Source organism: Pontibacter mangrovi (genome assembly GCF_006385705.1).
Classification (GTDB): domain Bacteria; phylum Bacteroidota; class Bacteroidia; order Cytophagales; family Hymenobacteraceae; genus Pontibacter; species Pontibacter mangrovi.
On record NZ_VFRQ01000014.1, the window covers coordinates 56,648 to 97,941 of the forward strand.

General features: G+C 52.5%; 22 protein-coding genes. 14 read left to right on the top strand and 8 right to left on the bottom strand.

Annotated elements, in window-relative coordinates:
- Positions 1 to 333: 333 nt before the first annotated feature.
- Positions 334 to 1,461, top strand: a complete 1,128-nt coding sequence (locus FJM65_RS21400) for a T9SS type A sorting domain-containing protein (protein ID WP_181163793.1) — start codon at positions 334 to 336, stop codon at positions 1,459 to 1,461.
- Positions 1,462 to 1,959: 498 nt separating this feature from the next.
- Here the strand turns inward: FJM65_RS21400 and FJM65_RS18875 are convergent, their stop codons facing one another.
- From FJM65_RS18875 to FJM65_RS18890, 4 genes are all read right to left on the bottom strand, one after another.
- Positions 1,960 to 2,361 carry a response regulator gene (locus FJM65_RS18875; RefSeq protein WP_239023026.1) on the bottom strand — a complete coding sequence of 134 codons (402 nt, stop codon included), beginning with the start codon at positions 2,359 to 2,361 and terminating at the stop codon, positions 1,960 to 1,962.
- Between the two features lie 16 nt (positions 2,362 to 2,377).
- Entirely contained in the window at positions 2,378 to 4,681 is a 2,304-nt protein-coding gene (locus tag FJM65_RS18880; protein ID WP_140623643.1) for a PAS domain-containing sensor histidine kinase, read from the bottom strand.
- A 494-nt stretch (positions 4,682 to 5,175) separates the two neighbouring features.
- Positions 5,176 to 11,022 (bottom strand): carboxypeptidase-like regulatory domain-containing protein, encoded by a 5,847-nt coding sequence (locus FJM65_RS18885; protein WP_140623645.1) that lies wholly within the window; start codon positions 11,020 to 11,022, stop codon positions 5,176 to 5,178.
- A 177-nt stretch (positions 11,023 to 11,199) separates the two neighbouring features.
- Positions 11,200 to 12,105, bottom strand: coding sequence for a LysR family transcriptional regulator (locus tag FJM65_RS18890; RefSeq protein WP_140623649.1), 906 nt, complete (start codon positions 12,103 to 12,105; stop codon positions 11,200 to 11,202).
- 99 nt (positions 12,106 to 12,204) lie between these two features.
- Here FJM65_RS18890 and FJM65_RS18895 point away from each other — a divergent pair, with 99 nt between their 5' ends.
- A complete protein-coding gene (locus FJM65_RS18895) occupies positions 12,205 to 12,834 on the top strand; it encodes an NAD(P)H-dependent oxidoreductase (RefSeq protein ID WP_140623651.1) in 630 nt (209 codons plus the stop codon).
- 120 nt (positions 12,835 to 12,954) lie between these two features.
- Here FJM65_RS18895 and katG read toward each other — a convergent pair whose 3' ends face one another.
- The gene (katG, locus tag FJM65_RS18900; protein WP_140623653.1) at positions 12,955 to 15,210 is read right to left on the bottom strand and encodes a catalase/peroxidase HPI; all 2,256 of its coding nucleotides are present in this window, start codon (positions 15,208 to 15,210) and stop codon (positions 12,955 to 12,957) included.
- Positions 15,211 to 15,531: 321 nt separating this feature from the next.
- Here katG and FJM65_RS18905 point away from each other — a divergent pair, with 321 nt between their 5' ends.
- The 3 genes from FJM65_RS18905 to FJM65_RS18915 all read left to right on the top strand — a co-directional run bounded on the left by FJM65_RS18905 (position 15,532) and on the right by FJM65_RS18915 (position 20,293).
- Positions 15,532 to 17,313: a M61 family metallopeptidase gene (locus FJM65_RS18905; protein ID WP_181163794.1), complete on the top strand. Its 1,782-nt coding sequence runs from the start codon at positions 15,532 to 15,534 to the stop codon at positions 17,311 to 17,313.
- A 172-nt stretch (positions 17,314 to 17,485) separates the two neighbouring features.
- Positions 17,486 to 18,469, top strand: coding sequence for an ABC transporter ATP-binding protein (locus FJM65_RS18910; RefSeq protein ID WP_140623657.1), 984 nt, complete (start codon positions 17,486 to 17,488; stop codon positions 18,467 to 18,469).
- Positions 18,470 to 18,481: 12 nt separating this feature from the next.
- On the top strand, positions 18,482 to 20,293 hold the full coding sequence (locus FJM65_RS18915) for an AMP-dependent synthetase/ligase (protein WP_140623660.1): 1,812 nt from the start codon (positions 18,482 to 18,484) through the stop codon (positions 20,291 to 20,293).
- A gap of 44 nt (positions 20,294 to 20,337) precedes the next feature.
- Here the strand turns inward: FJM65_RS18915 and FJM65_RS18920 are convergent, their stop codons facing one another.
- On the bottom strand, positions 20,338 to 21,213 hold the full coding sequence (locus tag FJM65_RS18920; protein WP_140623662.1) for an ROK family protein: 876 nt from the start codon (positions 21,211 to 21,213) through the stop codon (positions 20,338 to 20,340).
- Between the two features lie 481 nt (positions 21,214 to 21,694).
- On the opposite strand from FJM65_RS18920, the gene gltB reads away from it, so the two are divergent.
- Together gltB and FJM65_RS18930 are read left to right on the top strand one after the other, a co-directional pair.
- Positions 21,695 to 26,182, top strand: coding sequence for a glutamate synthase large subunit (gene gltB / locus FJM65_RS18925; RefSeq protein WP_140623693.1), 4,488 nt, complete (start codon positions 21,695 to 21,697; stop codon positions 26,180 to 26,182).
- The gene (locus tag FJM65_RS18930; protein ID WP_140623664.1) at positions 26,182 to 27,639 is read left to right on the top strand and encodes a glutamate synthase subunit beta; all 1,458 of its coding nucleotides are present in this window, start codon (positions 26,182 to 26,184) and stop codon (positions 27,637 to 27,639) included. The genes gltB and FJM65_RS18930 overlap by 1 nt, the downstream gene beginning before the upstream one ends.
- A gap of 110 nt (positions 27,640 to 27,749) precedes the next feature.
- On the opposite strand, the gene FJM65_RS18935 is transcribed toward FJM65_RS18930, so the two are convergent.
- Positions 27,750 to 28,055 carry a GIY-YIG nuclease family protein gene (locus tag FJM65_RS18935; protein WP_140623666.1) on the bottom strand — a complete coding sequence of 102 codons (306 nt, stop codon included), beginning with the start codon at positions 28,053 to 28,055 and terminating at the stop codon, positions 27,750 to 27,752.
- 230 nt (positions 28,056 to 28,285) lie between these two features.
- Here FJM65_RS18935 and hrpB (FJM65_RS18940) point away from each other — a divergent pair, with 230 nt between their 5' ends.
- From hrpB (FJM65_RS18940) to FJM65_RS18955, 4 genes are all read left to right on the top strand, one after another.
- Positions 28,286 to 30,811 carry an ATP-dependent helicase HrpB gene (hrpB, locus tag FJM65_RS18940; protein ID WP_140623668.1) on the top strand — a complete coding sequence of 842 codons (2,526 nt, stop codon included), beginning with the start codon at positions 28,286 to 28,288 and terminating at the stop codon, positions 30,809 to 30,811.
- Between the two features lie 184 nt (positions 30,812 to 30,995).
- A complete protein-coding gene (locus FJM65_RS18945; protein ID WP_140623670.1) occupies positions 30,996 to 31,724 on the top strand; it encodes a hypothetical protein in 729 nt (242 codons plus the stop codon).
- 231 nt (positions 31,725 to 31,955) lie between these two features.
- Positions 31,956 to 33,428, top strand: coding sequence for an alanine/glycine:cation symporter family protein (locus FJM65_RS18950; RefSeq protein ID WP_140623672.1), 1,473 nt, complete (start codon positions 31,956 to 31,958; stop codon positions 33,426 to 33,428).
- A 159-nt stretch (positions 33,429 to 33,587) separates the two neighbouring features.
- Entirely contained in the window at positions 33,588 to 34,067 is a 480-nt protein-coding gene (locus tag FJM65_RS18955; protein ID WP_140623674.1) for a DinB family protein, read from the top strand.
- A gap of 870 nt (positions 34,068 to 34,937) precedes the next feature.
- On the opposite strand, the gene hrpB (FJM65_RS18960) is transcribed toward FJM65_RS18955, so the two are convergent.
- Positions 34,938 to 37,385, bottom strand: coding sequence for an ATP-dependent helicase HrpB (hrpB, locus tag FJM65_RS18960; protein ID WP_140623676.1), 2,448 nt, complete (start codon positions 37,383 to 37,385; stop codon positions 34,938 to 34,940).
- A gap of 197 nt (positions 37,386 to 37,582) precedes the next feature.
- Here hrpB (FJM65_RS18960) and FJM65_RS18965 point away from each other — a divergent pair, with 197 nt between their 5' ends.
- Genes FJM65_RS18965 through FJM65_RS18975 form a run of 3 tightly spaced genes read left to right on the top strand, consistent with a single transcriptional unit; the run spans position 37,583 to position 41,194 of the window.
- Positions 37,583 to 38,758, top strand: a complete 1,176-nt coding sequence (locus FJM65_RS18965) for an ABC-three component system protein (RefSeq protein WP_140623678.1) — start codon at positions 37,583 to 37,585, stop codon at positions 38,756 to 38,758.
- The gene (locus tag FJM65_RS18970) at positions 38,752 to 39,255 is read left to right on the top strand and encodes a three component ABC system middle component (protein ID WP_140623680.1); all 504 of its coding nucleotides are present in this window, start codon (positions 38,752 to 38,754) and stop codon (positions 39,253 to 39,255) included. Before FJM65_RS18965 ends, FJM65_RS18970 begins: the two co-directional genes overlap by 7 nt.
- Position 39,256: 1 nt before the next feature.
- Positions 39,257 to 41,194, top strand: coding sequence for a DUF3732 domain-containing protein (locus FJM65_RS18975; RefSeq protein WP_140623682.1), 1,938 nt, complete (start codon positions 39,257 to 39,259; stop codon positions 41,192 to 41,194).
- Positions 41,195 to 41,294: the final 100 nt, after the last annotated feature.

Below are 41,294 nucleotides of genomic sequence, written 5' to 3' on the forward strand. Positions count from 1 at the left end.
AATGATTACACGTCGGATGCACCAAATGCTGAAGTTAATGAGCCGGGCATGTATACGCTTGAGGTTAAGCATAATGCTACAGGATTAACTTCATCCGCGACAAAAGGTGTAACGCAAATGCGCTTTCCGGAAGGTAGTGCAGGCCCCGATAAAACACTCACGTGCGCTAATCCTACCGTAACGCTGGAAGGATCCATCACAAATGATTTCGGCGAACCTATATGGCTTGCCAGTGATGGTGGCCATTTCGTTTCTGGTTATAGAACACTAAATCCGGTCGTTGACGCAACTGGCACTTATACTTTAAGGCTCCAGCACCCAAAAGGATGCCCAGTGGAATACACTGTAAAAGTAACCCGCGAGGAGGGGCCGTCTATTAGCGCTACCGGCGGCAAACTGGATTGCCTAAGCGGTTCCATACAGCTTACAGGCTCATCTGATACTGAAGGAGTAAGCTACTCCTGGACCGGTCCGGACGGCTATACATCCAGCGAGCAAAATCCTATAGTTAAGATGGCCGGCGATTATACGTTTACTGTGACAGACCCGCAGAGCGGCTGCAGCGCCTCCACCATGGTTGCCGTGACACCAGCCTCTTCGGAGCTTACAGCTAAAGAATACCTTATCGACTTCAACAGCGCGAAAAAAGGCCTGATCTCAAGTATAGAGACTGAGGCGGGCACGGTAAGTATAATGGGCAGAAAGCGCAACCCGGGGAGCACAGAGACCTTTGCGCCAGAGAACCACGCAGCCATATTCGACTCTCAGGCACCTACCGGAGATGACGCTGACCTCTACACAACGGACTGGGGCCAGGTGCTGATAATCAACACAAACCTATCCGATGTGCCGGACGATAACCAGTGGGGCGGAGAATTGATCCTGGATTTCTCAGCTATTGGCCCAGTAACCTTGGAATCTATAGGCGTGCTAGACATGGACCTTTACGAGGACATGTCGTGGGTATACTTGTATGACGAGGCAGGAAACGAGCTACATAAAGTACACCTGAAAACATTGGGTAACAATAGCAGGCAGACAGTTGACCTGGGCAATACAAGAGGCGTCACAAAAATGAAGGTGGTACTGGATGGCAGGGACGGCTCAGGCTACTTTGCCGGCTCCAGTGCAATAGATGACGTCAAGTTTAGGGTGGAGAAAGAGGTAGCCATCCCATGCCAAAATGCGCAGCAGCAAGAGGCGCTCCAGGCGCTAGCTTATCCTACTACCTTCAGCGACAAAGCAACAATTCAGTTCACGCTGCAGGACGCCGGAGAGTATACGGTCAATCTATATGATACCCAGGGCATCCTTGTAAAGCAGCTTAGCACAGGCACGGCTATGGCCAATGAGCAGGTGACCATTGAGGTTGCTGCAGGTAACATGAAGGAAGGTATGTACCTTGCCCGCATCGTTAGCCCTGCCGGCAGCAAAACCCTCAAACTGATACTAAAGCGTTAGCCAAAGCTACTGCCACGGGCGTTATTCACCGTGCGCGAACTGATTTATTCCAGTTTAATTTAAAAACCGAAAGCCTGCAAAGCGAACTTTTGCAGGCTTTCGGTTTTAATATTGGTTCGGTGCAGAGGTAGGTAATGCTCTGCTACAGATAAGGCGAAATAGTGAATAATACCATTATTAAATGAAGAGTGCGCACTGGTTTATTATTAAATTTACCTCTAGCCTAAACCCACCCCTACCCCCTCCAAGGAGGGGAATTTGCCTGCAGATTTAAAAATTTTAAAGCGCATGGATCAACTGATATTGGCATAAGTAACTACCTCACGAAGCTGCAGGACAATATCAAAAAAATTTACCCTACACTCTGTAGTTAATTCACCCAAAACAGCATACAGCATACGTTACGCGCAACAGATGGATGCCCGCTTGTTACACTGACAGTATGCAGTCATTCCTTCGTTTCATTCCTGCAGTGGTGAAAACGAGACGGCACCTACCTCACGACGGAAAGTGCTGCTCCAGCAGACTGGTTATTTTCTGCGTTGTCAGGGGTTTGTTTAGAAAGCCGGCAACTGGCAAGTCGGCAAAGCATTGGAGGTCGCGTGGATGGTTGGACGTTGTCAGGATAACGACCTTTATAGATTCCTTTTGCTCCAGCTCAAGTTCCTGAAAAGCTGTCATAAACTCCACCCCTCCCATTACCGGCATGTTGATGTCCAGCAGGATAAGATCTGGGATGGCGTCGGATTGGGATTGCTGCTCCAAAAGCTGAAGGGCGATTTTGCCGTTGTTGGCGATTTGCACTTTCTCAACGGCATCTATCTTCTCCAACAGCTTTCTGTTTACAAAGTTGGTAACCGCGTCGTCGTCTATCAACAGGATACTGGCGTTTTTTCTCAATGTAAGTGCTTTTAATTTACTCTGATGCTTTGTCGTTCTTTCTTATAAAGACCATGAATTCGCTCCCACGCCCCTCTTTACTAGACAAGGTGATGTAGCCTCCGGCCCCCTCCACTATTTTTTTCACCATGTACAGCCCGATACCTGTCCCCTCCACATGATCATGAAACCGCTTGAACATGGTGAACAACTGTTCCTGGTTTTTAGGAGACAACCCTAATCCATTGTCCTTAACAGTTAAAACGTGATAGTCTGGCTGCTCTTGGCAGCTAATACTGATAACCGGAGCCCGTTCCTCGGAAGCATACTTCAGCGCATTAGAGACAAGGTTCAGCACCACACTCCGCAGGTTTTTCTCTGAAAAATAAATTGATGTACAATCGTCAACCTCTATCTCAATCCTGGCGGCCGATGCTTTCAGGTGAGGCTCCAGGTCTAACAGGATCTCGCCGATCAGCTCGCGCAGGTTCACTCGGTTAGCCGGGCCGGCATTTTCCTGCTGCAGCTTCACCAGATCAGTAAGGCTAGTGATGGTGCGCTTGAATCGCTCCACGGAGCGCTCCATCATACCGATAATATGCCTGACGTCAGCTTCCTGAAACTCCCCTTCCGCTAGTTCCTCAGACAAAAGCCCGATAAGTCCTTCAATATTGGAGATGGGTGCTTTTAAATCATGTGATGCTGTGTAGATAAAGTTATCCAGGTCATTGTTGATTCGAACCAGTTCCGTGTTCTTGGCCTCCAGGGAAGCCTCTGCCTTCTTCTGGTTATCAATATTGGTATTGGTTCCGACCCAGCGACGGACGTTGCCCTTTTCGTCCTTTACCGCGTAAGCCCGGGTCAGAAACCATCGGTATTCCCCGTCTGCCCCTCTTAGCGGGAAAGTCAGCTCCCAGGTCTCCCCTGCCTGCCAGGCGCGCTGCACAAAGGCCACCACACGCTCCACGTGATCCGGATGATGCACTTTCTCCCAGCCCCACCCAAGCATCTCATCCTCCGTGGCACCGGTATACTTAAACCAGCGCTCGTTGTACCAGTAAATATTACCCTCAGGATTAGCCATCCAGGCTAGGTTTTCTATGTTATTGGCAAAGATCCGAAACTGCTCCTCGCTTTCCCGAAGGGCGGCCTCGGATTCTTTGCGCCTGGTAATGTCGCGTGTAACGGCCAGGTGCGATCCGCCGCCTTGCCCTGGAAGCGGTACAGCGTGGGTTTCCATCCTGCGGCGCGTGCCTTTTAGCCCGATGATATCAAACTCCCAGCTCAGGCTGTTTCCTGCGCAGACGGAAAGGTGATGCTTTTTCCAGGCTGTGCGGTACTCCGGGGCTATCACGTCTAACACGCTAGCTTTACCAAGCAACTCTTCATCGCCCTCTATCATAGTTAGGCCGCACGGGTTCATGTACTCCAGCCTGCCACCCGGCGACACGATTTTGATGCACTCCGGTGTCGCCTCGATAATGGCCTGCAGCCGGGCCTCGCTCTCCTCCACACGCTTTTTCGCCAGAACCTGTGCGGTTACGTCTTGGGCGATGCTGAACACCCCGCACGGCTCACTGTCATCAGTTTCCTTGTAGTAGGGCTGGCAAACAATGTTATAGTAGTAAACCGACTCATTCCCTTCAACCGTCAGCTTCGTGGGATGCTCCAACACGGAAAGAGTCTGACCGGTTTTGCGTACCTGGTCCAGCATATCGGCGAACCCCTGGTCCTTGGCCTCCGGTATCGCCTCAAAAAGAGGCTGCCCGATAATGTCCTTTGACTTACTGTAGAACCGGAGCATGTCATCGTTAATCAGCTCGATAAGATTCTCGGGGCCGGTCATGATGCACACTGCCAAAGGGGCCTGCAAAAAAAGGCTGTATTTCTCCTCTATCGCCCTAAGATCGGTCTCCCTTTTATCTGCCAAGATTTTCTCGGTGATATCGTCCGTGGTGTGCAGAATGTAGTGCAACTCGCCGCGACCGTCTGCCACAGGCCTGCTATTTGCAGACCAGTAGCGCACCTCAAACCCTCCGGCTGGTGTCGGCACGTCGTAACGCACCGTGGGCATCTGGTCCGGCACCTTGTTCTCCACAACGTTCTGCAGGGATGTTCTTAGGCTGGCGGGGCCGGTGGCCGTGATGGCCTTTGGGTTCTCAGGATACACCTCAAACACGCCTCTGCCCATCACATCCGCTCTTTGCTTTCCGGTACTCTGCAGGAGTTCGTCACTGATGGCTAGAATCGTGTACAGGGGTGGATTCGGCTTTAAAACTAGAAAACTCCCCGGTATGGTATTAAAAAGCAGTTCAAAGTTCAATGGTAGTTCCTCGTTCATGGTGTAAGGCCTTAGGGGTAACCAGAGGTAACGGACTTCTCTGGTTGGGTAAATATACAATTGAACTTCGATTAAGTTTTACCATCCTGGAAATAGGCGGATATCTTAACCTATAATACTTAAAAACCGGGCAAATCATATGCTGTTGCCTTTCGCACTGGAGGCACAACCCATTAGCTACCTATACAGGTTGTGTTATGCAGCCATACATGAAACAGAATTTTCCGCATCTGCCTAATAAAGACTATAGCCTCAAGAGCATGTTCAATTTTATTTTTCTGTGCCGAGCTAATATGGGTTAGTACTACCTGCCGGCTCTGGCGAAAGCCCCAGCTTAAGTCAGTATCAGGTGTTTTCTCATGGCCTTTGTCGAGTTCTCTAAAGAAGTTGAACATACTCTCAGACGATAGAACGGACCAGCTTAATTCAAAGCGGTTGGTTTCAGTCTTTGTTATACTTTATACTTACTCAACTTATACCTACTCAACTTATACTTACTCAACTTTTACTTGCTTCAGCCCCGTTCTGCCAAAGAAGGTCGGGAAGTACATGAGCGCTGCCTTGGCCGGGTTTATAGTATAAACTCCGCTGTAGCGCGGCAGCAGTTTGATAGTGTAGGTATACTTGCCTTTGGGCAACTTATCACAGAAGATGCTTACTTTGTTTCTTCGGTACTCCCGGTGCACCTCGTAGGCGCCTCTTCCTGTTTTCTCGCCATAAGAACAGCTGGCAGGTATGGGCACCTCCACCATCACATACTCCGCATCGGCCCTTACTTCCACCTCTACCAGCATTTCCACCGGCACACCGGCTTTCAGCGGCGCGCTTTCCTTTATGCCTTTTAGGGATGTCCTTACTACAAAATCCTTGGCTACGGCCTTTGGTTCGCTGTTCCAGGTGGTTTGGTAGGCTGTGAAGAATACAGGCAGCTTCCCTTGCTTTTCTACGGCCAGTGGCGCAGAGGCTACAAAGGTGGTATCTGTGCGGTGACTCTTTGCCTCAAATGAAACGGCTCCGGAGAAACTGAGCTTATTTGCCGCAAGGGCTGGCTCCTCAGCGGAGGCCTGCAGCAAGTCGGGCAGCAGGGTTTCAAGCACACGCGCCGACTCATAGGTGTTGCGCCAATGGCCACTGCCGCGCTCGCTTAGCAAGTATGCCCTGATTTGCGCCAGCTCGCGCTCGTGGTTGCCCTGGTTGCGCAGGATCTTGTAAGCCAGCAGCGTATTGGAGATGTTGTTGTTAAAAAGGCTCCGCTTTTTATCACCCCAGTATAAGCCGCCTAGCATGGTTCGCTGTTTATACTTTTGCAGCGTGTCCAGTTGCACTGGCAGGTGGTGCTGTTGCTGCAGCAAGATCAGGCGTAGCCTTTCTTCCAGGCTCAGGCGCTTCTGTTTGCTCAGCTCGTTAAGGTAGCGCGGGTAATCTACTTCGGCTTTAAGCTGATGCAGCGTTTCCAGGGCCGTCAGTTTCTCAAACGTATGATTTCCTTCCAGTACGTACACCAGGTAGTCTTTCAGTTGTTCCTCTTTATACTTTGGTTCGAATCCTTCTTGCCTGGCCATCAACAGCGCCTGGCTGGCATGGCTCGTGATCCAGGTATAAGCCGGGCCTTGCTCCCACCAGGTCCAGGCGCCGTTGTGGAGCTGCGTTTTCTCCAGATGCCGCACCAGTTTCTTCACCATGCGCCCGTGCTCAAACTCCTGCCCCAGCTGCTTACGGATGCGCTGCTCCAGCAACAGGGCCATCAGCTTAGAGGCGGCCTGCTCGCTGCACCAATATTCATACTTGTGCAGGTGGTCAATTTCGTCCAGCATCACCTCCAGCAAGTCGCTTTGGGTGCGCAGGGTTACCGGCCCCAACGCAGGGTCGAAGTTCAGAGTAAAAGCTGTGTCGGCGTAAAGTGGCAGGAACTGTCCGACGGTTTCTTCCACGCCCTTCGGAAAGATGCTGACATAGCGCCGTTCGCCGTCGGCCATACCGCCTTGCTGCTGCAGGCTGTACAGCACCTCCACAGAGTCCGGCGCCAACGCAGGGGCTGTTATCATTAAGGTATCTGTCAAGCTTCTTGTCAAGGTTCCTGTCGCTTCTTTCGCTTTATTGCCTCCTATCTCAAACCTCGTGGTCACGGTGGCTGAGTCCGGGAGGTAGTTGAGCGCCTTGCCCACCACATAGGCCTTATCGCCCTCCACCAAAAAGCGCGGCAAGTGTAGCGTGGCCATCATCGCCTTAAACGATTTGATGTTGGTAGAGTAGATGCCGCTGTTTCTGCGGTGATCCATGGCCAGCACATAGGTGTTCCAGCTGGTGATGTCATCCGGGAATTTGGCCGTAAAGGAAACCTCGCCCTGCTTGTTTGTTACCAGGCGGGGCTGCCAGATGGCATAGTCGGAGAAGTTGTTTCGGATGGCGTTGGCTTGTGTTGGTTGGTCCAGGTTGGCATCCAGGGGCGCGTCTGCGGTTAAGTTGCCTTTGGCGGTGGTGATGATAATGACGCCGGCTCTGGCAACCGCTCCATACAGGGCAGTCGCCTCCTCCCCTTTCAATACTTTTGTGCTCGTGATGCCTGCAATATCCCCCTGAGAACCGCTGTATGGCACCCCGTCCACAATAATCAGCGGCTTGGCATCCTCCGCTTTCATACTTATACTTGAAACACCACGAATCTGCACACCTGCTGCGGTTCCCTGTAAGGAAGTAGCCACAGAATTAGCCACCGTATGCCTGCTTTGCTGCACCCCATAGCCCGTCACAACCACCTCCTGCAGCTGCTTCATGTCAGCGGGCAAGGCAACATTAATCCTGGACTGGCGGTGAATTTTTTCCTCCAGCGTGGTGTAGCCAATAAATTGGAAGGAAAGGGTGCCCTGCGCAGGTACATACAACTTGTAGTAGCCTCTCTCGTCGGTGGAGGTGCCTACATTAGAGCCCTTCACGACGACAGTAACGCCAGGCAGCGGCTCCCCGGATTCCTTATCGGTAACTACGCCCGAGATGGCGTGTGTGAACTGCTCTAACCCATTGGTATAGGTATACGTGGTGGCGTTGGCGGTCTGCAGCTGTTGCTGCAGTTCCTTGGCTGTTTGTTTCGCCGTTTTCCTGAGCGAGTCGACTTTGTTCTCCACCAGTTGCCGGAGGTACTCGCTTTCAGGAGATGCTCTTTTCACATCAGCACTACCAAAGTATAGCTGCACCTGCCCGTTTGGTTTCACGGCAACATCTGTCGCAGCGAAGTATCCGTTTGCAAAAGCTAGAGTTAAGGTATATCTGGCGGGTTTCAGGCTATACAAAACACTGTTTTCGGGCGCGTATACTTGCAGCGAGTCAGGCTTTCCGGGTGGGTGCAGGAAAACGAATTTTACCCGTGGCGCTATCTCATCATCGAGTTGCCAGCCTATTCTCCCTTTGCCTGCGGCTATCGCATACTTTCTGTTCTGCTCATAGACCTTGTTGAGGTAGTACTGGTGCTGCGTGGCTTCCCATACTTCACTTATTTTGTGCTCGGTTAGCACCTGCTGGTGCAGCAGCACAGCGTTGTGGTCAGACTTGTTCCAAGAAGGCAAAATTTCCAAATTCAGGGGTAAAGGCTGCTCCCGCATCTTTAGCAAGCTAGGCTCAAAACGGTAACTATAGCCCGGCTCCATCATAAAATTGGTCCTGAAGCTGTTTAGCCGCACATACTGCATCCAGTCCGGGCTGAAAGGCCCGACCATCAACCTTTGCTCGCCTCTTTGGTAATAATAGGTCTGCCGGGGATTGCTTTCGAGCAACTGGATTCTGCTGTCCTGCTTTAGGTAAGACGTAGGCTCATCATAGGCTTTCTCCACGAAAAAGAGGTACCTGAAAAGCCTTCGCTGTTCATCTGAGGTCAAGGCAAGCTTGTTAGCTGGCTGGGCAAACGTGTTCGTGGCTGCCGTGATGTCGGCGCTCACGACCAGGCGCTTTTTATGCTGCAGGTAAAGGCTGTCCAGCGTGATCAGTTTATCGGCGGTGCGAAGTTTAAGGGTATGATAACCGCTATCGGCTGCAAAGGCATAGGCGTTTAATGCGTCGGTTTTGGAAAAGTATACCGGCACCTCGTCCTGGTAAATCACATGCACCGGCACCACCCTGCCCGAGTCTACCACAAACGGGGAAACCTGCGTGATGCTGTCGGCATTAAAAGCATACTCGGTAAAAAGACCGGTTTTAGGATATAAAAAGTGATAGTATGCGATGCTGTCCAGCCCCATGCGCTGGCTCCAGTAGGTCCAGTCGAGCGGCTTTTTACCTTTGAGATTGTCTTCGCCCGCCCTAACGCGGCGGACGGGCTTCTGGAGTTTATACTTGTCCCACGAAGGCAGGTTGGGCGTGTTCGGCTCCTTAAACTTAGAGGTGATGGCATAGGCCGTCAGGTCTACTTTTTCAACCGGATTTCCCTCGTTATCCGTTACGGCAATTTTCAGGTTTGCCTCCTGCCCCGGGTACACTACCTGTGGCGTCTGCAGGTCTATGGTAAGCTGATGCTTGCGCAGGGGCAAAGTTTCCTCTTTTTTATGCACCGCGCTGGCCCATACATACTGCACCGCTACAAAGTATGGCTTGGTGCCATTTGCCTTCTGCCTGAGCGTAAAGCTTTCTTCCTTGCCTTCGCCGCGCGCCACGAGTTTATCGCCACGGTACACAAAGTACCAATACGGAAGCTTCCGCGGGTTCTGCACGGCGACATAAAGCGAGTCGGTGGTCCGGAGTGTTTGCAGGTTGAGTTGAGCCTCTTCCTGCTCCAGATCCACATCATCGAATAAGTCACCTGCCTCCACCTCGTAACCGCTGGCGTAAGGGTTCAGCGGCACGCGCGCCGGCAGCGACAGTTGCTGGGTGGTAATGGCATCATAGGCGGCATTGTAGGCCGTCAGTGCTGCATCTTTCGTCTTTAAGGTGCTGCCTTCCAGGTACTGCACCAGCAAACTGTCCTGCAGCAAGGTTATTTTCAGGCTCCCGCTCGTGTGGTTATACATGGCGTTCTGAGACTTTTGCGTGCGCTCGTTGACGCTATTTAAGAAAGTGGCCTGCACCTGGTAGTTTATACTTGCTTCCGGGAAGATGCTGTCTGGTAGTATGATGTTGGTTTCCCCTACTGCGTCCAGCGGCTGCCGGTGCCTCCAAAGCGTATCAGGCACAAATACCTGCGACTGTTTGCTTTGCAGCACCCGGGACGTTGTCACGACCAGCTCTACCCTGGCATCCAGAATGTTCAGGCCGTTGGCGTTGGTGCCGCGCACTTTTACACTGTTTGCCTGCCCGGTCTGGTGCTCTTCCCGCTCCAGGGCCAGGGTATACTCATTTTCATTCAGCTCATAATCCTCATACCTGAACGATCCGCTGAGGTACTCTTCCTCCTGCTTCCCGACTTTGTATAAGCTGATGCTGTACTGCCGGTCCAGGCTTAGCTTTAGGCTGTCGTGAAGTATAAAAAAGCCCTCGTAAGCGCCCGCCTTGTAGGGTGCCACCTCGGCTATCGTTTTAGTGGAGACGTTGTAGCCATACAGTTTCAGTTGCGCCTTGCCATGTACCGGCTTCCCGTTTTTATCTACCACGAAGGCCTTATACATTACTGTATCGCCGGGCTGGTACATGGGCTTGTTCGTGACCAGGTAGCCTCTGTACTTTTCTCCGTTACCAGACCTTCTGTACTGGGGATCAAACACTGCGAACACGCGCCTGACCCAGCCCTGCGGCTGCAGCCAGCGCACCGACTTGTAAACATCATAGAACGGCCGCCAGATATAATAAATAGGGGCAAAGTGCGTCACCTTGCTGATAAAGCCGCGCCTGTAGTACAGCTCCTCCTGCTCAAACGTTTGGTAAAGCATACTTCCATTCCAATTTACCGCAACCAATCCCTTCTTTGGGTTGTGCCGGAGGCGGTAGGTTTTAGTTTTCACGTCGAAGGCCGCTTTTTTGCCATTTACCTGAACTGCTGCATCGGGCAAGGTATTTCCGAGGCTGTCGTGCACCAGGATTGCGAGCGCCGGTTTAACCTGTAGCAGCTTCACTGCCACCGGGGCTACCGTTTGCAGGCTGTAAACCAACTCTGCCTCGCTGCTGTGCACGTACAGGTAGTGGCCATAAGGCAGCTGCCCGCTGTAGTTGGCATTGGTCGCAAACGAGTCTACGGGAGTATGGAAGTAGGACGGGCCTACCACCGCTGTGCTCTGCTCGTACATGGCTTTCGCCTCTTTGTCTGAGATCCTGAAAATGTATGTGTAAGGACTGCCGGTGCGGGACTGTTCTACTTTGGTCTGGGCGGCACAACAGAAGGTGCAAAGCAAAAGCACGAAAGCAAGTATAAGTTGTTTGGTCATAGCCTGGCTGGGTGAAGCATTAATATACTAATTTATATATAAATGCTTCCTAAGGGATGTCTCCTACAGCAAGGTTGCTACTAAAAACCCGCTCAACCAAGTATGGCTAAAGGGTCATCAGCCTACATAAATCACCTTAGCTTCCATGCTCACAAGCCAGAAACAAGTTAGGTCTACCTAAACGATGGCGCTCATTTCTTTTACCAGTATCTCCTCTATCATGCTGATCTCTTGGGCATAGGTGGTCTTTTTGCGCATGCCAAAGTGTAAGGTGTTCTCTATGATGCTGTGCCCTTGCCAAAGCAGTTTGATGCTGCCGCTGCTTAGTTCTTTTTTAGAGAGAAAGTCCGGTATAACAGCAATGCCTTGGCCACCACTGATACAGCGGATAATGGAGCTCAGGTTGGGCACGATATAGTTAGGTTTGAAGTCGGGGCGCTTGCCGAAGTTCTGTTTCCAGAACCGCCTCAGGTGCTCCATGTCGGCCGTAGTGCCGTACCAGGTTTGCTGCCTTAGCCAATCTTGCATGGCTGCATGGTCCTGGAGCCTGAGAACTTCTTCAAAATCCTGTGTAGGTGTCTTCCCGCCGGCTACCAGCACGATCCGCTCCTTGGAGAAGGGTTTGAACGCCAGGTTTCGGTAATCGCCCTTCTGCGGCGTCACGATAAGGTCCAAAATACCGCTGTCCAGGTCTGCCAGCATCTGAGGGTAATCCCCAAACTTGATGATGACATTAAACGGCAGCGTGGACAGGTATGGCTCCAACGTGAACTGGAACGTTTCGAAGCACATCCCCACACTGATCGTAGGGCGCTCCTTCTCCGTGCTTTTATGAAACAACTCCTCGGCTGCCTCCAGTTTAGTTAGCGCCTCCAGCACATAATTATAAAGCACCTTCCCGCGTTCGGTGGGCACCATTTTGCGGGAGGTACGGTCAAATAGTTTGTACCCGACATAAGCCTCCAAAGAGCCCAGGTGCAGGCTTACCCCTGGCTGCGAAATATAAAGCGCATCTGCCGCACCTGTCAGCGTACCTGTCTCATATATAGCTTTAAAGGTCCTGAACCATTCCAAATTAACCATGCTCTCAACTATTATAATACTGATACAAAGATATGATTTATACTATTTTATAAATAGTATCACCTCCCGTAATTTTGCAGCACACAAACAAAGAGACAGATGAAAAAGATATTCGTGATTAACGGCGGGCAAGTTTTTGGGCACTCAGGTGGCCGTTTTAACGCCACCATTGCTGCTTTAACGCTTCGGTTTTTCAGCGACAGAGGCGGCTACGAAGTACAGGCAACCGACATCAACCAGGCCTACGACCCGGCAGAAGAGGTAGCTAAGTATAAGTGGGCTGATGTGGTGATTTACCACACGCCGGTGTGGTGGTTTCAGCTTCCGCATGGCTTTAAAAAGTATATCGACGAGGTGTTTACAGCCGGGCACCGGCGCGGCATTTACCACAGCGACGGCCGGTCACCGGAAAACCCTGCCATCAACTACGGTACAGGAGGCATGCTGCAAGGCAAAAAGTATATGCTAACCACTTCCTGGAACGCCCCGGAAACAGCATTTACCTTGCCTGGGGAGTTCTTCATGCAAAAATCCGTGGACGAAGGGCCCTTGTTTGGCTTCCACCGGATGAATGCCTTCACCGGTATGCAACCCCTCGAAGGTATACACTTTCATGATGTGGAGAAAAACGCCGATATCCAGCGCGATATTCAACGCTATGAGGCACACCTCAACAAGCTTTTCACCCCTCAAGAAGTGGCTCCTAAGCCAGTATCCGCTACCAAATAGACTAGCTTAACATCACAATGTACTGCAAAAATAAACCTGAGCCATCCCATCGTTTAAGAACAGGATGACTCAGGTTTATACTTAAAAAAGCTGAAGCCAGGCTTTCAGCCGTTCCTTCTTTTACTTCAAGTCGAAGCGGTCCAGGTTCATCACCTTGTCCCACGCCTTCACAAAGTCATTCAGGAAACGCTCCTGCGCATCGGCTGAGGCGTATACTTCTGCAACGGCCCGCAGCTCTGAGTTAGAACCGAAAATCAGGTCAACCCGCGTAGCCATCCACTTCAGCTCGCCCGTCTTACGGTCGCGGCCCTCAAACTCGTAAGCCTTTTCTGAGATGGGCTTCCAAACAGTGTTCACATCCAGCAGGTTCACGAAAAAGTCGTTGGAAAGGGTATCCGGATGTTTCGTGAAAACGCCGCGCTTAGACCGGTCGAAGTTGGTGTGCAGCACCCGCATGCCTCCCATCAGCACAGTCATCTCGGGAGCGGTCAGGGTCATCAGCTGCGCACGGTCTACCAGCATTTCCTCGGCTGACGCTGATATGTTGTCGCGGTTTCTGTAGTAATTGCGGAATCCGTCTGCGTTTGGCTCCAGGATAGAGAACAGCTCTTCCTCGGTTTGCTCCTGCGTGGCATCCCCTCGGCCAGGCGTAAAAGGCACCTCTATGTCATGGCCAGCGTTTTTGGCAGCCTTCTCGATAGCGGCACAGCCGCCCAGCACGATCAGGTCGGCCATAGAAACCTGCTTATTTCCGCTTTGCGCCTGGTTAAACTCCTGCTGAATTCGCTCATATGTCTCCAGCACCACCTTCAGTTCCTGCGGTTCATTTACCTCCCAGTTCCTTTGCGGAGCAAGTCGGATACGGCCGCCGTTGGCGCCTCCGCGCTTATCAGAGCCACGGTAGGTAGACGCCGATGCCCAGGCGGTGCCAACCAACAGCGGAATCGAAAGACCTGAGTCTAAGATCTTTGTCTTCAGCGTACGAATATCCTCCTCGTTCACCAGTTCATGCGTCACAGCCGGGATAGGGTCCTGCCACAGCAACTCCTCCTCAGGCACCTCGGGGCCAAGGTAGCGCGATAGAGGCCCCATGTCCCGGTGCGTCAGCTTAAACCAAGCACGGGCAAAGGCATCCGCAAATTCTTCGGGGTTCTCGTAAAAGTGCCGCGAGATCTTCTCATACGCAGGGTCCATTTTCAGGGAAAGGTCGGTGGTAAGCATAAAAGGGGCATGCTTTTTTGCCGGGTCGTGCGCATCCGGCACCAGGCCTTCGCCCGCGTTTCCCTTCGGCTTCCATTGGTGGGCACCCGCCGGGCTCTTGGAAAGCTCCCATTCGTAACCGAACAGGTTTTCGAAGAAGTTGTTGCTCCACTTGGTTGGGCTGGTGGTCCAGGCGCCTTCCAGGCCGCTGGTGATGGTATAGCCGGCATTGCCGGTTCCGTAGGTGTTTTTCCAGCCAAGGCCCATTTCCTCTATGCTGGCACCAGCAGGCTCAGCGCCTACATACTCGCGCGGGTCTCCGGCACCGTGGGTCTTGCCAAACGTATGGCCGCCGGCTATCAGCGCTACCGTTTCGTAGTCGTCCATGGCCATGCGCCCAAAAGTTTCCCGTATGTGGTGGGCCGCCTCTACCGGGTCAGGCTCCCCATTCGGGCCTTCCGGGTTTACATAGATCAGGCCCATGTGCGAAGCGGCCAATGGGTTTTCGAGCACTCCCCCTGCATGGCGCTCTTTGTTACCCAGCCACTCACCTTCCGCTCCCCAGTAAATGTCTTCCTCTGGCTCCCACACATCCTCGCGGCCACCGCCAAAGCCAAAGGGCTTCAGTCCCATCGACTCCAGGGCGCAGTTGCCGGCCAGTATCATCAGGTCTGCCCATGAAATTTTCCGGCCATACTTCTGCTTGATAGGCCAAAGCAGTTGCCGTGCCTTGTCGAGGTTGGCATTGTCGGGCCAGCTGTTGAGGGGGGCAAAGCGCTGGGAGCCGGAGCTGGCGCCGCCGCGCCCGTCGGCAATACGGTATGTACCCGCACTGTGCCACGCCATCCGGATGAACAAGGGGCCATAGTGCCCGTAGTCTGCCGGCCACCACTCCTGAGAATCGGTCATCAGGTTGTGCAGGTCCTGTTTTACCGCCTGCAGGTCCAGGCTATTAAACTCCTCTGCATAGTTAAAGTCCTCCCCCATCGGGTTCGATTTGGAAGAGTGCTGGTGCAGTATCCGAAGGTTCAGCATGTCAGGCCACCAATCGCGGTTAGACCTGCCGCTACCTGCTGTGTAGTGCACGGATCCACCCATAAAAGGGCATCTTCTCGACTCGTTGGTGTCCCATACCGGGGTGTTGGTGGCCACATGCCTGTCTTTCTTATGTTCCATGGTTTAGTATTAAGAGTTTAAGGTTTTAGTTGATATTAGCTTACCAGAAATAAATATACTTATTTAAAGGCCTGATTACTAATAATTTTCATACTTAAAACTGATGAGATATAGACAAAAGCTATAACACCTACAAAAAACCCATAGAGAACATTTATATAGATAGGATCTTGAGCAGCCTTTTCCTGCAACACGAATCCTAAATCCAAACTTTGCTGCTGTAGCCATAGTTTTTTTCTAATACTTTATACTTAACTTACTCAGGCCTAGCAACCATACAAGTAAATCACGATGATCCGGAAATGCGCTAAACCTTTATCCATGTGCCTCCTTCTGCTATTCCTACTTTCTGCAGTAGCGTTTGGCCAGGGCCATGCTTCAGAGATGGCGTACACCGTGACGATGGAAAAGCCAGCCTCCTCTGTGTTTCATGTGAGCTTGTCGTATCGGGGAGCGCCACAAGACTCTGTGGATTTCAAGATGCCGGCCTGGTCGCCGGGCTACTACCAGCTGCTGCACTACGCCCAAAACCTGGATAACTTTCAGGCCACGGCCAAAGGCAGTAAAAAGCTGCGATGGCAGAAGGTCGATAAAAATACCTGGCGGGTGTACACGGCCTCTAATTCTGACATCCAGCTGGCCTACGACGTGAAAGCAAGTACGGCTTTTGTGGCCAAGAACTACCTGGATGCAACCCGCGGCTATATCGTTCCGGCAGGCACGTTTTTACACGTAAAGGATCAGCTTAACCAGCCGGTTACGGTAACCATCAACCCCTACAAAGCCTGGAAGGACGTGGTGACCGGCCTGGACTCCTTGCCAGGTAAACAGAACCAGTTTACAGCCCCTGACTTTGATGTACTGTACGACAGCCCTTTCCTGATTGGGAATCTGGAGCGCCTGACACCGTTTTATGTAGACGGAAAGCCGCACCGGTTTGTGGGGTACCAGCTGGGTGAATTTGACCGTGAGCAGTTTTGGCAGGATCTGCAAAAGGTTGTGGAAACGGCCAGTGGCCTGGTCGGCGACATTCCCTACGAGCACTATACCTTTATCGGCATTGGACCCGGCAGAGGCGGCATTGAGCACCTGAACTCCACCACTGTTAGCTTTAGCGGAGAAGAATACGGCAGCAGGCAAGGCCGGCTACGGCTGTTAAGTTTTCTGGCGCACGAGTATTTCCACCACTACAACGCCAAGCGCATCCGGCCTGTGGAGCTGGGGCCATTCGACTATGACCGGGAAAACCGCACCAACATGCTTTGGGTAGCCGAAGGGGGCACCTCCTACTACGAGTACCTCATCTTGAAACGGGCAGGGCTGATGAGCACCCAGGAGATGCTGGATGCATTGCGCGGACACCTGATGGCCTACGAGAACCAGCCGGGCAGGCTGTACCAGTCTGTCACGCAGGCCAGCTATAACACTTGGTCCGACGGTCCTTTCGGGCGCACCGGCGACGAGATCAACAAAACCGTTTCGGTGTATGACAAAGGCCCGATCATGAACCTGCTGCTCGACTTTAAAATCCGGCACGAGTCCGGCAACAAAAAGTCATTGGATGATGTGATGCGCTTCCTGTACCGCGAGTATTATCAGAAAAAGGGCCGCGGCTATACCGAGGAGGAGTTCTGGCAAGCCAGCGAAAGTATGGCAGGAACTAAACTGGACGAAATCAGAGATTATACTTCCACGGTGCAGCCGATCGACTATCAAAAGTATTTCCGGTATGCCGGGCTTGAGATCGACACGGCCACGACCACGCTACCCGATGCCTACGCCGGGCTGGACACGCGGCAAAAAGGCGACACCCTGTTTATCTCCAACGTAGCCTACAACTCCCCTGCCTGGCAAGCTGGCCTGCGGCGAACGGAGCAGGTACTGAAGATCAACGGTGAGAAAGCCTCGAAAGAACTACTTGCCAGCCAAATGAGCAAGGCAAAGCCCGGCGATACTTTACAGCTGCTCATCGCTGAGGAGGGCCGCCAGCGCCCTGTGAAGGTAACGGTAGGCAGGCAGAGAACAAAGCTGTATAACATTACGTCCTTGCCTAACCCAACGCCGCTTCAGAGAGAGATCTTGGCTTCGTGGCTGGGGGAATAGGCGCGTTTCACCAAAAAGTATACCTGGCGAGCTATTCGTGCTTCTTAAAGCGGAAAGCTGGCGGCTTTGCCGTACTTTTGCAGTGCTGCTGAGCTTTTACAAGTTATGGGCGAAGGCTGGCAGCAGCATCACCTAAGGGCGCATTTACAACCGCCCCTGCCCAGGAGAAAACATGAATTTATTAGAAGTTGACGGAGTCTGTGTAGAGGAGGCAGGCAAAACCATACTGCAGCGCATTAGCTTTAAGCAGCAGGAATTTCAGAAAATAGCCGTTGCCGGAGAGACAGGCTCCGGTAAAAGCACGCTGCTTAAAGTAGTAGCCGGCCTGGCGCAGCCAAGCGAGGGTTCCGTAGTATTTGATGGCGAGAAAGTGATCGGTCCGGTAGACAAGCTGGTGCCGGGGCATCCGGGCATCGCTTACTTGTCGCAGCATTTTGAGTTGCCCCACTCGCTGCGCGTGGAGCAGGTGCTGCGCTACGCCAATGCCCTCTCAGCCGAAGAGGCAGGCTTTCTGTACGAAATATGCCGTGTGGAGCACCTGCTGGACCGGAAGACAAACCAGCTTTCCGGTGGCGAGCGGCAGCGCATTGCCCTGGCCCGCATGCTTAGCACTGCCCCGCGCCTGCTCTTGCTCGATGAGCCCTACTCCAACCTCGACACGGCCCACAAAAATATATTGAAGTCTGTTATCCGCGACATTTCGGACGAGCTGGAGATCACCTGCACGCTCATCTCCCACGACCCGCATGATACCCTCTCCTGGGCCGATGAGCTACTGGTCTTGCAGGAGGGCAGGCTGGTGCAGCAAGGCACGCCACAGCAGATTTACCGGCACCCGGCCAACATGTATACTGCCGCCCTTTTCGGCAGCTATAACCTCCTCAGCACGGCTGGCACGGCCGCCCTCGCGGCGCTCCACAACCTCCACCCAAACGGGAAAAGCGTGCTGGTGCGCCCCGAAAAGGTGAAGCTGGAGACAAACGGCAACAAGGCGCTGGCCGGTAAAGTAAAAAGCATAGGCTATTTCGGGAGCTTCTACGAGTTGGAGGTGCAACTGCCCGACGACCTGGTGAAAGTGCGTTTAGCCGAGCCCCGCCATCAGCCGTGTGACCCAGTGCATATTTCTGTGGCGCAGGAGGATATGTGGTTTATGTAAGTGCAGAAGAAAATGGAAAGAGAAAACACAGCACAGGCAAACCAACCTAAGCGGCTATTTGACTGCCTTGCCTACCAGTTGGAGCACTTCCCGCTGGAGGACATGCTGGCGGCCAAAGAAGACGATGAATGGCGAACGTATAGCACCCGCGAAGTCGGTGAACTGGTAAATCAACTCACGCTGGGCTTGCTGGAGCAGGGCATTTCGCGGGAAGACGGCACCACGCAAGGGCGTGACAAGATCTGCATCATCAGCCACAACTGCCCGGAATGGATGCTGCTGGACATGGCCATACAGCAGGCCGGAGCGGTGTCGGTACCGGTATACCCCAACATCAACGATAACGAGTTAAAGTTTATACTTGCCGATGCTGATGTAAAGCTCGTTTTCGCCGGTGACGCCGCCCTTTATCAGAAGATCCAACGCATAGTGCAGGAGCTGCCCGCACTGCAGGCAGTTTATACCTTCGCCCCCGTGCCCGGGGCAAGAGCCTGGCGGGAGCTACTGCGGCCCTTAAACCCGGAAACTTTAGCCCTGGTAAACCAAAGCAGTGCGGCCGTGCAGCCTGAGGACCTGGCTACCATACTTTATACTTCCGGCACCACCGGCACGCCCAAAGGTGTAATGCTTTCGCACCGCAACATCGTGAGCAATGTGTTTGGCAGCGCCAAGATAATTCAGGAGATAGGCGTGGGCGGCAAGCGGGCGCTGAGTTTTCTGCCCCTTAACCATGCCTTCGAGCGGATGGCCACCTACTGCCTTATCTACAGCGGCGTCTCCATTTACTATGCCGAGCGGATGGAAAGGATAGGCGACAACCTGAAGGAAGTGAAGCCGGCGCTGTTTACCACGGTGCCCCGCCTGCTGGAAAAAGTATACGAAGGCATCCTGAACAAAGGCAACCAACTGACCGGCCTTAAACGGAAACTGTTTTTCTGGGCGCTGGACCTGGCTGAGCAGTTCGAGATCAACCAACCGCAAAGTATAAATTACCGCATGCAGCTGGCGCTGGCCGACAAACTGATCTTCAGTAAATGGCGCGAGGCGCTGGGCGGGGAGCTGAAAGCGGTGATTACAGGCGCTGCCGCCTGCCAGGTGCGGCTGCTTAAAGTTTTCACGGCGGCCGGCATCGTGATTCAGGAAGGCTACGGCCTTACGGAGGCCTCGCCTATTATCAGCGGCAACCGCTACAGCGAGCCGAACAGAATGTTTGGCACCGTGGGCCCGCTGCTGGAGGGCGTTGAGGTGAAAATAGCCGACGACGGGGAGATTCTGGCCAAAGGCCCAAACATCATGATGGGCTACTACAAGCGGCCCGACCTGACGCACGAGGTCATGGAAGGAAAATGGCTGCACACCGGCGACATCGGCACCCTAATTGATGGCAAGTTCCTGAAGATCACCGACCGCAAAAAAGAACTCTTCAAAACCAGTGGCGGCAAGTATGTGGCCCCGCAACCTATCGAGAACAAGATGGTGGAAAGCAGCTGGATAGAGCAGATAATGGTGGTGGGCGAAACGCAAAAGTATGTGGGGGCGCTGATCGTGCCCGCTTTCCATACTATAAAAGATTGGTTTACCCGCCAGGGAGCCTCCTACCCAGGCGATGTAGCCGCCATAGCAGACAAGCGCGTGCAGGCGCTGGTAAAAGAGGCCGTGGATTTTTATAACCAGTTCTTTAACCCGGTCGAGCAGGTAAAGAACTTCGTACTGCTCCCGCAGCCCTGGACCATAGCCGGCGGCGAGCTTACGCCAACCCTCAAGCTCAAGCGAAAAGTAATATCAGATAAGTATAAAAGCCTGATTGCAGGCATGTACAGTTGAGGCAGTCGGCTTAGAAGGCCTGTAACATAACGGTGAAGCACCTACTACATGGCCTGGCCGTTCCACAAGCTAGCCGCCCCGATCAGGGCGGCCTCTTCGCCGAGCGTGGCTGTTTTAATGGGCAGCAGGCTCTGTTCCTGCGCCAGCCCCGCGCGCAGGGCCGGGGCAAACAGCGTGTAGGCTTTGCTGATGTTGCCTCCCAATACGATGACCTCAGGATCAGCCTCGCGGATAAAAGGGACTAAGAACGCAGCCAGGTTCGCGCCAAACTCCTGAAAAAGCTGCAGCACCCGGGGCTCCGCGGAAAGCAGGTCTACAATGGCTTTTACGTTTGCTTCCTGCCTGCCGGTAAGCGCATAGAACCGCTTCACGAACCACCGGGAGCTAAGGTATTCTTCGGCTATACTATCGTTAAAGGGCATTTTCCACAGATCGGCGTCTGCCGCCAGGCCATCCCGGTAGCTGGCCGTGCCGAGCCCTGTGCCCAAGGTAAGGCCTATTGCTCTGCTATACCCTTTCGCAGCGCCGCCAAACACTTCGCCCTGCAGAAAACAAGCCGCATCGTTCAGCAGCCGGATGCTGGCTTTAGGCAACTGGAGCTTTTCTGCCACCACGGCTATCACATCCTGCCCATACAGCGCATCATACTTCCCCTGCCCTTTCATGAGCGCAATACCATTTTCATAATCAAAGGGGCCTGGCATGGCTATTCCTATTTTTTCTACCACGGTGCCGCACTTGCCGCACGCTGCTTGCATGGCCCCGGCCCAGGCAGAAGTCACCGCTGGCATAGAGCCGCTGGCATCCAGGTGCTCCCGAACAATGGTGGCAGGTAAAAGTACCTGGGCTTCGAGGTCAACAACTGCGGCGGTTACATGGGTACCGCCTATGTCAACGCCCAATGTCAAGTGCTTACTCATAGTATAAGGTGTGGTCAGAACCGGTTTCTGGAGCTCAAATAACAAATACTTTGCGTGAAATAAAACGGTAGTTACCTACTAAAGGCACCCTTTGCCTATTTGGCATCATACCTGTAACACCAGGCACCCTGTTTACACAACTAACCATAATTTATAACTTTTCAAACATTCAAAAGTGAACACTCACTTATACATATAAAGTATATTTTAGATTTACGCACTATTCCAAAGCCAAGCCAGCACGGTATATCACAAATCCGCACCCACTTCTAACCCTTTAAGCAAACCGCCAATCCATACAATAATCATTAACTATAGAGACTAAACTTTATCAACTTCACAACTGTAAAATAAAATTGCGATCATTTTTACAACACCCATCTATTGCATATCATTATTATTTATCCTAATTTAGGGATTCCCCGCATCAACAAAACCTTATCACATCTTTAAACCGAGCAGTATGACACATCAAGATACCATGCACAAAAGTTTGTACAGAACCGAGTTTGAGCACGACGCATGCGGCGTAGGCTGTGTCGTAAATCTTGATGGGAAAAAGTCTCACAGCATCGTGAAAGATGCGCTGACCATGCTCACAAACATGGAGCACCGGGGAGCCACCGGCAGCGACCCGAAAACCGGCGACGGGGCCGGCATACTGGTGCAACTCCCCCACAGTTTTCTAAAGAAGCAGCTCCGCGAGTTCGCCGTCCGGCTACCAAAAGAAGGGGGCTACGGCGTGGGCATGGTGTTCTTCCCGACAGTATATGAGGTGCGGGACAAATGCCGGCAGATCATGAACCAGTGCATCCGGCAGATGGGCTTTACCCTGCTTGGCTACCGCCTGGTGCCGGTAAACGGACGCGTGCCAGGGCACGAGGCCAAGGCTGTGGAGCCATACATAGAACAGGTGTTTGTGCAGCCCTCTGATGCAAGTATAAACGAAGGGGAATTGGAGCGGAAGCTATTTGTGCTGCGCAGCCTCATCACCCACGAGATCAACAAAAACGTGCGTGGCGAGAACGGCACGTTCTTCATAGCCAGCTTCTCCTCCCGCACGATTATCTACAAAGGGCAACTCAAAACCGACCAGGTGGAAAAGTATTACCACGACCTGCGACACCCGGAGTTTAAGTCGGCGCTGGCGGTGGTGCACTCCCGCTTCTCCACCAACACGTTCCCCAATTGGAAGCTGGCACAGCCTTTCCGCTTTATCGCCCACAACGGCGAGATAAACACCATACGCGGCAACCTGAACAAGATGAAGTCGAAGGAGGCGCTGATGTCCTCCCCGCTGTTCACGGAGGAGGAACTGAAGTGGCTACTGCCTATCACAAACCCGGCCAACTCCGACTCCGCCAACCTGGATGCCATGGTGGAACTGCTGACGCTGGCGGGGCGACCCCTCCCCCACGTGATGATGATGCTGGTGCCCGAGGCCTGGCAGGACAATCCGTTTATGGACCCGTACCGCAAGGCCTTCTACAAATACCACGCAGCCCTGATGGAGCCCTGGGATGGCCCTGCGGCCCTTTTCTTTACAGACGGAAAACAGGTAGGCGCCACCCTGGACCGCAACGGCCTGCGCCCGGTTCGGTTTTGCGTCACAAAACAGGGACGGCTGGTGATGGCCTCTGAAGCAGGCGCCTTGCCCGTAAACCCTAAGGACGTGGTGCGCCGCGGACGCCTGCAGCCGGGCAAGATGCTGCTGGCCAACCTGGAGGAGAACAAGATCTATGAGGACGAGGAGATAAAGCAGCTGGTTTGCAACGACAAGCCATACTTTGAGTGGATACAGCAGAACCGCATTAAGCTGCACCAGCGCCCTGACCCATCATTCTGCCTGAGCACGGTATCGGCGGAAGAGCTGCGGCTGAAGCAGAAAGCCTATGGTTATACTTCGGAGGATCTGAAACTCATCCTACAGCCTATGGCAGTAACGGGGAAAGAGCCTCTGGGAAGTATGGGTTCTGATGCGCCGCTGGCGGTGCTGTCGCGGCAGAGCCAGCATGTGGCCAACTACTTTAAGCAGCATTTTGCGCAGGTCAGCAACCCACCCATCGACCCGATCCGCGAGCGCCTGGTGATGTCGCTGTTCACGCGCCTGGGCGAGTCGCTAAACGTGCTGGATGAGACACCGGCCCACACCCGCCAGGTACACATCTCGCACCCCGTGCTGAGCCACAGCGACTTTAACAAGATCATTAACCTGAAGTCTGAGGGCTTTGAGCACTATACAATAAACGCTACTTTTCCGACTACCGAAAAGGGCGCGCTGCAACAGGCGCTGGATGCCATCTGCGCCGTGGCAGAGGCCGCCGTGGGGGACGGAAAGAAGATCCTCATTATCTCGAACCGTGCCGTAGCGGCTACGCGGGCCGCCATACCTTCTCTGCTGGCCGTGGGCGCCATACACCACCACCTCATCCACAAGCGTATCCGCACCAAAGTCGGGTTAGTGGTAGAGGCCGGGGATGCCTGGGAAACGCACCATTTTGCCACCATTATCGGCTACGGGGCCAGCTGTGTGTACCCATACATGGTATATGATACCATCCAGCACCTGATGGAGCAGGAAAAACTGGATAACACGCATCCGTTCTCCTACTATGCCAATAACTTTATACATGCTGTCGGGAACGGCCTCCTGAAGATCCTTTCAAAAATGGGCATCAGCACGTTGCAGTCGTACCAGAGCGCGCAGATTTTTGAGTGCCTTGGTTTCGGGCAGGAAGTGATTCAGAAATGCTTTAAAGGTACCGTGAGCAGGCTGGAAGGACTGAACTTTGAGGACCTGGAGCAGGAGGCGCTCATCAAGCACCAATCCGCTTACCTGGGCGAGCAGCCCTTGCTGGAGACCGGCGGATTCTTCCAGTGGCGCCGCCGTGGCGAGGAACACCTGTTGCGCCCCGAGGTGATCCACTTGTTGCAGAAATCAACGAAACTAAACGATTACCGCCTGTACAAGGAATACAGCAAACTCCTGCGCGAGCACCAGCCATCGGCCATTACCGTGCGCCACCTGTTGGAGTTCCGCAAACGCCAGCCGGTGCCGCTGGAGGAGGTGGAGCCCATAGAAAGTATACTGAAGCGATTTGCCACGGGCGCCATGTCGTTTGGCTCCATCTCGCATGAGGCGCACAGCACCCTGGCCATTGCCATGAACCGCATCGGGGGCAAGAGCAACAGCGGCGAGGGCGGCGAAGACGAAGCGCGCTACATCCTGAAAGAAAACGGCGACTCCGAACGCTCCGCCATTAAGCAGGTGGCCTCCGGCCGATTTGGGGTAACGAGCCATTACCTGGCAAACGCCGATGAGATCCAGATTAAAATTGCGCAGGGGGCCAAGCCGGGTGAGGGCGGCCAGCTGCCGGGGCACAAGGTGGACGGTTGGATTGCCCGCGTACGCCACTCCACCCCAGGCGTTGGCTTAATCTCGCCGCCGCCGCACCACGACATTTATTCCATCGAGGACTTAAAACAGCTGATATACGACCTGAAGAACGCCAACCCCAACGCGCGCATTAACGTGAAGCTGGTGGCAGAGGCAGGCGTGGGCACGATTGCGGCAGGCGTGGCCAAGGCCAAGGCCGATGCCATTATGATCTCCGGCGCCGACGGCGGCACAGGCGCCAGCCCGCTAAGCTCTATCCGGCACACCGGTTTGCCCTGGGAGATTGGCCTGGCCGAGGCGCATCAGACGCTTGTAAAAAACAACCTGCGGAGCCGCGTGGTGCTGCAGACAGACGGTAAGCTGATGACAGGCTACGACCTGGCCATCGCCACGCTGCTAGGTGCCGAAGAGTATGGCGTAGCCACCGCCGCCCTGATTGCAGAAGGCTGCGTGATGATGCGAAAATGCCACCAAAATACCTGCCCCGTGGGCATCGCCACACAAAACCCGGAACTGCGCCAGCTCTTTACCGGCGACCCGGACTACGTGGTAAACCTCTTCCGCTTTATGGCCGAGGAACTGCGCGAGATCATGGCGATGCTGGGCTTTAGAAGTATAAACGAGATGGTGGGGCAGCCGCAGGTGCTCAAAGTGCGCAACGACCTGCACCACTGGAAGCTGAAGAACCTCAGTTTTGATCCTATCCTGCACCAGGAGGTGGTGCCAAACAACGTGGGCATCTATAACCAGATACACCAGGAGCACGAACTCGAAAACGTGCTGGACCAAAAGCTTATCCGCGACTTTCAAAAAGGTAAAAAGCCGAACCAGCCATACCGCATCATCAATGTGAACCGCTCAGTGGGTGCCATGCTTTCCTATGAGGTATCGGCCAAGTATGGCAAAGCGGGATTACCCGAAGATAGCTTCTACGCCACCTTCCACGGCTCTGCCGGCCAGACGTTTGGCGGCTTCCTGGCTCCTGGCCTTACCTTCCACCTTATCGGGGAGGCAAACGACTACCTGGGCAAGGGCCTGTCGGGCGGCAAGCTGATCCTGCAGCCCTTTGAAGGCTCCACCTATGCGGCCCACGAAAATATCATCACGGGCAATGTGGCCCTGTATGGCGCTACCTCGGGCAAGGTATACCTCAACGGTATGGCCGGTGAGCGCTTCTGTGTGCGAAACTCAGGGGCCGAGGCGGTGGTAGAGGGCATCGGCGACCACGGCTGTGAGTATATGACGGGCGGAAAGGTGCTGGTTTTAGGCAGCGTGGGGAAAAACTTTGCAGCAGGCATGAGCGGCGGCATGGCCTTTATTTACGACCCTGCCAACGCCTGCCCCGAACAGTGCAACCTGGATATGGTGGACCTGGAACAGCCAGACGGTGCAGACCTTGCCTGGATAGAGCAGAAACTGAAAGAGCACGCCGCCTATACCGGCAGCAAGCAGGCCCAGGAGCTGCTGCAGGGATGGCATGCCCACCAGAAGTTCTTCCGGAAAGTAATGCCGCACGACCTGAAGAAGGCCCTGCAAAAAAGAGATGGTGAAACAATAAAACTAACTGCCTAATGGGAAAAGCTGACGGATTCTTAAAGTATGAGCGTGAACTGCCCGCTACCCGCGACCCCAAAGAACGCATCCACGACTCAAACGAAATCTATACTTCCTTTCCGGAAGAAAAGACCCGCCAACAAGCCAGCCGGTGCATGGACTGCGGCGTGCCCTTTTGCCACAACGGCTGCCCCCTGGGCAACCAGATTCCGGATTTTAACGATGCCGTGTATGAGGGCGAGTGGGAGCGCGCGGCGCAGATCCTGTACAGCACCAACAACTTTCCGGAGTTTACCGGCCGCATTTGCCCCGCCCCCTGCGAGTCGAGCTGCGTACTGTCGATCAACAAACCGGCGGTAGCCATTGAGCATATTGAGAAAACTATAGCCGAGAAATCTTTTGAGCTGGGGCTGGTAAAGCCAAACCCACCGAAGCACCGCACAGGCAAGCGCGTGGCCATCGTGGGCTCCGGACCGGCCGGGCTGGCTGCCGCGGCACAGCTCAACCAGGCAGGGCACGAGGTGCACATTTACGAGAAAGATGATAAGGCAGGTGGGCTGCTGCGGTACGGCATTCCGGATTTTAAGCTGGAGAAGTGGACAATTGACCGCCGCCTGGCGCTGCTGGAGGCAGAGGGTATTCAGTTTAAGCTGAATAAGGAGATCGGAAAAGACATTACGCTAAAGAAACTGCACCGCAAGTATGACGCTGTGCTGCTAACCATTGGCTCCAGCAAACCCCGTGTGCTCAACATACCAGGCAACCACCTGAAGGGCATCCACTTTGCCATGGATTACCTGACGCTGCACAACCGGCGGGTAGCCGGCGAAGCCATGCCTGATGAAAAGGACATACTTGCCAACGACAAGCACGTGCTGGTGATTGGCGGCGGCGATACCGGTTCCGACTGCGTGGGCACGGCCAACCGCCAGTTTGCCAAGTCCATTACACAGCTGCAGTACCGCCAGATGCCATCCAGTACCCGCGCTACGGACAACCCCTGGCCTGAAACACCCATGATGTATACTTCCTCCAGCTCGCATGAGGAAGGCTGCGAGCGTAGCTGGGGCTGGCTCACTAAAGAGTTTGTGGCAGATGAGAACGGCTTTGTGAAAGGGCTGAAAGTAGTGGAGCTGGCGTGGAAGAGCGGCAGCGAGTATACCGAGAAGCCCGGCAGCGAAAAGCTTCTCCCCTGCGACCTGGCCCTGGTAGCCATAGGGTATGAGCGCCCTATGCACGAGGCCTTCAGCGCCAGCTACACGTTTGATACCGACAAGCGCGGCAACTTTAAGCTGCAGGAATGGCAGACCTCCGTGCCCGGGATTTTCGCTGCCGGAGACGCCTGCCGTGGACAGTCGTTGGTGGTTTGGGCCATTTCAGACGGGCGCGAGTCAGCCCGGGCTATCGACACCTACCTGATGGGTAAGTCTGATTTGCCTTCCAAAGGAGTCTCGCAGTTGGTGCTGGAGGGGTAGGCCATTCTTCACCATACTTTCATTTCCTTTTGTCATCTCGAACGCAGTGAGAGATCTATCTGGAATTCTAAATAGATCTCTCACTGCGTTCGAGATGACATTCCCTATACTTACTCATCCTGCACTTCCAGATTCAGGAACTTCCAAAATGGGTTAAATTTATTGATGAGAGCCTCCTTCTTACTCCTGCTCCATCCCTTAATTTCCTTCTCCCGCGCAATGGCATGCCCTACCTGTGTATGACGCTCGTAATAAACGAGGTTATAGCAAAAGTATTTACCCGCAAATGAAGCAGGGTTGCCAGAATTCAAGAAATGCTCCTTTAGCCTACGGGGCAAATCATTGGTAACTCCTGTGTAAAGTGTAGTTCTTTTCGGGTTGGTCGTGATGTAGACGAAATAGTTATGCGAGCCCATAATTGTTAAGCTACGCTAATGGGTGCAGGGTAGTTAATACACTTTCTGTTATCCCAAATGCTGTCATCTCAAACGAAGTGAGAGATCTATACAAAATTCCCGATAGATCCCTCCTTGCGTTCGGGAAGACAGCATGGGGAAAGTATAACTTCTGAGCTGACCTCAACAGCCATTTATACTTTCTCAAAAACAATCCCGAACTTTGGGAGGTGATACCGACCTCTGATATATTGCCCCTACTCCCTGACCTGCCCGTGAAAGAGGCTTTGCCCCAGCTGCTGCAGGAACTGGAAACCCATAACCGCGCCGTGCTGGAAGCGCCTCCGGGAGCCGGTAAAACTACACTCGTTCCGCTGGCCCTGCTGCAGGCTGCCTGGCGACACGACGGGAAAATCCTGGTGCTGGAGCCGCGCCGCCTGGCCACCAGGGCCGCCGCCGAGCGCATGGCCGAGCTGCTGGGTGAGCCTGTGGGGCAAACAGTGGGCTATTGGGTACGGATGGATCATGTGGTATCCAAAAATACGCGCGTGGAGGTAGTGACCGAGGGTATCCTGACCCGCATGCTGCAGGAGGACCCGGCGCTGGAAGGGGTCGCCGCCATCATCTTTGATGAATACCACGAACGTAACCTGCAGGCCGACCTGGGGCTGGCGCTGGCGCTGGATGCCCAAAACGTGCTTCGCCCGGACCTGCGCATCCTAGTGATGTCGGCAACCCTTGATGCCGCCACTATCAGCAATTGGCTGCAAGCGCCGGTGGTCCGTAGCCAGGGGCGCCTGTTTCCGGTGCAAACCCACTACCTTAGCCCTGCCGAGGTGGCCGCTGCTGGCAACTACCCTGCCCAGCGCATGACGGCCCTGGTGCCGAAGGCCATCCGCAAAGCCTTAACAGAGGAAGCAGAAGGCGACATACTTGTTTTCCTGCCGGGCATGGGGGAAATACGGAAAGTGGCGCAACAGCTGGAGAACAAATTGGCGGATAATATAGCGCTGCACGTGCTGCACGGCGACTTGCCACTCTCCAAACAGATTGCCGCCATACAGCCTTCCGCCAACAAAAGAAAAGTAGTGCTGGCCACCAGCATCGCCGATACCAGCCTGACCATCGAAGGCGTTCGGATTGTGATAGACGGGGGATTCTCACGCGTACCCCGGTTTGTGCCCCGCACGGGCCTCACCACCCTTGTTACCGTTCCTGTGTCGCAGGCCAGCGCGGATCAACGGCGCGGCCGCGCCGGCCGCTTGGGTCCGGGCATCTGCTACAGGCTTTGGTCTGAAGCAGACCAGTTGCAGCTGCCCCCGCGCCAGGCCCCCGAGATCTTCGACGCCGACCTGACCGGGCTGGTGCTGGAGCTGGCACTTTGGGGCATCAAGAATCCTGAGGACCTGCACTGGCTCGATACCCCTCCGGCTGCGGCAGCTGCGCTGGCCCGAGACCTTCTTCTGCGCCTGCAGGCGATCGACAGCGCCGGCAACCCCACGGCACATGGCAAAGCGCTGGCCTCGCTGGGCATACATCCGCGGCTGGGGCACCTGGTGGTGCGCGGCCATGAACTGGGGCAGGGCAGCACGGCCTGCGCCCTGGCGGCCCTCCTGGCAGAGCGCGATATCCTGAAGCCGGTGCAACTAACCTGGGGCGACGGCTTGCCTGACCTGCCCCTGCGCCTGGAGATGCTGGCGGGGCAACGTCCTCCCACTCCCGGCTATACGACCGATGAAAACGCCCTGCGGCGGGTAAAAGAGCATGCCCAGCACCTGCGGCAGCGCCTACGAGAACCAGGCAAACACATACAACCCGACCTGGCGGGGCTGCTAACAGCCCTCGCCTACCCCGACCGCCTGGCACAGCGCGAGGCTTCGGGGCGGGTGCGGCTGGTAAGCGGGCAACGCGCCAGTTTGCCTACCGAGCTGCTCGGAGAGGCGGAGTTCTACAGCATCGCCCACCTCGACTTAGGAAAGCAACCCCGCATCCTGCTGGCTGCCCCTCTCTCTAAAACAGAGCTGCTGGAGCATTTTGAGGACCAAGCCGAGACACTGCAGGAGGTGCGCTGGGAGGAGGCGTCGCAGCAGGTGAGAGCCCGCACCCTAAAGCGGCTGGGCGCCCTGGTGCTGCACGAGGCTCCTGTTGCCAAACCCGACCCAGACTTGGTGGCGCAGGCACTGCTGCAGGCTCTACAGGAGAAAGGAATAGAGCGCCTGCCCTGGACGGAGGAGGCCTTGCGCACACGCCAGCGGTTAGCCTTCCTGCACCATCTCTCGCCCGCTGAATGGCCAAGTATGGCAGATGAAGCCCTGGCACAAAGTATGGACGAGTGGCTGGCGCCGCACCTGTTCGGCCTGCGCTCGCTGGACCAGGTGGCGCGGCTGGATTTTAAGGAGCTACTGCTGTCGCAGCTGAGCTGGGAGCAACGGCAGGAAATGGACCGGCTCGCCCCTACCCATCTGCAGGTGCCGAGCGGCTCCCGCATTGCCCTAGATTATGCCGATGCCGCCGCGCCTGTGCTGGCCGTGCGCCTGCAGGAAGTGTTCGGGTTGCTGGACACACCGCACATCGGGGGCGGCAAAGTACCGCTGCTGCTGCACCTGCTCTCCCCGGCCTCTCGCCCGGTACAGGTAACCCGTGACCTGCGCAGCTTCTGGCACAACGGCTACTTTGAGGTGCGTAAGGATTTGCGCGGTCGTTACCCCAAACACCACTGGCCGGAGGACCCGCTTTCTGCGCCGCCTACACGCGGCACCAAAAAGCGGCCACAGTAGCCGGAGAAGCTTTATTTGTATAGTTCTGTTCGTGCGGTATACAGGCGCGGCCAGCCTCCCAGGTGGGTACTTATATTAAAAACGGACTTAAAATTGGAATTCGTTTTAAATTTTCCCATATTAGATTGACTTTAGCCATAAGTATATGGCTTTTTCTGAATCTCACCTTAAACGAACGAAGCTTATGAAAATTCAACCCCTTTACGTAAGCGCCCTGACGCTATTTATGAGTTCTCTACTGGTCTCCCCTTTAGAGCTATCGGCCCAAAACCACGAAAGCATAGAAGTGGCACCGACCAACGGCAATGGCTCCGGGGTGATACACAACAAATCATACCGCTATCCGGAGTTTATAGAGGGAAAAGTGACATTTAAGAACGGCACAACTACGACAGCCAACCTGAACTACAACGTTTTCTCGGGTGAGGTGGAGTTTGTGAAAGGCAAGGATACTTTGGCGGTGGATAACCTGTTTACCATCGCTTCCATCTCCATCGGCGACGACCTGTACTTCTACGACGAGGATAGCAAAAGCCTGCTGCAGCAACTGGAGAAGTATAAATCTGCGAAGCTCCTTGTGAAGGAGAAGTATGAGGTGGCTGATATTAAAAGCAAGGGCGCCCTGGGCTCCACGCCAAGCTCAATTGCGGCCACCAGCGCCACCCAGTATACTGATAAGTCGCAGACGTACAACCTCAAGTCTGCTGACAATTACAAGTTCAAGGTGAAGACCTCGTACTACCTGGCTGACCTGAACGACCACTACTATGAGGCCAGCAAGCGCAATATCTTTAAGCTATACCCGCACGCCAAAAGCGCTGCGAACCAGTACATCAAGGCTAACAAAGTAAACTTTGAGAACCAAGACGAGCTGAGAGCGCTGATACAGTACATCGAAAGCTTGAAAAACTAACGATTCCCATACTTTTCTGCACGGGCTTATACTTCAGGCGCGTGCAGAAAAGTATACTTCCTCCCCGCATAAACAATACTTCTCCGCTGCCCCTCCTCTCTCCGGGCTTTGCCCAAACCACCCGATTTATTGCGCCAATCCCGAAAATTTCCCTTAATTTTAGGGACGGCTTCCTCTTTCCGGGGCAAAGTATAGTCTATCACAGAAAAAACTAACAGCTTTCTCTCCCTTATGGAAAACATTATCAGCTCGGTAAACGACATCGTCTGGAGCAACGCACTTATCATACTTTGCCTTGGCGCGGGTATCTATTTCTCATTCGTCACCAAGTTTCTGCAGGTGCGCTACCTCCGCGAGATGGTTAACTTGCTGTTCAAGGGAGAGTCGTCCCAGAAGGGCATCAGTTCGTTTCAGGCGTTTACGGTGGCCATTGCCGGCCGCGTGGGCACCGGCAACATTGCAGGTGTGGCTACGGCCATTGCCATGGGCGGCCCCGGCGCTATTTTCTGGATGTGGGCTATTGCCTTTCTGGGGAGTGCCTCGGCGTTTATAGAAGCCACGCTGGGCCAGATCTACAAGCAGGTAAAAGACGGGCAGTACCGTGGCGGGCCAGCTTATTACATCGAGAAAGGACTGGGGATGAAGTGGTACGCCGTGCTTTTTGCCGTTGCCACCATCATAAGCATGGCTCTGTTCCTGCCGGGCGTGCAGAGCAACAGCATCGCCTCCGGCATCAGCAATGCGTTTGAGGTTCCGGTGGAGTATACCGGCGGACTTGTTACCCTGCTGCTTGCCCTCATTATCATCGGCGGTGTGAAGCGCATCGGTAAGGTGGCCGAAGTCGTGGTGCCGTTCATGGCAGGTGCCTATATCCTGATGTCGGTGGTGATCATCTTTATGAATATTTCGGAGGTGCCCGCCATCCTGAACCTGATCTTTAGTTCTGCTTTTGATATTGAGCCCGCATTTGCCGGTATTTTCGGTATGGCTATCTCCTGGGGCGTGAAGCGCGGCATTTATTCCAACGAGGCGGGCCAGGGCACTGCCCCACACGCTGCGGCGGCGGCAGAGGTAAGCCATCCGGCCAAGCAGGGACTGGTGCAGGCGTTCTCGGTTTACGTGGATACGCTTTTTGTTTGCACCGCCACCGCCTTTATGATCCTGTTTACCGGGCAGTATAATGTGGTGAACCCGGAAGGAGGCTTTATTGTAGAGAACATCCCGGGCGTAACTTTCGGGCCGGAGTTTACGCAGGCAGCCGTCAACACGCACTTCCCAACCCTGGGAAGCGGGTTTGTAGCGGTTTCGCTGTTCTTCTTCGCCTTTACCACCATCATGGCCTACTACTACATCGCTGAGACAAACCTGAGCTATCTGAACACCAAAGGCAACAAATGGGCGATCTGGGTACTGCGTTTTCTGCTGCTCGGAGCCACGTTTTACGGTTCTGTTAAAACCGCTGAGTCGGCCTGGATGCTGGGTGATATTGGCGTGGGTGTGATGGCCTGGCTGAACGTTGTCGCCATTATCCTGCTTCATAAGCCTGCCCTGCGCGCCCTAAAAGACTACCAGGCCCAAAAAGACGCCGGCTTAGACCCTGTGTTCGACGCGAAAAAACTGGGGATTGAAAACGCCGACGTGTGGGACAAGAAGATGCAGGATCGAAAAGATGCGCAGGAGGACAAGGAACTGCAGACAGCTTAACCTACTGGATTTATACTTTGCTTCGCGCAAAGCACTCAACGAGACGCAGGCCCTGCGTCTCGTTTTTTTATACTTGTAGCCAGTGTTTTTCATCTCTCACAACTTTGGCGCTACCTCCTGCCGTCGCTTGCGTAAGCAGCTAAAAAACGATCAAAGGCTATGGATCAGGACAAAGCGCTTCGCGACCATTTGGTAAAGTTAATTCGGGGCAGTCAGGCTTTTCAGCCGGTGGGTACGCTGCTGCAGGGCCTTACGGCTGAAACCGCAGGCAAAACCATCCCGCATCTGCCTTACACCATCTGGCAGCTCGTGGACCACATGCGCTTTACTGTAGAGGATATTCTGGAGTTTGTTCACAACCCCAAGTATAAAGAACCGAACTGGCCCGACGATTACTGGCCTACCACCAAGGCTCCTGCCAGCCAGCAAGCGCTGGATAAAAGCATACAGGCGCTGCACAAAAGTATGGAAGAAATGGTGCAGCTGGTGCAGGACCCGGCTCATGACCTGTACAAGCCTATCCCCCACGGCGACGGCCAAACCCTCCTCCGCGAAGCCATACTTGTAGGCGAGCACACCGCTTACCACCTCGGCCAGGTGGTGCTGATGAGAAGGTTGTTGGGGGATTGGGAAAGCTAAGGATTTAGAGGGTTCTGAAGTTACTTTTACGGCCGCTGTTTTCTGCAGACTAATTGTCTCTTTCTGGCACAGGTTGAATGTTCCGGAGTATTTCGGGGCGTCCGCTTGTGCCTCACTATGCCGCTTTCTGTAACTGGAGCCAAGCTATTCTTTCTGTCTCCCGTTCATCCTCAGTCTTACATACCTATCGTTGCAGTTCATATTTGGCTCCCTCCGAGGCCGGGAGGCCTCGCCTTCCCGCATCGCGCTGTCTACATTTCCTTTGCTCCTGCGTCGCAATGCCTTCGGCACCGGAAATCTAGAAGGCGCTCTTTTTCGAGGGCCCCTACCCCCACGGAAAGACTGGGATCTGTTTTCGATAGCATACGCCTTTCGCGCAGATCCACTTCGAAGTGTGACAGGGGGATGACCCTGAATAGCCCAAGCAACAAAGCTTCTTCCTCTGAAGTGGTAGCTACCGAATTCCCCTCCTTAGCTAAGGAGGGGCAGGGGTGGTTGGGCCCGGTCCTGCATAAAACACCCTCCCCTGTTTTTAAGGGAGGGCTGGGGTGGGGTAAATTCGCCTCCTCGGAGGGGTTAGGGGTGGGTTTTACACCTGCCGGGACATATCCAGACGTAGCCGCGTAAACCCTTGACCATCGAATTTATACTTCCGCAAGCTGAAAGCTTGCCTCATGCAAGGCCACAAGATGCCATGTTGCGGCAGGAATATAATGTATCCCAACCCTGGCTACAGAGGGGTCTTCATGACCCGCGTGCGTGTGATACCAGCAGCTATTGCTCCGTAGCTAGCCAGACGCTCGCGGGAGCTGCGCACACCGCGAGGTCTAAATAACCTCCCAATCCCTCTAATCCTTTTAATCTCCTTAATCACCGGTCCCACTCCACCTCCGGAAACACCACCTCCAGCTGCCGTTTGATCACGCGGTAATTGCCTTTCCAGAAACTTGCCAGATCGGATACTGTCGTAATCGGCTTGAGCTCCGGGGTTAGCAAGGCCAGCTCTACCGTCATCTCGCCTTCATCTACTGTCGGGCTCTCCTCCCATGCCAGCACATCCTGCAAACGTATCTCCAGCTTTGGCTGTGCGCCATCGGGTTTATACGCCAGTTCTATACCTGATCCATCGGGCAACTTTATACTTTGTGGGGCCAGCACGTCCAGCCTCGCCCGCTGCGTCTCGTTCAGGTACTTCTTTTCCAGTATCGGCAGTAGCTCCAGTTCCATCAAGTCGTCGGGATGCTCGATGTCGTAGAGGTAGGGCTTGAGCCATTCCAGGTTGGTTAGGAGCAGGGTGCTGGTGCTGACGTCGGGCCAGGACTCGGAGGGGCGCCATTTACGCAGGCTCATCACGCGGTTCTGCCATTGCGTTAGCTCGTGGTTGAAGTCCAGCAGGTGCTTTCCTTCTACTTTAATGGCCTCCGACATAGCCGGTACGCGGTGCTTCTCGTCGGGCGCGGGCAGCGGCTTGCTTTGCAAAACGATACTGCCAATGCGGGTATCCAGCGAGGCGGTCAATTCGCCGTCGTTTACATCCCAATGGTATACTTCCTGCTGCTTTAACAGCGGAGCCAGGTCTCTCGGGTTGAGCGGTGAGGCCAGGAAAATGCGGCCCGGGTTGTCGCCGGTGCCGGCGTGCAGGTGCGCCACGGACAGCCAGGGCTCGTGCGCCAGGTCGTCTCTATGACCCGCAGAGGCATACTGCCCGCTGGCCAGCTGGAACTGCGCGTTGTTGCCGGGGCGGGCGTAGGCAATGCGCTCGGGGTAGCAATGCGCCAGCAGCACACCGGTTTCATACTCGTCAAAAGTGCCGTTTTCAGGCTCCACGCTGAACAGCTGGCGGTACGAGCGGGCAATCTTCTCTATCTTGCCGAAACGCTTGCCCTGCCCCTGCTCGGCTCTATACCTGCGCAGCGCTTCTATTCTTAAATTAATGTCTATGCCGACGTTGCGGTCTAGCGGGTCGCGCTCTTCCAGTACGGCGGCAATATCGCTTGCCAGTGGCACCTGGTCTGTTTCCTCGGCTTTGAGCAGCATGTGCGCGATACGCGGGTGGCATGGCAGGCGGTGCATGCTTTTGCCGTGCTCGGTAATGCGGCCATGCTCCAGCGCCTGCAACTGGTGCAGCATGTCGGTGGCCGATTGCAGGGCGGCGCGCGGCGGCGGGTTCAGCCAGGTAAGGCCCCGGATATCGGTAATGCCCCATTGCGCCATGTCCAGCACCAGCGAGGCCAGGTCTACTTCCAGGATCTCGGGGGTGCGGTGCGGGGCCATGCGCTCCTGCGTGGCTTTGCTCCACATGCGGTAAGCCGTACCCAGACCCAAACGCCCTGCCCTGCCGGCACGCTGATCGGCGGCGTCCTTGGAGATGCGTGCGGTTTCGAGGCGCGACAAACCGGACTTCGGATCGAAGCGGGAGGTTTTGCCGAAGCCCGTATCCACCACCACCGAAATGCCTTCTATGGTTAAGCTGGTCTCGGCGATGCTGGTGGCCAGCACCACTTTGCGCCTGCCCTGGCGGTCGGGCATGATGGCGGCGTACTGCTTGCCGAAGGGCAGCATACCGAACAGCGGGTGTATCTGCACGCCGCGCATTTGCTTGCGAAGTAGGATTTCTACTTTCCGGATGTCGTTTTCGCCGGGCAGGAACACAAGGATATCCCCTTCCTGCTCTTTGGCGGCCTGCTGCACTACTTTGGCCGTCATTTCGGGCAGCATGCGGTCGTCGGCATCGCCGGTGTAAATGGTTTCGATGGGGTACTGCCGCCCCATACTTTGCGCCACGGGGGCCTGCAGCAGTTTGGTAAGCTGGGGCATATCCAGGGTGGCCGACATCACCATAATGCGCAGGTCCGGGCGAAGCGTGTGCTGCGCCTCCCGGCTCAGGGCCATGGCCACGTCGGCGTGGATGCTGCGCTCATGAAACTCGTCAAAGATCACGATGCCGATGCCTGCCAGCGCGCGGTCGCTGTGGATCATGCGGGTGAGGATGCCTTCGGTTACGACCTCGATGCGGGTTCGCTCGGAGATGCGCGTCTCGAAACGGATGCGGTAGCCGACGGTCTGGCCTACCTCCTCGCCCAGCAGCTGCGCCAGGCGCTCGGCAATGGTTTTGGCCGCCAGGCGCCGGGGCTCCAGCATGATGATCTTCTGATCTTTCAGCCAGGCCTCGCCCAGCAAAGCCAGCGGCAGCAAGGTGCTTTTACCGGCCCCGGGAGGGGCGTTTACGATCAGCGTGTTCTGGGCCGCCAGGTGCTCCCTAACGGCTGGTATGATTTCCGGAACGGGTAAGTCTATGGTAAATGGGTTGAAGGGCAAGGGGAATATATAATAAAGCTCAAGAATAAATTACTTACAAAGTTACACAATGAATGTAATACTTCTTTGAATGACAAAAGACCGTACTGAATAACGCCCCAAACCATTCAACAACAAAAAATTTCCCTTTATATTAAATAACTCATATATTGCCCTTACATCTTATAATTATTAAGATAAGAAGCTTGTAATATAGAATGAGTAGAGGTTTAACAGATTTTTCTGCCCAAGAACCATCATTAGGATACTATTACCAACTGAGGTTTAGTCTTTATTTGCTGCTAAGCAACAGAGAAAAAATAAATCCTATTATTAGAATTGAAAATTTAGATGATGTAGAGATAGTAGATATCAACTCAGTAAACCTCTATCAGACCAAACTTCATATAAATAGCATTGCCAACTTGTCAAACTTAAGCTCTGACTTTTGGAAAACTATTAGGGTATGGTCTGAAAACATTGCTAACGGGTTGGTTGATGTAGACAACACAATATTCACATTAGTTACAACAGCAAAAATTTCTGAAGAGTCATTCCTTGAAAATCTAAGAAGTGATGGTGAACGTAATTCTAACACAATTAGAGATGCAATGTTGGAAGCTATTAGTCAGTCTACTAGCCAAACTAATGCTAAAGGATACGCAGCATTTCTTGCTTTAACTTCAGATCAACAAACTAAGTTGATAAATAATATTTATATTATAGATTCTGCAATTTCTATTGAAACTGCTTTAGAATCAATCAAGCTAGAATTAAAATATGCGACGGTTCCACAAAAACTTGACTCAATGATAGAAAGGATTGAAGGTTGGTGGTTTCAAAAGTGTATACATCTGCTAACAAATAATATAGATCATATTGCTGGCAAAGAACTGCAACTAAAAATTGATGACATAAGGGACTCATTTCAATCTGATAATCTACCTGATGATTTTTCAGATCCTCTGAGTATAGAGGAGGAGGCTATTGAGAATTATGAACATCGAGTTTTTATCAAGCAACTAAAAGCAATTGCTATCAAATCTAATCAACTCAAAAATGCTATAAATGATTTTAGAAGAGCTTATGAGCAACGATCTAGATGGATCAGAGAAGAGTTAATAAATCCATCTGAGGAAGATTTATACGAAAGCAGGTTATATGATCACTGGAATAATATTTTTTCAGCAATGAAAGATGACTGCGATGGATTTACAGAAGAACAGTTGGTAAGTATTGGTAAAGATTTTTACCGGAAATATTATGTGGATAGTGTTCCTTCAATCAAAATTAGAGAAAAGTTCCAGTCAGAATATATGACTCGAGGTAGTTGTCAGATCTTAGCTGATAGAAAGAAAATAGGTTGGCATCCTAATTTTGATGAAATATGTTAGATCAACTTAGAGCTTGGCAAGACCGATCCGTAATAACAGCTAATCTTCTTAATCCTGCTTTTTGCGGAGAAGTATTACGAAGAACAATCGAAAGCTATAACCTTAAAAGTTCTAATAAATTTCCTTTCGCACTTGCTTATTTAATTTTGCCGCTAGTCCTTCATAAAGGTACGAGAGAAAAAATGCCCCTCCGATCTACTACTTACTTTCACTCATGGGTTGAGGAAAATGAGCACCTGCTTTTAGAGTTCCCGCAGAGATTGATCAGTTTAAAACCATACACTAAGGAAGCCTTAATGTTCTTACTGAATCACGGTTCAGCTGCAATTAATGATAATGGTAGTATAGAAGTAGCTCCATATCGCAGAAAATCTCTTACTGGGAGTGGTACAGAGGAAGTAAAAGAAATATTTCGCAAGGCGGAGCTTTTAGGTAAGTGGATGAGCCTTACGGGAAATCAGCAGACCATATTCATGTTTTTAAAAATCAGACCTTAGCATGCAGATAAAGAATATTATTCTATATAAAAATAAAACTCAAATACGAGTTTTACCTTTTGACTTAGGTACTGTAAATATCATCACTGGTGAATCAAAATCTGGCAAAACTGCTCTAATCGATATTGTAGACTACTGCTTGGGAAGCAGAGACTGTAAGATTGCAGAGGGTGTTATAAAAGATAATGTCTATTGGTTTGCAATAACTATAGTATTCAATCAAAATGAAGAATACTTTATTGCTAGACAAAACCCAAATACTAAAGGAATACAATCAATTTCTGAGATATACATTGAAGGAGGTCATTTTGAAAGTCCTCCTGACTTTGATCAAATCATTCCGAATTCAAACATCGGCTACTTAAAGGATTTTTTATCTAGAAAGCTGAGTATTGCAGAGAACTTACAAATTGCGGAAGGTAATACTAGAGATCCTTTAGAAGTTAATTTCAAACATGCTCGTATTTTTTGCTATCAACCTCAGGGTTTAATTGCTCAAAGAGACTATTTATTTTACAATCAAACAGAACCATTTGTTCCTCAAGCGATTAAAGATAGCTTACCTTACTTCCTAGGAGCAATTAGAGAAGACAGCTTGAAAGTCGAACAAGAGATTAGTCAGAAAAGGAGAGAATTAAATAAGCTACTTAGGGAAAATGGCGAAGCAGAAAAAATTAAATCAGAAGGAGTTAGTAAAGCCTTTTCTCTTATTGAGGAAGCAAAAGCTATAGGTATTTTATCAGACAGCACAACGGCTGCATCAGTAGAAGAGTCATTAAAATTATTAATAAAACTTAAGGACTGGGATTCTAATCCTGTAAATATTGAAACAACTGGTGAAAATTCCGCATTAAAAGATTTAGTAAAAACAAGATCTGAGTTAAAGCATGATCTTGGGAAACTTGAAGACAACATTAGCGCTACAAGTAATTTTATCAAGAATAACTTCTCATATACAGAAGAAATAAGGCAGCAACAAATAAGATTAGAAAGTGTCAAATTATACAATGTAGCTAATGAAGGAGATAATCAACATTGCCCACTATGTGATAGTGAATTGAATGTTGAAATTCCTTCGATAGAAGCTATACACAAGTCTTTAGAATCTCTAAACAAAAACTTAGAATCCACAACCAAAGAAAGCCCTAGATTAAATGAATATTTGGCAAAACTAAATCAACAAAAAGAAATTCTTAAAACTGAAATAGAAAAGGCAGAGAAAAGCATCACAGCACTTTATAACCAACAAGAAAAAGCAAGAACCTTAAGAGACTTAAATATTCGAAGAGGCAAGGTAATTGGAAGAATTAGCCTTTTTCTTGAAAGCGTTGATTTTACAGAAGATAAAACTTTAAGTGCTAAAATAGAGAACTTAAAGCAGGAAATTAAATATTTGCAAGATCAAGTTGATAGAGAAACGAAGGAAGAGAATCTCATTTCTATCTTAAGCAAGATCAACTTACAAATGAGTAAATGGGTTAATAACCTAGATGTAGAGTATACTGACGTTTCAATTAGGTTTGATCTAAATAAGTTAACAATATTTGCTGATACAATCAATAAGGCTATTCCTTTACATCAAATGGGTAGTGGAGCTAATTGGGTTTCATATCATCTATTAATTCATTTTGCTTTACATCAGCATTTTATCCAAAGCCAAAGACCAGTACCTAGGTTTCTTATAATTGATCAGCCTTCACAAGTTTACTATCCACCAGAAAAAGATGAAGAATTAAAAGGAGAAATTAAGGAAAGTGCTGACGAGATTGCTGTAAGAAAAATGTTTGATTTTATTATTGAAACTACTTCAGCTTTATCACCAAATTTTCAGGTAATAATAACAGACCACGCTTATCTGAAGGGGGATAAATTCAGAAAACACGTAAAGGAAATTTGGCGGGATGGCAGGAAGCTTATACCGGAAGAATGGTATAAGTAAAATTACATGTGAAGGTTCAATAGATTCGCTACATTTTTACCTGTTGATTTAATCTTTAGATATTACTATTATTACTGCTGTGGACTTGTGGGTAACTCGA

Coding starts and splice junctions, on each gene's coding strand:
- FJM65_RS18880 (WP_140623643.1), bottom strand. CDS start 4,681: ATGAACGAGGAACTACCATTGAACTTTGAACTGCTTTTTAATACCATA.
- FJM65_RS18885 (WP_140623645.1), bottom strand. CDS start 11,022: ATGACCAAACAACTTATACTTGCTTTCGTGCTTTTGCTTTGCACCTTC.
- FJM65_RS18890 (WP_140623649.1), bottom strand. CDS start 12,105: ATGGTTAATTTGGAATGGTTCAGGACCTTTAAAGCTATATATGAGACA.
- FJM65_RS18895 (WP_140623651.1), top strand. CDS start 12,205: ATGAAAAAGATATTCGTGATTAACGGCGGGCAAGTTTTTGGGCACTCA.
- katG (WP_140623653.1), bottom strand. CDS start 15,210: ATGGAACATAAGAAAGACAGGCATGTGGCCACCAACACCCCGGTATGG.
- FJM65_RS18905 (WP_181163794.1), top strand. CDS start 15,532: ATGTGCCTCCTTCTGCTATTCCTACTTTCTGCAGTAGCGTTTGGCCAG.
- FJM65_RS18910 (WP_140623657.1), top strand. CDS start 17,486: ATGAATTTATTAGAAGTTGACGGAGTCTGTGTAGAGGAGGCAGGCAAA.
- FJM65_RS18915 (WP_140623660.1), top strand. CDS start 18,482: ATGGAAAGAGAAAACACAGCACAGGCAAACCAACCTAAGCGGCTATTT.
- FJM65_RS18920 (WP_140623662.1), bottom strand. CDS start 21,213: ATGAGTAAGCACTTGACATTGGGCGTTGACATAGGCGGTACCCATGTA.
- gltB (WP_140623693.1), top strand. CDS start 21,695: ATGCACAAAAGTTTGTACAGAACCGAGTTTGAGCACGACGCATGCGGC.
- FJM65_RS18930 (WP_140623664.1), top strand. CDS start 26,182: ATGGGAAAAGCTGACGGATTCTTAAAGTATGAGCGTGAACTGCCCGCT.
- FJM65_RS18935 (WP_140623666.1), bottom strand. CDS start 28,055: ATGGGCTCGCATAACTATTTCGTCTACATCACGACCAACCCGAAAAGA.
- FJM65_RS18945 (WP_140623670.1), top strand. CDS start 30,996: ATGAAAATTCAACCCCTTTACGTAAGCGCCCTGACGCTATTTATGAGT.
- FJM65_RS18950 (WP_140623672.1), top strand. CDS start 31,956: ATGGAAAACATTATCAGCTCGGTAAACGACATCGTCTGGAGCAACGCA.
- FJM65_RS18955 (WP_140623674.1), top strand. CDS start 33,588: ATGGATCAGGACAAAGCGCTTCGCGACCATTTGGTAAAGTTAATTCGG.
- FJM65_RS18965 (WP_140623678.1), top strand. CDS start 37,583: ATGAGTAGAGGTTTAACAGATTTTTCTGCCCAAGAACCATCATTAGGA.
- FJM65_RS18970 (WP_140623680.1), top strand. CDS start 38,752: ATGTTAGATCAACTTAGAGCTTGGCAAGACCGATCCGTAATAACAGCT.
- FJM65_RS18975 (WP_140623682.1), top strand. CDS start 39,257: ATGCAGATAAAGAATATTATTCTATATAAAAATAAAACTCAAATACGA.